Genomic DNA, 56509 nt, shown 5'->3' on the forward strand with positions numbered 1-56509 from the left:
TCCGAAGCCTTGGCCGCTGTCTCAAGCGGGGGGTGCCATTGCCGCCAATGGGGGGCACCCATGCGCTGCACCCGCCCGCCTTCCTGATCAATCAGAATGGGCGCATAGCGGCCAACGGAATCGCGCAATTCAGCTGTCAAAGCAGATAGCTGCGCGGGGTTGTTAATGTTCCGCGTGAAGAGGATGAAACCCCATGGCTGCGCCTCCGCGAAAAAGGATTTTTCATCGCGAGAGAGGGCCGTGCCTTCGCAGCCGAAGATCGTCGCGGCTTGTGTCACCGAACCGTAACCGGGATGCAGGCCGCGCCTTGCGCGACAAGCGCCGCGCAGAACCTGCGAGAGGCCGACAGATCGCCAAATCCATGGGCGCGGAGGCGGTAGAAGCTTTGCCCACCGGAGGAGGCCTGTTCGATCACCCGCGCCCGTCCAAGAAAGAAGTCAGGATAAGTCTGCGACAGCCGCTGCCATTCGGCGCGGGCCAGATCGGGCGTGTCAAACGCGCCAAGCTGGACAAGGCGGGTGCCTGTCTCAAGCTCCGAGGCTGCGATTTCGAATTCGTCCGCGCCGATAGGCTCATCCGCGGCAGGGGCGGCTTCGGCCTCCGGTGCGGCGGCGGCTGCTGCCGCAGCGACGACTGCGGCGGCTGCCGCTGCCTCTGCCCGGGCTTGAATGTCCGCAGGACGCGTGGCGGGCCGGGGCGACCGGCGCACACCAGGCACGGAGATCGGGATTGTGTCGGCACGGGCCACAAGTTCAGGCTCTTCCGCCGCGTTGGGCAGAGCGCTTTCTTCCTCGCCTTCAAGGGGCTGCGCCTCAGCCAGTAAGCGTTCGATCAGGGCCTCAGTGTCTTCAGCAGTGACGGGGGCCTCGGCCTCTGGCGAGACTTCGGCGACAACGGCAGGCGCGTCAACGGGTTCTTCAACGGGCGCAACCGCCGCTGCGGAGGCGCTTTCGAAGGCCTGCTCAAGCTCAGGCACATCGTCGAAGTCCATCGGCGCAGGTGCCAGGACCAATTGATCCGGAACCGGGGCGGCCTCTGCTCCTTCCGCCAGGCGGTTCACAGCCAAGCCCTGATTTTCGGCCACAGCACCGCCCGGATTTTCGGGGGCCACGCGCATCGGGCCTTCCATCGCCCGTATCACCGGAACGTCGGTCACATCGCGCATCAAAAGCTGCCAGGCCCAGATCGCCATGCCGACCACCAGACCGATAGACACCACCGCGCCGGCCCAGTTGATCAACTGCGTCACGCGGCTGACGTCAGCCGCCGCTTGCGCCTGATCCTGCGCATAATCATGGGAATAGTCGTAACCAGACTCGGGGGCGTATTCCCCGGAATATTGGATATCTGCCATGCCTGCCTCATTCGCCCGAGCCTTTTGGGCGGCCCGATGTCACTTGCTCGACCGGCGCGACGGGAGGTCTTGCGCCTCACATTTGTTCGACCGGTTTCACGCCCAAAATACCAAGGCCGTTTGAAATGACAATCGCCACGGCGGAAATCAGGCAAAGTTTCCCGGATGTTGCCGATGGATCATCCTCTTGGAAGAAGCGCAAATGCGGCTCGGCATTGCCTTTGTTCCACAGCGCGTGGAAGTCGGATGCGAGGTCGTAGAGGTAGAAGGCGATGCGGTGCGGCTCGTGCGTGGCGGCCGCAGCTTCGATCATGCGGGGGTATTCGGCGAGCTTTGCGGCGAGCGCGAGTTCCGCCGGATCAGCGATGGCCGACAGGTTCGCAGTGTCGGGTGTGATGCCAGCTTCCGCCGCCTTGCGCAGCACCGAATGGATGCGCGCATGGGCGTATTGGACGTACCAGACCGGGTTGTCCTTGGACTGCTCGCGCACCTTGTCGACGTCGAAATCCAGCGGCGCATCATTCTTGCGGGTAAGCATGTGGAAGCGGGTCACGTCGGCGCCTACCATCTCAACCACATCGCGCAGCGTTACGAACGTGCCCGCGCGTTTAGACATCTTCAGTTCCTCGTCACCGCGCCGCAGTTTGACCAGCTGCGTCAGTTTGATGTCGAGCGGCACCTTACCATCGCTGAGCGCTGAGACCGCAGCTTTCATGCGTTTGACGTAGCCGCCGTGATCGGCGCCGAATACGTCAATAAGCTCATCGAAGCCCCTGGAAACCTTATCAAAATGATAGGCGATGTCGGGGGCGAAATAGGTCCAGGCGCCATCGGATTTCATCACCGGGCGGTCCACGTCATCACCGTGGTCGGTCGACTTGAACAGCGTCTGTTCGCGCGGTTCCCAATCCTCAGGCTTCTTGCCTTTCGGCGGCTCAAGCACGCCTTCATAGATCAAACCCTTGTCGCGCAGATCGTTGATCGCATCCTCGATCCGACCCGTGCCATAGAGCGATTTTTCGGAGAAGAACTCATCCATCTCGACGCCAAGCATGGCCAGATCTTCGCGGATCAGGCCCATCATGCGTTCGGTGGCGAATTCGCGGATCTCGGCCAGCCAGTACTGCTCGCCCTTATCGACGAACTGATCGCCGACCTTGTCTTTCAGCGCTTGACCGACCTCGATCAGGTAGTCGCCGGGATAGGTGCCATCCTCGAATGCGACCTCCTGCCCGTGAGCCTCCAGGTAGCGCAGATAGACCGACCGCGCGAGGACATCGACCTGCGCGCCGCCGTCGTTGATGTAGTATTCGCGGGTCACGCCATAGCCCGCCGCATCCAGCAACGAGGCCAGTGCATCGCCAAAGACCGCGCCACGGGTGTGACCCACATGCAACGGCCCGGTGGGATTTGCGCTGACATATTCGACGTTTACGCGCCGTCCCTGCCCTTTGGTGGAGCGCCCGAAAGCGGCCGCACGGTCCACGACATCGGCTACGACCCCCTGCCAAACCGACGCCGCCAAACGCAGGTTGAGGAACCCCGGCCCCGCCACTTCAGCGCTGTCGATACGCGGATCATCGGCCAGCTTGGCGGCCAGCGCCTCGGCAATATCGCGGGGCTTCATCTGCGCGGGCTTGGCCAGCACCATCGCCGCGTTCGTCGCCATATCACCGTGGGCCGCATCGCGGGGCGGCTCGACCGTGATCGCGCGTGTTTCCAGCCCGGCGGGCAAGGTGCCCTCGGCAGAAAGCGTCTCAATGGCGGCGAGAACGGCCTCGCGGATCTGGTCGAACAGGGTCATAGCGGTGTCCTTTTTGGATACCGCGCGGTGTATCACCCTCGCCTGCCGCGTCAATCAGATCAGGGTGTGCAGCGGTTATAGTCAAGTACATTGCCATCGCGGATCAGCCGCAATACCTGACCGTCCTGCAATGGGATCAAGAACAGGTTCGATTGCCAGGTGTGTCCTTCCCCCTCGCAATTCGCGACATAAGAATACCCGTCCGTGCCGTCGACCGGCACGGGGTTGGAAAGGGTGCAAACGGACTCGTAACCGTACAGCACATTGTTCTCCAATCGGACGATCTGCTCTTCAGGGTGCGTGGTGCAGGCGCCGATCTGGTAGCGGCCATTGGCCACCTGGGCGGAAGCGCTGGCCGCGGCGGCAACCAGCAACACGGCAGAAATGCCGAAGGATTTCAGGGTCATGGATTCAATTCCTTGCATTAAATCAAGATGCGCGGAGCTTGAAAATCAGGGTTCGCACCGCGCGTAGGTATAGGCGTTATTGTTGATCACCACGACCAGCCCATCAATGGAGGCTTCCCCCACCAACAGCCGCGCGTCGAATTCATTGCCCTCGGACGTGCAGGCCCCGTCATAAAGGAAAATCTGGTCCATATCGCGGACGTTGATCGGGTTGGATAAATCGCAGCACTGCTCGACCAGACACAGTGTCGGAAAAGCCAGAGAGGCCGTGCGTTCACTGCCGGGCGTGAAGCCCTCGGTTGGACAGCTAAAACCTTGATAGAATTGGCCATCTTGCGGGAAGGCCTGAGCAATAGAGTGGGATGCAAAAAGGGCCGCCGCCGAAGCGGCGAAGCGGAGGGTGATGGACATTCTTCGGCTCCGGTAATGTGAGCTATAGGGGCCTTTTCAGTGTGCCGTGATCCGCTTCACCGATCAACTGTTTACCCAAACCGAACAATCCGGTCGCTTTGGATCCACTGGTTCCGGGAGCGCGACGCCGTCGGCACACAAATGCGCCCTGCCCTCACCGTTCGGAAATGAACCGATCATGGCATTGCAATGCAAACCTGTCCGTCATGCCCGAGATGTAATCGGACACGATCCGCGCCAATTCCGTCTCATCCCCGGCGATTCCTTCCACGTCCTTGCGCCACTGTTTGGGCAGTTCCGCCGGATTGGCCATAAAGAAGGGGAATAGGTCTTCGACCACCTGCGTCACTTCACGCCTCATCACCACCACAGACGGCGCGCGGTACATTCGTTTGAATAAAAATGTACGGATGACTTTGAGGTCGTCGAACAAGCCTTTGGAAAAACGGATAATCGGGCGGCCCGCCATCCGGATATCCACAGGCGACTGTGGATTGATCTCGTCCAGAGCGGCACGCGCGCAGGCCAGAACATCCTCAACCAAAACACCAAAGAAGCGCCGCAGCGCCTCATGCCGGCGGCGGTAATAGTTGAGGCCGGGATAGCGTCTATCAACCGCCGCGAAGCAGTCGCGCAAGATGGGCAATTCGGCCAGTTCGTCGGTCGAAAACAGCTCAGCCCGCAGACCATCGTGGAGGTCGTGGTGGTTGTAGGCGATGTCGTCGGCCAGCGCGGCCACCTGCGCCTCTGCACTGGCATGGGTAGAGAGCTCAAGGTCCACATCCGCGCAACAAGCGTTGAGCGCCCAGGGCAGCGGAGGCTCGACCGGACCATTGTGTTTGGCGATGCCTTCCAACGTTTCCCATGTCAGGTTCAGCCCGTCGAATTCCGCGTAATGCCGCTCTAGCTGCGTGACGATGCGCAGCGCCTGCGCGTTGTGGTCGAACCCGCCATGGGGCGCCATCAGCGCCTGCAACGCATCTTCGCCGGTGTGGCCAAAGGGCGGATGGCCAAGGTCGTGGGCGAGCGCCACGGTTTCGGTCAGATCTTCATCCAGGCCCAGCGCGCGCGCCATGGTGCGGGCGACCTGCGCCACTTCTAGTGAATGGGTCAGGCGGGTGCGGAAATAATCGCCCTCATGCTCCACAAACACTTGCGTCTTGTGCTTGAGGCGACGAAAGGCCGAGGAATGGATGATGCGGTCGCGGTCACGCTGGAAAGGCGAGCGATGTGCGCTCTCCTCCTCGGCAACCAAGCGCCCGCGTGTATCCATCGGGTCGCACGCGAATGGTGCTCGCATATTCACGCCTCCTGATCGGGGCCGTCTTGTCCCTGCCCCTGCCCCCTCATATATTCAGGCTACGCTGAATGCGACAGGTGATCTGATATGCTGAACGTGCCCCCCAAAGTGACCGACCGCGCCTTTGCGCGACTGGCCGAGATCAACGATGCGGCCGAGGCGCCTCAGGCCCTGCGCGTGGCGGTGGAAGGCGGCGGATGTTCGGGCTTTCAGTATGAGATCAAGCTGGACGCGCCGGGTGAGGATGATCTGGTGCTGGAAGGTCAGGGTCAGAAGGTTGTGGTGGACTCTGTGTCGCTGCCGTTTCTGGCCGATGCCGTGATCGACTTCACCGAAGAACTGATCGGCGCGCGGTTCACCATAGAGAACCCGAATGCGACTTCGTCGTGTGGGTGTGGCACGTCTTTCTCGATGTAACGTCGGGTTTTGCTGGCGATGTGATCCACGGATGCTACCCTTCTTGGCAAGCCAACGGAGGGTGCGATGGATCTGAATTTTTCCCCTGAAGAACAGGCGTTTCAAGCCGAGGTGCAGGCCTTTCTGGCCGAGGCCCTGCCCGCTGAGATTGCAGATCGCGTGGGCCGCGGCGAGGAACCTACCCGCGATGATATGGAGCGTTGGCACGCCATCCTGAACGAAAAGGGCTGGCTCGCCGGGACATGGCCTGCGGAGTTCGGTGGCCAAGGCTGGGGTCCGATCGAATTGCACATCTTTGAGGAGGAATGCGCCAAGGCGTCTGCCCCGCGCATCGTGCCGTTTGGCACCAAGATGCTGGGGCCGGTTTTGCAGAAGTTCGGCACGCCCGAACAGCAAGCCGAATACCTGCCACGCATTCTGGATGGCCGCGATTGGTGGTGTCAGGGCTATTCTGAGCCGGGCGCGGGCTCGGACCTGGCGTCTTTGAAGACCAAGGCCGAACGGGACGGCGATGTTTATGTCGTGAACGGTCAGAAGACGTGGACGACATTGGGCCAATACGCCAACCGCATTTTCTGCCTTGTGCGCACCAAGTTTGAGGGCAAGCCGCAGGAGGGGATTTCGTTCCTGCTGATTGATCTGGATACGCCGGGGATTGAGATGCGCCCGATCCGGTTGATCGAGGGCGGGTACGAGGTGAATGAGGTCTTCTTCACTGATGTGCGGGTACCGGTCGAAAACCTTGTTGGCGAAGAGAACATGGGTTGGACGATTGCCAAGTATCTCTTGGGGCATGAACGCACGAACATCGCAGGCACGGGCTTTTCCGTACAGGCTTTGGCGCAGGTCAAGGCATTGGCGCGGCAGGTGAAGCGGCGCGGTAAGGCATTGATTGAGAACCCGCTTTTTGCCGCACGGCTGGCGAGCGTCGAAGCGGAGTTGGAGGCGGTGAAGATCACCAATTTGCGGATGCTGTCGAAGGCGGCGGCGGGCGGGCAGTTGGGGGCGGAGCCGTCGATGCTGAAGATCAAGGGCACGGTCATCCGGCAGGAATTGAACGACCTCGCACGTCGCGCCCTTGGCCCGGCAGCGGCGCCCTTCCCCTCTGAGGATCTGGATAACCTCGCCATTGCGCCGAAGGGCCATGCCCAAAATGCTGCGGGCTATTTCAACAATCGCAAGATTTCGATCTACGGCGGGTCGAACGAGATCCAGCGCAATATTCTAGCCAAGGGGATGATGCGCGGATGAATTTCGAGATGAGCGATGACCGCCGGATGCTGGCGGATATGTTGGCGCGGTTTCTGGCCGATGCCTGCCCTGTGGAGGCCCGCGTGGACGTGGCCTATGCCGCGCCATGGCATTCAGAAGCGGCTTGGACTGGGTTGGCGGAGCTCGGGGCCTTCTACGCACTGGCCTCTGAAGAGGCTGGCGGAATGGGCGGCACCGGCTTTGATATTTCCGTTGTGTTTGAGGCGCTTGGGCGCGCGCTGTGTCCCGAACCGGTGCTTCCGACGCTCCTCGGCTTACGCCTCCTCGCAGCGGCGGGAAGGCATGTGGACGATGTGTTGGCGGGCCAGCGTGTGGCCGTGGGGATCGGCGAGGTGGACGCGCCCTATGATCTGGACGGGATCGAAACGCGGGCCGAGGATGGCCGTCTGACCGGGCGGAAATCGGTGGTCTATGGCGGTGCAGGGGCGGAGCGGTTCCTGATCGCCGCGCAAAACTCAGGCAAGTTGGCTCTGTTCGAGGTGAAGGCAAAGGACGCGCAGGTCTCAGGCTATGGCATGATCGACGGCGGCCCTGCGGCAGAGGTGTTTCTGGACGGCGCGCCGGGGGAGCTGGTGCTGGCCGACGCGCAGGACGCGTTGGAAGATGCGCTAGACGCAGGCGCCCTGGCTTTGTGTGCCGAGGCCTTGGGCGCGATGGAAGTCGTGCAAGGCATATTGATCGACTACCTGAAAACGCGGAAGCAATTCGGGCAGCTGATCGGCGCGTTCCAAGCCTTGCAGCACCGGGCCATTGATCTTGGGATAGAGATTGAACAGGCCCGCTCGATTGTGATCCTCGCCGCTTCCGCCGAGGGCGCGCCGGAATTCGGCAAACGCGTGGCGCAGGCGAAGTTTCTGGTGGGCAAGATCGCGCGGCTGGTTTCCGAAGAGGCGATCCAGATGCATGGCGGGATCGGGATCACCTGGGAGTATCCGTTGGCGCACTATGCCAAACGGCTGGTGATGATCGATGCGCAGCTTGGGGATACCGATTGGCATCTGGAACGGCTGATGGGCGCGCTTTCTGCTGAGTGAGGGACGCCTCCGGCGGGCATTTTCGGGTAACAAAGATGGGTCGGTTGCGCCCTACCCGCTGGCGCCGAGCCGCGCGGTGACGCTGTCGGGGGTGACAGTGCCGATAACCTCTCCGTCCTGTTCCACGGAAAGCGGAGATGGGGTTTCGGCGAAACGTGTGAGGATATCTTTGACGGGCGTTTCCGCCGGGATACGCGGGTGATCTGTGGGAATATCCTGCATCACGTCGCGCGCGGTCAGGACGCCCAGTGGGTTCATATTGGCGACAAATTCGGCGACGTACGGTGTGCTGGGTTCTGAGAAAATCTGGCGCGGGGTGCCGATTTGCACGATGCGCCCGCCTTCCATGATGGCGATGCGGTTGCCGATCTTGAAGGCCTCGTCGAGGTCGTGGCTGACGAAGATGATCGTGCGCTTGAGGTCGCGTTGCAAGTCGAGAAGTTCGTCCTGAAGCTTGGTGCGGATGAGCGGGTCGAGGGCGGAGAACGGCTCATCCATCAGCAGGATCGGGGCTTGCGTGACAAAGGCGCGGGCGAGGCCCACGCGTTGCTGCATACCGCCCGAAAGTTCTCCCACCTTGCGGTCCGCCCAGTCGCTGAGGCCCACGAGGGCCAATTGTTCATCAACCTTGGCGGTGCGTTCCGCCGCGCCCTGCCCGGCCAGTTCCAGGCCGAGGCCCACATTCTCGCGCACGGTGCGCCACGGCAGAAGGCCGAATTGCTGGAACACCATCGAGACGCAATTCTGGCGCAGGTAGCGCAGGTCCTGGGTCGAGGTGCCGGGCAGCGTGCAGTTCCAATCGCCGTCATGAACATGGACCCTGCCCCGCGCGACGGGGTTTAAGCCGTTCACGGAACGCAGCAGCGTGGATTTTCCGGAGCCTGACAGGCCCATGAGGACGAGGATTTCGCCCGCCTCTACGTCCAGCGAGCAATCATGCACGCCCAGAACATGGCCGGTTTCGCGCTGTATCTCAGAACGGTCCTTGCCGTCATCGGCCAGTTTCAGAGCGGGCGCGGGGCGCGGGCCGAACATGATGCAGACATCTTCGAAAGAGACGGCGGTGCTCATGTGTTGGCCTCGTAACGCAGGATGCCGGCCACACCATCAGGCGCGCCGCCATCGTTGGGGTGGTTCTGGCCGTCGTGGACGATGATCTCGGACAGTTCGAACGGCGTGTGGCCGTCGAGGCAGGCCATGTTGACCCCGTATTCATTGGGGTTCGAGCGGCGGCGGTGGTGAGTGTAGATGCCACAGGTTTTGCAGAAATAATGCTCCGCCGCGCGGGTGTTGAATTGGTAGAGGGTCAGGTTGTCGGCGCCTTCGATGATTGTGAGGCCGTCGAGCGGGGTGGAGACGGCCACCGCCCCTCGCATGGTGCAGAAGCTGCAATCGCAGCGGCGGGCGGAGGCGAGGCCGTCTGGGATTTCGACGGTGAATTTGACGGTGCCGCAGTGGCAGCTTGCTTGGTGGATCATGTTTTCACCCTGAGGGCTCGGTCGAGGACGATGGCGACGACCACGATGATGAAGCCCGACTCAAACCCGAGGCCGGTGTTGACCTGATTGAGCGCGCGCACGACCGGGACGCCGAGACCGTCGGCGCCGACAAGGGCTGCGATCACGACCATGGAGAGCGACAGCATGATGGTCTGGTTCAGGCCGGTCATGATTTGCGGGAGGGCGTAGGGAAGCTCCACTTTCCACAGTTTCTGGCTGCCGGTGGCACCAAACGCGTCTGCGGCCTCCAGCAGGCTAGTGGGGGTGGAGGAGATGCCCAGATGCGTCAGACGGATGGGGGCGGGTAGCACGAAGATCACCGTGGCGATGAGGCCGGGGACCATGCCGATGCCGAAGAAGACGATGGCGGGGATGAGGTAGACGAAGGTGGGCAGCGTTTGCATCAGGTCGAGGACGGGGCGCATCCAGGCGTATAGGCGGGGGCGGTGGGCGGCAGCGATGCCGATGGGGACGCCGAGGCCCATGCAGACGACGCAGGCCGAGAGGACAAGGGTGAGGCTTTCGGTGGTTTCCTCGTAGTAGTCCTGGTTGACGATGAAGAGGAAGCCGAGGGCGACGAGGGTGGGGACTTTCCAGCCGCGATGGAAGTACCAAGCGAGCGCGGTGAAGATCGCGATGATCAGGAAAGGGTGCCATTCGGGCGGGTAGAGGAAGGAGGCGTCGCGCAGGCGGATGTCCTGGAACCAGCTGGTGTTGGGGGGCTGTTGGAGGATGGCGAGGATGACCTCGATCATCGCCTCAAGCCCGATAGAGATGAGGTCGAAGAAGCCGGAGAGGTTGGCCTGAAGGCTGTCGAAGACGGCCTCGGCGGCGTCACCGATGCGGAGCTTGCATTCGGTGAGGAAGGTGATGGGGCCCGTGACGTCGGGGTCATTGGGGAAGGTGCACTCGGCGATGCCGTCATCGGCCCACCAGGCGCGCAGATCGCTCCACCAGCTCATGTTGGTCGTCCCTTCGGTCGTTTGAGGGGATCATGGCGCGGGTGGGTCGGGATGGGAAGGGGGTGCGGTGCGCGGGCGGGTTTGTGCAAGGTTGCACAAGGGGGTTAAGGTATTGTTTTTGTTAGGAAATGGGGATTTTGTTAAGGGTTTGTTAAGGGGTTGGGGTTGGCTTTGCGGTTTCTCTTATCCAATGGGTGGAAGCAAACGACTTAACGCAAGTGCTCGCTATAGACCTCTGAGGCGGATAAGGCGCTTGATCCTCGCTTGCCGCTACTCCGCAAAACGGCTTGAAGACGGAATGCGCTAGACGGCGGTAAGTGTTTGCATTGAAGGCGCATTTGCATCCAAAATGATGCGTCTGCTCGAACAAAGCGTACTAGTCAGGGGTATTTATGCGACATCAGGACTACCCAGCACTCTTCTTGGATGCGGACAACGCTTCTAATCAATTCCAGCGGAATTTCCTGCTTCTCGTATTCGGGGAATACTTGGCGCTGTTTTTGGCCGCTGTTTTTTCTATGAACTTTCTTGATGGCGTAGTTTACCACATCCTTTTTGCCGGTGTATTCTTCGTTGGACTCATCGTATTGATCTCACGGGCGCTGAGTAAACCTGACCAATGGTGGTATCGCTGCCGCGCGCTCGCCGAAAGTGTCAAGACACTTACGTGGCGTTACATGATGCATGCTGCGCCTTTTGATGGGTCAGATCCGGAAGCAAAGAGGGAATTTCGCGAACAGCTTAACACTATTCTTCGCGAAAACCTGGAGACTGCGAAAAGGATAACTGATGATTGGTCTGGAAGCGATCAAATCACCGCTACTATGGATGCTGTCCGGTCGAAGTGCCTTGAAGAAAGGGCCAGTTACTACATGGAGCATCGCATAAGCGAGCAACGAGACTGGTATCGCAAAAAGGCAGGCTCTAATCGAGTAGCGGCGCGTCGCTGGGTTTTCCTCAGCGGCGTATGCTATGTCGCGGCAGGATCGGCGGTTCTGAGTCGGATTGCGCATCCTGATTTTACAAGTTGGCCCATCGAGCCTCTTATCGTCGTTGCCGCGTCGATAGTTGGATGGGTGCAAATCAAAAAATACAACGAGTTATCGGCAGCCTACACAGTGACGGCGCACGAGATTGGATTGATACCTACAACGATAGACACTCCAGACACCGACGACCTAATCTCAGAATTTGTAAACGATGCTGAGCAAGCTTTCTCGAGAGAGCATACCCTATGGCTTGCTAGGCAATCTGACTAGAGGAACTCACGATGGCAGGAGCAGCTTACGTAGTGTTTGACGGCGACAATGACGGTTGGGCTTACCACTACATGAACGGTTGGAAGTCGAACCGGAACATAAACTTCTCATACCAAAATGCTCATGATTTGGATGCTATGACGAGCCGTGCTCAAGACGAGCAGTACGTCAAATCCAAGTTGCGAGCGAGGATGATACAATCCTCAGCTGTTGTTGTTCTAATTGGCGAAAAAACCAAGAACCTTTATAAATACGTCCGATGGGAGTTGGAACTAGCACTTGAGCTTAGACTTCCGATAATTGCCGCCAACATCAACAAGAGAAATAGGCAGGATGACGCGCGGTGCCCAGCGATTATTCGCGACAAGGGATGTGTGGTACATATTCCTTACACTCTCGAAGCTTTGAAGCACTCAATGGCGAATTGGCCCGATGAGTATAGACGACTAAGCGCAACCGAAATAAGAGGTGGGGCCAGACACTATCCGCATTTCGACTAACGAGCAGCATTCGCCGCTTTTATATTTAACAGACTAGAATGCTTTCACGATAGTACGGCACCGCCTTTTCGATACATGTGGTCAACCTGTGAAGTGATAGTGGGTTGTATGTTTTCCATTCGTTGCAAAGCGGTCTCCCTTGGCCGCTAGCGATCCATTCTCGTTTGGCACCCCAGACCGGTGTGCGCCGTAAGGCGCAGGTCCATCGTCGGGCCGCCCCCCGGCACGGCGGCTTGGTTGGGCTTGGTACTCCGCTCATAGGGCGCGATAGCTTGGCTACCATAAAGTGCCAAAGCACGACCGTTGGATCGCCGTACCGCGGCCCGGTGATGGACCTGCTTGCGGTGGGGTGATGGTGGGTTTCATTCACCCTACGGGGTTGGCGCGTGGGTCGTGGGTGAGTGGATGGCGGGACAAGTCCCGCCCTACGGGTGGTAGGTTTGGAACAAAAGAAGGGCCCCGCCCTCACCGGGCGGGGCCTCCCCTACTCTCTCCGCTTAAGCCTTACAGCCCCAGCGCTTCGCCAACAGCCGCTGCCGCGTCGCCGCCGTCAATCGTCGTCACGCCGTCCAGCCAGGCCATAACGGCGTCGGAGTTCGCGGCCATCCAGGCAGTGGCCGCGTCGCCGGGCTCTTCTCCGTCATTGAGGATCGCGCCCATGATCTCGTTTTCCATGGCCAGCGTGAATTCGAGGTTGGTCAGCAGCGCGCCGACGTTCGGGCAGGCCTCGACATAACCGGCAGAGGTGTTGGTGTAGACGGTGGCGCCGCCGAGGTTGGGGCCGAACCAATCGTCGCCGCCTTCGAGATAGGTCAGCTCGAAATTCGCGTTCATCGGGTGGGGTTCCCAGCCGAGGAAGACGACGGGCTCATCGCGGTCGGTGGCGCGGGCGACCTGGGCGAGCATGCCTTGCTCGGAGGACTCGACGACCTCGAACTCCGACAGGCCGAAGGCGTCGGCTTCGATCATGTCCATGATCAGGCGGTTGCCGTCGTTGCCGGGCTCGATGCCGTAGATCTCACCATCCAGATCGTCGATGGCGGCAGCGATGGAGGCGAAATCGGTGATGCCGAGGGCGGCGCCTGCGGCGTTGGTGGCGAGCGTGTATTTCGCGCCTTCAAGGTTGGCGCGAACGGTGTCGACGGTGCCGGCTTCGCGGTAGGGGGCGATGTCAGCCTCCATCGTGGGCATCCAGTTGCCGAGGAAGACGTCAACGTCACCTTCGGCCAGCGAGGTGTAGGTGACGGGGACCGACAGGACGAGGATCTCGGTCTCATACCCCAGCGCTTCGAGCACAACGGTGGTGGCCGCGGTTGTCGCGGTGATGTCGGTCCAGCCCACGTCGGAGAAGGTGACGGTGCCGCATTCGGCGTGGCCGTCGGCCATGGCGGCGCCTGCGGACACGGCGAGGGCCAGCGTGCTGACGGCGGTTTTCTTGAGAAGTGACATGTTCGTCTCCCGGTTGTGGTCGTTTTGTTGATTGACCAGTCAATTAAAAACGTATTTCTGGGGCAAGGCAACGAAAGGATCGGTGATGCCCCGCACAGGTATGATGGCAATACGTAAGGACGCGCTTGTCAACGCGACGATCGCAGAGATCGGGCGCGCGGGGCATCTGGACGTGACGATGGGCCAGATAGCAAAGGCTGCGGGCGTGTCTTCAGCGCTGGCGCATCATTACTTCGGGTCGAAGGATGAGCTGCTTTTGGCGGCGATGCGGGCGATTTTGGCGGAGTTCGGGGCGGAGGCGCGGGCGCGGCTGGCGCGGGCTGATTCTCCGTACGGGCGATTGAGGGCGATTGCGGAGGCGAGTTTTGAGGGGCGGAATTTCCGGGCGGAGGTGATTTCGGCCTGGCTGACGTTCTACGTGATGGCGCAGCGGGATGCGGAGGCGGCGCGGTTGTTGCGGGTCTATCAGCGGCGGCTGGTGGCGAATTTGGTGCACGCGTTGCGGCCCCTATGCGCGCGGCCCGAGGCGGTTGCGGCGACGGCGGCGGCGTTGATCGACGGGCTTTATATTCGCCATGCGCTGGCGGAGTTGGGGCCGCCGGATGGGGATGCGGCGGTGGCGCGGGTGATGGAGTATCTCGACGGGGTGTTGGCATGAGCAAGCCGAACATCCTGATCCTGATGGTGGACCAGCTGAACGGGACGCTGTTCCCCGACGGCCCGGCGGAGTGGCTGCATGCGCCGAACCTGAAGGCGCTGGCCGAGCGGTCGACGCGGTTTGCGAATTCCTACACCGCCTCGCCCCTGTGCGCGCCTGCGCGGGCGAGTTTCATGTCGGGGCTGCTGCCCTCGCGCTCGGGCGTCTACGACAATGCGGCGGAGTTTCCGTCGTCCGTGCCGACCTATGCGCATCATTTGCGTCGCGCGGGGTATTACACGGCGCTGTCGGGAAAGATGCATTTCGTGGGGCCGGATCAGCTGCATGGGTTTGAGGAGCGTCTGACGACGGACATCTATCCGGCTGATTTCGGCTGGACGCCGGATTATCGCAAACCCGGTGAGCGGATCGACTGGTGGTATCACAACATGGGCTCGGTGACGGGTTCGGGCGTGGCCGAGATCACCAACCAGATGGAATACGACGACGCCGTCGCGTTTGAGGCGGAGCAGAAGCTTTATGACCTGTCGCGCCGGCATGATGACCGGCGCTGGTGCCTGACAGTCAGCTTCACGCATCCGCACGACCCTTACGTGGCGCGCAAGCGGTTCTGGGACATGTACGAGGATTGCGAGCATCTGATGCCGGAGGTGGGCGCCCTGCCCTACGAGGATCAGGACCCGCATTCGCAGCGCATTTTGGATGCCAATGACCGGTCGAACTTCGACATCTCGGACGAGGATATCCGGCGATCGCGGAGGGCGTATTTCGCCAATATCTCTTACCTCGACGAGAAGATCGGCGGCGTGCTGGACGTGCTGGAGCGGACCCGGCAGGAGGCCATCGTGATCTTCGTTTCAGATCACGGCGATATGCTGGGTGAGCGCGGGTTGTGGTTCAAGATGACCTTCTTTGAAGGCTCGGCCCGGGTGCCGATGATGATCGCCGCACCGGGGATGGACGCGGGGCTGGTGGAGGCTCCGGTGTCGACCATCGACCTGTGCCCGACGCTGTGTGATCTGGCCGGTGTGGATATGGGCGAGGTGATGCCGTGGACGGAGGGCGAGAGCCTTGTGCCACTGGGCAGAGGGGCCGTGCGCGTATCGCCGGTGGCGATGGAATATGCGGCGGAGGCGTCTTACTCGCCGCTGGTCGGGCTGCGCGAAGGCAAGTGGAAATACACCAATTGCGCGCTGGACCCGGAGCAATTGTTCGACATGGGGGCCGACCCGCAGGAGTTGGTAAATCTGGCGGAAGATCCGGCCCATGCGGACACGCTGGAACGGTTCCGCGTAAAGGCGGCAGCGCGGTGGGATCTGGAACGCTTCGACGCGGATGTGCGGCAGAGCCAGGCGTGCCGGTGGGTCGTTTATGAATCGTTGCGCAATGGCGCGTATTACCCGTGGGATTTCCAGCCCCTGCGCGATGCCTCCAACCGCTACATGCGCAACCACATGGATTTGAATGTTGTCGAGGAAAATCAACGGTTTCCTCGGGGTGAATAAGCCTTCGGGCAGGATAGGTGAATGATGCAACCAACAGCTTCGCATTTCGTGAATGGCGCGTATCTGGAGGATACAGACGGCGCGCGGATGCCCGTGATTTTCCCGGCGACTGGCGAGGAAATCGCGGTCGTCCATGAGGCGACGCCTGCGGTGGTTGAGGCGGCTTTGAAGGCCGCGTTCGAGGCGCAAAAGGAATGGGCCGCGTGGATGCCGGTGGAACGGGGTCGCGTGTTGCGCCGAGCGGCGGATATCATGCGGGAGCGGAACCGGGAGTTGAGCGAGTTGGAAACGCTCGACACCGGGAAACCCGTGCAGGAAACGCTCGTGGCAGATGCCACTTCGGCAGCGGACGCCTTGGAATACTTCGGCGGATTGGTCGCGACGCTGACGGGCGAGCATGTGCCCTTGGGCGGCGATTGGGCCTATACGATGCGGGTGCCGTTGGGCGTTTGCGTGGGCATCGGGGCGTGGAACTATCCGACCCAGATTGCGGCGTGGAAGGGCGCGCCAGCGCTGACCTGCGGCAACGCGATGGTCTTCAAACCGTCCGAGCAAACGCCGCTATGTGCTTTGAAGGTCGCGGAAATTCTGGTTGAGGCCGGGGCGCCCGCTGGCATCTATAACGTGGTGCAAGGCGCGGGCGCGGTTGGTAAGGCGCTGGTCGAGGATGCGCGCACGGCGAAGGTCTCGCTGACGGGGTCTGCGGCGACGGGCAAGAAGGTTTACGCCTCGGCCGCCGCGCAGATGAAGCACGCGACGATGGAATTGGGCGGCAAGTCGCCCCTGATCATCTTTGACGATGCGGATGTGGAATCGGCGGTTTCGGCGGCGATCAATGCGAACTTCTATGCCTCGGGCCAAGTCTGTTCGAACGGCACACGGGTCTTTGTGCAGCGCGGGATTAAGGAGGCGTTTCTGGCACGTCTGGTTGAGCGGACGGCGCAGGCAGTGATCGGGGACCCGCGCGACGAGGCCACGAATTTCGGGCCGATGGTGAGTGAAGATCAGCTTTCAATCGTTTGTTCCTACGTGGAAAAAGGCGTGTCAGAGGGGGCTCGATTGGTTCATGGCGGCAAGCGGCTGGATCAGCCCGGCTGCTTCATCGAGCCGACGATTTTCGCGGATGTGACCGACGATATGACCATCGCGCGGGAAGAGATTTTCGGCCCCGTGATGTCTGTGTTGGAATTCGAGACCGAGGAAGAAGTGATTGAGCGGGCCAATGCGACCGATCTGGGGCTTTCAGGCGCGGTATTTACCGCGGACCTGACGCGCGGGCACCGGGTGGTGCATGCGATTGATGCAGGCAGCGTCTGGATCAACCAGTACAACCTGACGCCCGTCGAGGTGCCGTTTGGCGGCATGAAGGGCTCGGGCGTGGGGCGTGAGAATTCCAAGGCCGCGATCGAGCATTACAGCCAGTTGAAGACCGTTTATGTCGGCATGTCCCCGGTGGAGGCGGCGTTCTGATGGAGGCGGATTACATCGTCATCGGCGCAGGTTCTGCTGGTTGCGCAATGGCTTACCGGTTGTCGGAAGCGGGAAAATCGGTGCTGGTGGTTGAACATGGCGGCTCGGACTGGGGGCCTTTCATCAACATGCCGGCGGCGCTGAGCTACCCAATGGGCATGAAGCGGTATGACTGGGGTTATGCCTCTGAGCCTGAGCCACACATGGGCGGGCGGCGTATGGCCGTGCCGCGCGGGAAGGTCATCGGCGGGTCCTCTTCGATCAACGGGATGATCTATGTGCGAGGGCATGCGCGCGACTTTGATACCTGGGCGGAGATGGGGGCCGATGGGTGGGGCTACGCGGATGTCCTGCCCTACTTCAAACGGGCCGAGACGTGGCATGGCGATGCGGGCGATCCCGCCTATCGCGGCGATAGCGGGCCGCTGCACATCACGCGGGGAGAGCGGAAAAACCCGCTTTTCCACGCCTTTGCAGAGGCCGGGGCGGCGGCAGGGTATGGCGCGACGGATGACTATAACGGCTACCGACAGGAGGGCTTTGGTGCTTTCGAAATGACCGTGTGGCAGGGCAAGCGGTGGTCGGCGGCGTCGGCTTACCTGAAGCCTGCCTTGAAGCGGCCGAACTGCGATCTGGTCAACGGTCTGGTCGAGAAGATCGAGATCGAAGAAGGCCGCGCTGTTGGGGTGCGGCTGGCCGGTGGCAAGGTGCTGCGCGCGCGGGCGGAGGTGGTGCTGGCGGCTGGCGCGATCAATTCGCCTAAAATTCTAATGATGAGTGGAATTGGGCCGGGTAAGCATCTGGCGGAGCATGGAATTCCCGTGGTCGCGGACCGGGCTGGCGTGGGGCAGAACCTGCAGGACCATCTCGAGTTGTATGTCCAATATGCGGCCTCAAAGCCCGTCTCCATCGCGCCCTATTGGTCGCTTTGGGGCAAGGCCTTGGTGGGCGCGCAGTGGTTGTTCACCAAGACGGGGCTTGGGGCCACGAACAACTTCGAGTCCTGCGGCTTTATCCGGTCGGATAGAGGTGTGGAATACCCTGATATTCAATACCATTTCCTGCCAATTGCGATCCGCTACGACGGCACGACGCCGCCCGGCGGGCACGGGTTTCAGGCCCATGTCGGGCCGATGCGTTCGCCGTCGCGCGGGGAGATCACGCTGCGCAGCGCTGATCCGGTTGAGGCCCCGCGCATCCAGTTTAACTACATGTCGACCGAGCAGGATTGGCAGGATTTCCGCCGTGCGATCCGGCTGACGCGGGAGATTTTCCAGACCGATCCGATTGCGCAATATGTCGATTACGAGATCCAGCCCGGCGAAGACGCGCAATCAGACGAGGCACTGGATGCGGTGATCCGCGAACACGCGGAATCGGCCTATCACCCGTGCGGGACGGCGCGGATGGGGCGACGCGATGATCGAACGGCTGTGGTCGATCCTGAAAACCGTGTCATCGGTGTGGACGGTTTGCGACTGGCCGATAGCTCGATTTTCCCTCTGATTCCAAACGGCAATCTGAACGCGCCGTCCGTCATGGTTGGTGAAAAGGCGGCGGATCATATCCTCGGTCGCAGTCTTCCGTCAGAGAATTTGCCAGCTTGGACTGCACCGGATTGGCAACACGCGCAACGCGAGGGCCATGTCGCGGCGCAGGCCGCCGAGTAGGTCAGCCCCCTGCCCTAAGGCAGCGCCCGAACGGCACGACGACCTCAGTGCGACCCGGCACGGCCCAGATCACGGGATAGGTTGGTGCGTCGGGGCATGGTGCGTCGAGGTCCGTCAAAATCACCAGAATGGATGGGGTGAGCCGGTCTGATGCCTCGAACACCGGGGCGAAATCGGTGCCACCGCCGGTGCGCAGGTCAAGGTCTGCGAGGGTCGCGCCGAAGCCGTCGATGCGGCGGCTCTCGAACACCTCTTCATCGAAAGCGAGCAGGTGCACCTCGGCCCCGGTGCGGCGGGCAACCCCTTGAACCTCCGCGAAAAAGAGCGATTGGGTGAGCGCGTCGATGGAGCTGGACGTGTCGAGGGCCACGACCACGCGGGGGCGGCTGGCATCGCGGGATTGGCCGGGCTGGAAGACAGGTTCCGGCGCGCCGCGTGCCATTGCGTCCGCCGCCATGGCGACCCAGCGACCGGCCGGGCGTCGGTGGGAGATTTGGGGCCGGTCGGCCAGCGCCTTGGCTAGGATGCCGCGCAATTCGACCTCCCACGGGAGCGTGGGGGGCGCGAGATCGGCGAGGATCGCGCCAAGACGTCCGATCCCGGTGCCTGCCTTGCGGCCCGCCTCCAACGCGCGCAACATGTGATTGCGCCAATCCGCGGCCTTCTGAGGCTCCCCTTCCGTATCTGCCTCGCCGAGGTCCAGATCCTGCGCAAATCCGCGTGTCGCGCCGAAATCACGTGCCTTGGCAGCGCGTTGCGGATCTGCGTGGAGATGCATCGCAAGGCAGTCGGCATCCCATTCCGAAAGCGCTGCCACGGCGGATGGCGCAGCTTCGCCCATCTCGGCCAGAAGCTCCGTCAACAGAACCGCCGGGCGTGGCAGGGCGTGATCGGCCAGTTGCAGGGTTTCGTTGATTATCCCGTCTGCGGCGAGATCGAAGAGGGAGGGATCAAAGCGATCTCCCAACCGTTCGGCCAAAGCGGCCTTTCTGTCGGAGTGTTGGAGGGCCACGTGCAGCACATGATGGGCGGCCAGCCCGACCTGCTCGGCGAGGCCCAGTTGCTCAAAGCCGGGGCCGTAGAGGATTGTTGCGCCTTGGGTTTTTGTCCGTCCGGTTCCGTCGCGGTGGCGGCAGGCCAAGGACAGGACGGCAAGGGCCGGGTCAACCTCCCCCAGATGGGCAAGGGCGCGGCTGGCGCGGTGGCGCGCGCTCACGGCAGGCCAGCGGCGGCGCGCTCTGACTGGTAGGCGGCGAAGGCCTCGGAGGTGGCGAAGGCAGCTTGCCAGCCATTGTCCATGGCGCGCGCAATGAGAAGCTCAAACCCGAAGGTTCCAAGCTCTGCCACCGGGACGCCCGGACGGTCGATCTGCCGCATATCGGCGAGGATATCAATGGCGGCGGGCATCGTCTCCGCTTTCACGGCCCCGAGCAAGCCGTAGACGAGCGCGGTCAGGCCGTGGAGGTTTGCGGGATAAAGCTCCATCCGGTCCGCGCGGGGCGTTTGTAGCATCGCCTCAACCTGCACGGTGGCCGCGATTTCATCGGCGAGCAGGAGGAATTCGGCGGCGGCAGCCTCCCCCACTGTGCCGGCGACCATGACTTGGCGTGCGGGTTTAGGGGTGTTCAGATGCATGATGTCGCTGACACGACGCCATGACCTCGGCGTGCAGGCGATGGCCTCGCCTTTGCGCAGGGCGCTTTCAGTGGTCTCGAAAAGGTCGGGCCTGGTCTTGAGGAAAGCCGCAACGCTGGGGTGGATACCGGCGGCACCGGCGTAGTTCTTCAGCCAATCCTCGGCATCTGCCTGCACGATCATGTGGATCAGACGGTCAGACAGGGCTGTCCCCATCTCATACGCGACGGCACCGTCTTCGACCATGTTGCCCGCCGCGACGATCAGGACGTTTGAGGGGAGCACATGGCGACCGACCCGACGTTCCTGCAGGAGACCATAGACGGTTGGCTGGAGCGAGGGCGCGGCGGCTGTGAGTTCATCGAGAAAGAGGATCGCGGGCGCATCACCGTCGGGCAGATCCTCGGGCCGATACCAGACGGTTTTGCCCGCGTCGTGATCGTAGAAGGGCAAGCCGCGCAGGTCCTGCGGCTCGATCGTGGTCAGGCGCAGATCGTACAGCTCTGCGCCAATTTCATCCGCGATTTGGGCGATGATTTCGGATTTTCCGACGCCGGGCCGCCCGTGCAGCATCCACGATGAAGTCAGCCCACCATCCTGCTGCGCGGCCCAAGCCCGGCGCAAAACGTCCAGCGCGCCGCCTGCGGAAACTCGGGTTGCGTTGACCGCCATGCTCAGGCCTCCGCCGCTTGCGCATCCATCCACGCCGAGAGGCGGGCATGGGCCGAAACACCAGTCGCTTCGATTCTAACATCTTGAATATGCTGCTCTTTACGAAGCTGAGCGCGGTGTAGGTCGCGTTCTGTCAGAGTGTCGTCAAAGAGGTCGTCCAATATGGTGCGATCCTCTGCGTCGAGCGGGACGATATGGGGCGATGGCGTGGCGGACTGGACCGAGACGAAGGTCAGCGGTGCGACGCGGGCCATTTCAGATTGCTCGGCCACAAGGCGCAGGTCGCCTTCGGCAATGCCGCGCCGTGCCGCGATGCGGCGGAGCAGGGATTTGGCACGGAAGGCAAAGGCATCAAGGATGCGGTCGGCCTCCTCCTCCGGCATGAGGCGGGCGCGCGCGCTGTCGGGCAGGCGCAGGACCTTCAATTCGATCACCCCGATCACGAGGATCATGGCCAGCGGCGCTTGCATCACCGGCAGGGCTAGGTCACGGGAGATCAGGATGGGGACGAGGAAGGGGAAGAGGGCCGCGCAATAGCGCAGGAATTGCATCTCGAACAACAAGCGCAGCCATGTGCCGAGTGAGGCGTTTCGGGGCAGGATTTGCACGCGGCCAATGATTTTCTTCGGCAGTGAGCGCGTTTCCAAAGCGCCTGCATTGGCGACCGTCTGGGGGCTGAGGATGATCATGGTTCTGGTTCGTCGGCCCCGCGGGTCTTGCAACACATGAATGACTATAGCGTTTGAGGCGGCAAGGCCAATCGCGGTGGCTGGCCGGATTTGCCTGAGCCGGGCTATAAGGGCGCTGTGATTTTGATAGGACCGCGCCATGGAGCCCCTGCCCAAGCCTTTGAATTTCTTCAAAGCCTACGACATTCGGGGGCGTTTGGACGATGATCTGACGGAAGCGAATGCGCAGCGTGTCGGGCGTGCCTTTGCGGAGGTTTTGGAGGCGCGGCGCGTGGTTTTGGGCCGCGATGTGCGTCCTTCGTCCGCCGGGTTGGCGCGGGCCGTTGCGGCAGGCTTGGTGGCAGCTGGGGTCGAGGTGCTGGACCTGGGCCTGTGCGGGACGGAGGAGGTCTACTTCGCCGTCTCCCATCTGGGGGCCGATGGTGGGATATGTGTGACGGCCTCGCACAACCCGATGGACTATAACGGAATGAAGCTGGTCAAAGCGGGCTCTGCGCCGGTAGGGGCGGAGACGGGATTGGCCGAGATCAAGGCGCTGGCGGAAAGCGGCGCGTTTGGCTCTGAGGTTGCCGGTGGCCGCGTTGTGGACGCGGCAGACACGCGCGGTGCTTATGTAGATTGCATCTTATCGTTTGTCTCGGCGACGGCGCTTAAGCCCCTGAAGATTCTGGTGAATGCGGGAAACGGAGCGGCTGGCCCGACCTTTGACAGGCTGGCGGAGGCTTTGGCGGCAAAAGGCGTACCTTGGGAGTTCGTTCGGATGCGTCACGCCCCCGATGGCCGCTTTCCGAACGGCATACCAAACCCGATGCTGCCAAAGAACCAGCCGCCCACCGCGCAAATGGTGCGCGACGTCGGCGCTGATCTGGCCGTTGCGTGGGACGGTGATTTCGACCGGTGTTTCTTCTTCGACCATGAAGGGACCTTCATTCCGGGCGAATATGTGGTGGGCCTGTTGGCCGAGGTTTTTCTGGAGAAAGAGCCGGGCACAACCATCGTCCATGATCCGCGCGTCGTTTGGAACACGCAGGATGTGGTGGCGCGCGCGGGTGGGCGTGCTGTGATGTCGACATGCGGGCATACGAATATCAAACAAAAACTGCGGGATGAGGGCGCGATTTACGGAGGCGAGATGTCGGCGCACCACTATTTTCGCGACTTTTTCTATTGTGACAGCGGTATGATCCCATGGCTGTTGGTTTGCGAACTGCTTGGCCGGCGCGAATACACCTTAAAGGATCTGGTGACTGAACGGATGGCCGCGTTCCCCTCATCCGGTGAGGTGAACTTTCGGGTTAAGGATACGGCAGCGGCTATTGCGCGGGTTGATGAGGTTTTCGGTGGCAAGGCAAAGGCGCGGGACGAGACGGATGGGCTGAGCCTCAGTTTTGAGGATTGGCGGTTGAACCTGCGCGCGTCGAACACGGAGCCGCTTTTGCGACTGAACGTGGAGGCGATGGGCAGTGCAGAGCGGGTGAACGCGGCGCTGAGGTGGGTGAGCGAGATAATCGAGGCTTGATGAGGAAGAAAGTGGCGAAAGTGCTATTTTTCGCTGCTTTTGTAGGAATGCTACTGTCTATGGGCGGGTTTTTCTAAATCCTTATCGCAACGTAGCCGTGCTTTCAGGCTTACTTATCCACAATTCTGTCCCCACTCATCTCGATTTCTAACCTGATCCGGTCCTTGTCACTCTGGCTGGTCCACAGCATGCTCGTCCTATGAGGCATCAAGCTGAATTCGTGATCCGTGGAGCCGAGGTGCTCGACCGCAAAGGCCGACGGAGAGCGGACATTCTGGTTTCAGACGGGAAGATCGCGGCGATTGGTGCGGATCTCGACGCGTCTCTCCCCACCCACGCGGCAGACGGGCTCTTGGCCACACCCGGCGGCGTCGACCCCCATGCACATATTGAGCAGAAATCCGGCATGGGGCTTTGGAACGCGGACACGTTTGAGACCGCGACCAGATCGGCAGCCTTGGGCGGCACGACCTCTGTCATTTCATTCGCGGCGCAGGGAAAAGGTGAGCGTTTGCGGGACGTTGTCGCGGATTACTCCGCCAGGGCGGAACGCGGCGCGATGATCGACTATGCGTTCCACCTGAGCCTGTCGGATCCGGATGCCCCGCATTTCGACGATGATTTGCGCACCCTGATCGCCGCAGGCCACAGGACGGTGAAGGTCTTCACCACCTACAACATCGCCCTGAACAGCGATCAGATCAGGCATATCCTTTCGATTACGGGGCCTGCGGGCGCGTTAACCTGTGTCCATGCCGAAGATGATGCGATCCTAACTGAGGCTCGCAATGCGCTGATTGCAGAGGGGAAAACGGAGCCGAAGCACCATGCGCGAGCCCGCCCGCGTGCTGCGGAGGCGGAGGCAATCAAACACATCTGCGCCATGGCCGAGGAGCTTTCGGCCCCTGTCATGATCTTCCACGTGACCTGCATCGAAGCGCTGGATGCGGTGCGGGCCGCCCGGCAGCGCGGCGCGCCTGTCTTTGCGGAAACCTGCACGCATTACCTCTTTCAAACGGAAGACATCCTCGATCAGGGCATCGACGGCGCGAAATGGATGTGTTCGCCCCCGCAGCGCAATGAGGCTGATCAAGTGGCGCTTTGGGACGGTTTGAAGGATGGTTCGCTTGATCTGGTATCGTCTGACCATGCGCCCTATCGCTATGATGAGACAGGGAAATTGCGCACCGGACCCAACCCGCCCTTCCCTGAAATCGCGAATGGGCAACCGGGGCTGGAGGTGCGCCAACCGCTGTTGTTTGACTCTATCGTGTTCAAGGCGAAGATGCCGGAGACAGCCTTTGCCAACCTGACCGCAACGCGCGCAGCGGAGATTTACAATTTGCCCGGCAAAGGCGTGCTTGAGGCGGGGGCGGATGCGGACATAGTACTGTGGGACCCAACCCGAACCTACACCTATGGCGCGGATGATCTGCACGACAATGTCGGCTATAATCCACATGAAGGTCGCACCGTAACCGGTTGGCCTGTTCATGTTTTCCTGCGCGGCCATCGGATCGTGTCCGACAGCGCGCTGACCACGCAACCCGGCCAAGGCCGATGGATCAACCGGAGGCCCACATGACCCAAAGACCCGATGCGCCGAACCAATTGGCGATTACGTTTCTCTATTACAAAGATCTCGCACGGGCGGAGGCCTTCTACCGCGACGTGATGGGCTTTCCCTGCGTGATCGACCAGCAGGGTCTCGCCAAGATCATGCGGGTTTGTGAGGGCGCGCATATTGGGTTGGTGGACGAGGCACACGGGATGCACAAATGGGCCGAAACGCGGCCGGTGCAGTTCTGCGTCCGGGTGCCGGATGTGGATGCCTGGTATGCTTACATTGAGACCCAGGGCGTTGAAAACTTGAGTGAAATGTTCGTCAACGACGCCATCGGCATCCGTGCTTTCGTGTTTGATGACCCGGAGGGCTACCAGGTCGAAATCCAGACCGCGACGCGAGAGGGCGCGTGAATTGGGTGACGAGCGTTCCCTCTACGTGATCAATCCAAATGCCTCGGAAGACGTAACGCTCGGCATTGAGGACGCTGTACGCCCACTGGAAGCGTTCGGGCGGCAGATCATTTGCGTGACAAACAGCGCGGGGCCGAAGGGGATCGAGACTCAGGCGCAAGCGGATATGACCATTCCGCAGACCTTGAACCTGGCTGCGCGGGTGGAGGACTCGGCTGCTGGGTTTGTCATTGCCTGTTTCGGTGATCCGGGGCTGCATGCTTTGCGCGATCAGACATCGAAACCGGTTCTAGGCATTCAGGAAAGCGCCGTGATGACTGCGATGACGCTTGGGCAACGCTTTGGGATCATTGCGATATTGCCGGGTTCGATCGCTCGCCACCTGCGCAGTCTTGGTGCGATGGGAGTGCTGGACCGGTTGGCGGGCGACCGTGCCATCGGCCTCGGCGTAAGTGATCTGAATGGCGCGGGCAGCACGCTGGAACGGATGACGGACGTAGGGCGGCAGCTGCGCGATGAGGATGGGGCAGACGTGCTGATCATGGGCTGCGCTGGCATGGCGCGGTTTCGCCTTCCGCTTGAGGACGCTTTGGGCATCCCAGTGGTCGAACCTTGTCAGGCGGCGGTCGCGATGGCCCTGCCCCGTGTCGCCTTGAAACAATTTCACAAAGTTGGAGAAAGTTGATGCTTGATGAGAGTGCCGCTGGGGTCTTTACCATTGCCGCCACGCCGTTCTTGCCGGACGGGGCGCTGGATCTCGACAGCATCGACACGATGGTCGATTTCTATGCTGACAAGGGCGCGACTGGCCTCACGATCCTCGGCATCATGGGGGAAGCGGGCGAGCTTTCGGCCAAGGAGTCCGAGGCGGTGATCCAGCGGGTGACGGCGCGCACGGATTTGCCGGTGGTGGTCGGTGTGTCCTCGCCCCGGATTGAGGCGGTGGAGCGTTTCAGCGAGATCGCCATGGGACACGGAGCGGCGGGTGTGATGGTCGCCCCGCAAGGCACGCCACGCGCCGATGATGAGGTGATTGCCTATTTCGGCGACGTCGCGAAACGGTTGGGTGAGACGTCATGGGTGCTGCAGGATTTCCCGCTCGTCACGAAAATTCACATCCCGGCGCCGGTTTTGCGGGCGATTTTCGACATTTGCCCGAATTGCGTGATGCTGAAACATGAGGATTGGCCGGGGTTGGAAAAGATCTCCACCTTGCGGCAGGCCGAGGCGGAAGGGGCGCGCAAGGTCTCCATCCTGTGCGGCAATGGCGGGCAGTTCCTGCTGGAAGAAATGCTACGAGGGGTGGACGGGGCGATGACGGGCTTTGCCTATCCCGAGATGATGCGGGATGTCGTAAGCCTTTGTAACAGCGGCGATATTGAGCGGGCGCGAGACGTGTTCGACGCCTACCTGCCGCTGGTGCGGTATGAGTGTCAGCCCGGTCTGGGTTTGGCGGCGCGGAAGTATGTCCTCGCCAAACGCGGGGCGATTGCCCACTCCAAAGCCCGCAAAGCAGGCGCGGAGCTGAGCCCTGCGGCCATGGCCGAGATCGACACGCTGATCGCGCGGCAGGAGGCGCGGCTTTCCGCGCTGTGAGATCAGGCCCCCTTTCGGGCCGGACGGCTTTGGCCTAAAGCCCTTGGGACCGCTCAAGGAACGCTGAATGACCGCCGCTCGTTTCGCCATTGTGATCCCCATGCTGAATGAGGCCGATACCGTGCCGCATCTGCTGGGAGGCTGTGTGGCGGCGGCGGAGCCGTTGGGGCCGTTCGAGATTTGCGTGACGAATGATGGCTCGACCGATGCGACGGGTGAGGCCCTGCTGGCGTTCCGTGCGGCGCATCCGCAGGCGCAGTTGACGATCCTGACGCATCGCACACCTGCGGGCCAATCGGCAGCCGTGCATTCGGCAGTGCGGGCAGCGCGCGCGCCGATCATTGCGACGCTGGATGGCGACGGGCAGAACCCGCCCGAGGAATTGCCGAAACTGTTGGCAGAGTTGCTGGACGGGCCGGATACGTTGGGCCTTGTGGCGGGGCAGCGGGTGAAACGGGATGATCCGCCTGCCAAACGTCTGGCGTCGAAGGCGGCGAATGCGTTGCGTAAGGCGCTGCTTAAGGACGGGACGCGGGACACGGGCTGTGGTCTCAAGGCATTCCGGCGCGATGCCTTCCTCGCCCTGCCCTATTTCAACCACATGCACCGGTTCTTGCCGGCCCTGTTCCAGCGCGATGGCTGGGGGATTGCCCATGTCGATGTCGCGCACAAGCCGCGCACGGCGGGTGCCTCCAAATACACCAATCTGGGGCGCGCCATTGTGGGCGCGTCTGACCTGATCGGCGTGGCCTGGCTCATCCGGCGGCGGCGCAAGGTGGCCCCATCTGAGGTGCAGATCGACCGAGCCGAGGACGTCTGACATGCAGGAATGGCTTTTCGACTTCCTCAATATCGACAATTGGTTGGAGTTCTGGTGGGTCACACTGGGCTTCGTGGCGCAGGCGATCTTCGCCTCCCGCTTCATCGTGCAATGGATTGCGTCGGAGCGGGCGGGTCGGTCCTATGTGCCTATCGCCTTCTGGTACCTGTCGATCTCGGGTGGGTTGTTGATGCTGGCCTATGCGATCTACCGCGCAGACCCGGTGTTCATCCTTGGCCAGTCAACGGGTGTGATCGTCTATGCGCGCAACCTGATGCTGATCCGCCGTTCACAAAAGGCGGACGCAGCGGCTGCGGCGGCGGCGGCAGATGCGGCGCACGAGAAGCCCTGACATGGGCCTGTTGGCGCATCGGTTTGCACCTTGGGCGCTGCTGCTGCTGGCACTTTTGAGTTTCGGTGTGGGGCTGGCTGAATTGCCGGTGCAGGACCGCGATGAGGCACGCTTCGCACAAGCCGCGCGGCAGATGGCGGATACCGGCGATCTGATCGACATTCGGCTGCTGGATCAGCCCCGACACAATAAACCTGCCCTTATCTATTGGCTTCAAACGACCGCGCAATGGGTGACGGGGGCCGAGGGCAATACGCCCATCTGGGTGCACCGCCTACCCTCCTACCTTGCCGGGGTGCTGTCTGTCTTGGCGCTGTTTTGGGCGGCGCGCCCCCTCCTCGGGCGCAGGGGCGCGCTGCTCGCGGGCATCATGTGCGCGACGATCTACATGATGCATTCCGAGGCGCGGACGGCAAAGACCGATGCCGCGCTGTTGCTTTCGGTGATCCTGGCCATGGGGGCCTTGGGCCGCGTTTGGCTGGATCAGGCAAAGGGCTGGGTCACGCCCGCGATCTTCTGGACGGCGCTGGCGGCAGGGTTCCTGCTGAAAGGTCCGATGGTGGCCTTGCCGGTTGTGGGCGCAATTGCATGGTGTGGGTGGCACGGGCGCAGCTTGGGCTGGCTTGCACGGCTGAAGCCACTGGTGGGTGGGCTGTGGTTTCTCGCCCTCTCCGCGCCGTGGTTCATTGCCATAACACTTGTCACAGACGGCGCTTTTTGGTCCGGCTCGGTCGGTGGCGATTTGACTGACAAGGTCCTCGCCAGTGGGGAGCATTCCGGCAGCCTGCCGGGCCAATACTTGTTAACCACATGGTTCACCTACTGGCCTTGGACCCTGCTGATCCCGCTTGCGCTGGTCTATGGTTGGACCACGCGGAAGACCCCTGAGACGGCTTTCACTTTGGGCTGGCTGATCCCCGGCTGGCTGGTGTTCGAGGCCGTGCCGGTAAAGCTGATCCACTACACCCTGCCCCTTTACCCCGCGTTGATGATCCTGTGTGCGGGCGCCGTGGTTCAAATGCTTGACGGCAAGCGCGCGTTTCGCGGCTGGCCAGCCTGGATCGGGTCGGCGGGGTTCGCGCTAGGTGCCGTTCTGATGGCCGGGCTGATGGTGGCCTTTCCCGTCGTCTATGGGCCGGGCGTGGATGGGTTGAGCGTAGTGGGTGCTGCGGTGACGTTGGCCGCGGCGGTGGCGGCGCTGGTGGCTTTCTGGCGCATGAAGGTGTTGCAGGGTATGGGCGCACTGGCCCTTGCCGGGACGGTGATGGGTTGGACGTTGACTGCCGCTTCCCTGCCCGCAGCGCGCGATCTTTGGATTGCGCCACAACTCGCGGACGCGATGGCGGCGCATGAGTGCCTGGCCGGACCTATCGCTCTGGTGGGGTATCAGGAGCCGTCCGCCGCGTTCCTGCTGGGGGGCGATGTGACATTGATGGATGAAGACGGCGCGCTGGCATATCTTTCGGAGGATGAAAACCGCGCCGCTTGGATACCGACGGACGAGGCCGGCGGAGTGATTGGGGTGACGGAGATCCGGGGCGTGAACTCCGCCAATTTCCGCGATGTGGCGCTGCGGCTGTGGGTATCCCCGGGCGTCCCGGCGCCAGAAAGCCCATGCGACTGACCCTGTTTCTATTGGCGCTGCTGGTGGCGTTCGTTCTGGACGTGCCAGTGCATCAGGCTGTGTCGAATGCGCCTGAGGGCTTGGCGGATGCGGCGAGCCTGATCACATGGGTGGGCAAGACAGACTGGCAGGCGCTGGTATTGATCACCTTGATGGTCGGGGCGGCTTTCGCGGGCCCTTCCCCGGTCTCAGCCGCGGTGCTGCGCGTGGCGGTTGCGTGTTTCCTGTTGATCCTGCTGACAGGGATTGCCGTGCAGGCTTTGAAGTATGGCTTCGGGCGACCAAGACCAGCCTATCTGGATGGGATATCGCCCATGACCTTCGCGCCGTTTTCGTTCCAATCGGGCTGGAAGGCCTTCCCTTCGGGTCATGCGACGACGATGGGCGCGCTGGCTGTGCTGGCTTGCCGGATATGGCCGGGGGCGTGGGCTTACGCCTGGGGCTTGGCGGTGTTGGTGGCCGTAAGCCGGGTGTTGGTGGGCGTGCATTACGTGTCAGACGTGGCAGCTGGGCTGGCGCTTGGCGCGGTGCTGGCGGGGTGGGTGCTGGACCGCTGGCGGATCAGAGAGCCTTTTGCAGAGGAGGAGGTGCCGCGCGCTGGGCTGATGGCCATCCCGCACACATTTGGTCGATTGCTCACAGCGTTGGTGAGGCCGAGCACCTAGATGTGTCGCGGACGGAGCCGCCGGAGGTCGCAAACCGTCTGGACAGACCTGTCCAATTCTCCCTAGCCTCCCATCAGAGAGACAGATTCGACCCTGACGGAGGCCGCCCATGAAATCCCATTACCGTGTTGTCGTGATCGGAGGGGGCGTTGTCGGCTCTTCCGTTTTGTATCACTTGGCCAAAATGGGTTGGACCGATTGCGTGATGCTGGAGCGTTCGGTTCTGACAGCGGGGTCGTCGTGGCATGCGGCAGGCGGCATCCACGCGCTGAACGCGGATCCGAACATGGCGGCGCTGCAGGCCTATACCATTGATTTGCTGAGTGAAGTTGAGGCGGAGAGCGGCCAGAACATCGGGTTGCACATGACCGGCGGCCTGACACTGGCAGGCACGCCGGAACGCTGGGAATGGCTGCAATCGGCGTATCGCACGTTCCAATCCATCGGCATCCACGATTGCCATCTGATGACTCCGGAGGAGGCGCAGGCCGCTTGCCCGATCATGTCCACCGACGGCGTGCTTGGCGCGCTTTGGGCGGATCGGGAGGGGTATGTGGATACCACCGGCACCGTGCACGCCTATGCCATCGCCGCCAAGAAGCGCGGGGCGGAGTATTATGAACACACCAAGGTGGAGGAACTTATCCAGACGGCTGATGGCTGGCAGGTAGTGACTGACAAGGGCACGATCACGTGTGAGCATGTGGTCAATGCGGGTGGCCTTTGGGCGAAGCAGTTGGGCCGAATGGCAGGGATCGAACTGCCCGTATCGCCGCTCAAGCACCACTACCTGATCTCGGACACGATCCCCGCGTTGGAGCAATTGGATTTCGAAGTACCGATGACCGTGGACCTCGAAGGGTTCACCTATCTGCGGCAGGATCAGAAGGGTGTTCTGCTTGGCATCTACGAGATCGAGCATGAACACTGGGCCATGGACGGCGCGCCGTGGGATTACGGGATGGAGCTGTTTCAGGAACAGACCGACCGGATCGAGAAAGAACTCATCCTTGGGTTTGAGCGCTACCCCGATCTGCAGAATGTTGGCGTGAAGACTTGGGTGAACGGCGCGTTCACCTTCTCACCCGATGGCAACCCGCTGGTCGGCCCGGTTCCGGGCGTGAAGGGCTATTGGTGCGCCTGCGCCGTGATGGCGGGCTTCCTTCAGGGCGGCGGCGTCGGCAAATCGCTGGCCGAGTGGATGATCGAGGGCGAGACGGAGGCCGACACCTACTGCATGGACGTCGCGCGCTATGGGAAGTTTGCCGAGAACCGAGAGTATATCAAGCAGACCACGGGGCAGTTTTACTCGCGCCGGTTTGTGATGTCGTACCCGAATGAGCAGTTGCCCGCGGGCCGTCCGTTGAAGCGGGCTCCGGCGTATTCAGACATGACGGCCGCCGGATGCCGATGGGGGCAGAGTTGGGATCTGGAAGTGCCGCTCTACTTTGCGCCGAGCGAGGATTTCGAGGAAAACCTGACGCTCAAGCGGTCGAACGCGCATGACATCGTGGCTGAAGAATGCAGAACGGTGCGCGAAGGCGTGGGCCTTTTGGACATTAGCGGGTTCAGCCGGTTCGAGGTCTCGGGTCCGGACGCTGAGGCGTGGCTGGACGAAATGATGGCCTCAAAACTGCCGAAACCGGGTCGGGCGAAGCTGGCCCCAATGCTGGCACCAAGCGGGCGATTGATGGGAGACCTGACGGTTTTCAACTGGGGCGACGGCACGTGGTGGATCATGGGGTCCTACTACCTGCGGGCGTGGCACATGCGGTGGTTCAACGACCACCTAAGCGACGGTGTGCAGGTGCGCGATCTGGGGGAGGAGATGTGCGGCTTCTCTCTCTCCGGCCCGAAATCCACGGCGGTGATCGACAAGCTGGTCGAAGGTGGCGTTGACCTGCCCTTCATGGGCTGTGCGGCGCTGGATGTCGGCCTAATTCAGGCGCGTGTGGCGCGGATGTCTGTGACCGGCGAGAAGGGTTACGAGATCAACTGCCGCTACGGCGACCACATCACGCTGCGGCGGATGTTGCTGGAAGCGGGCGCGGACGAAGGGATCCGCGAGGTCGGGTTCAACGCGCTTTTGTCCACGCGGTTGGAGAAGAGCTTCGGCATCTGGTCGGCGGAATTCACCATGGGCTACACCGCCGCGCAGACCGGCATGGATCGCTGGATCGACTGGGATAAGTCGTTCATCGGCAAGGATAAAGCGTTGGCCGAACGAGATGGCAATGGCCCGGCGCAGAAAGTCGTGACGCTTGAGATTGCGGACGGGGATAGCGACCCGATTGGATATGAGCCGGTCTGGCAGAACGGCGAGATGGTCGGCTTCGTAACCTCCGGCGGCTACGGCCACACGCTCGGCAAATCGCTGGCCATGGCGATGGTGAACGTCGAAGCCGCGCAGGAGGGCACGGACCTTTCGGTGCATATCGTGGGCGTCGAACGGGGCGCGACGGTTGTCCCGGCCTCGCCCTATGACCCGGCGGGCAAGGCCATGAGGGGATGAGCCGCCGCAACCGCGCCCGAAATGCCTCTGGCCCACGCCCCTCGGCGCGGGTCACGAACTATCGGCAGTTGAAGAACCCCTTCCCGCCGATGGATGTCTTCACGGCGGACCGGATCGAGGCGATGCACGAGGCCGCGTTGAGCGTGCTGGAGGACCTCGGCGTGAAAGTCCTGCTGCCCGAGGCGATCAAGCTGTTCGGCGCGGCGGGTGCGACCGTCAAAGGCGACATGGTCCATATCGGGCGCGAGATCGTGGCCGACGCATTGGCCAGCGCGCCCACGCGGATTGAGGGCCGCGCCGGTTCGCGGGAGCGCGACATCGTGCTGGAGCTTGGAAGCCTCGTGTTCCAACCCGGCGCAGGCGCGCCCCATGCAACCGATGAAATCCGGGGGCGGCGGCCAGGAAGCGCCCGCGATTTCCGCGAGTTGGTGCAACTGACCCACCATTTCGACGTGTTCCAGATGATGCCGCCGCTGGTGGAACCGCAGGATGTGGCGACGAACATCCGCCACTACTACACGCTTGAGACGCAGCTAACGGAGAGCGACAAGTTCCCCTTCATCTTCTCACGCGGTTCGCCACAAGTGGCTGAAAGCTTTGAACTTCTCCGAGATTTCCGGGGCCTGTCGGATGATGAGTTCCACAGCCAACCGCATTGCTACACGATCATCAACACGAACTCTCCCCGCACGCTCGACATCCCTATGGCGCAAGGGCTGATCGACTTTGCGCGGGCGGGTCAGGTTTCCATCATAACGCCGTTCACCCTGATGGGCGCGATGGCCCCGATCACGGTGGCAGGCGCGATTACGTTGAGCCATGCGGAGGCCTTGGCGGCACTGACGCTGACGCAGCTTGCCAAGTCCGGCGCGCCGGTTTGCTACGGCACGTTCACCTCGAACGTGGACATGAAATCGGGCGCGCCCGCCTTCGGCACGCCCGCGCATTTCCAAGCCTCGCTGGCGGCCGGGCAACTCGCACGGTTCATCGGCCTGCCGTGGCGGTCGGCGGCGGGGTCGGCGGCGAACCTTAACGACGTGCAGGCGGCGAACGAGAACCAGTTTGGCCTGTGGGGCTGCCTGATGGCCGGGGCGACCGTTGTGATCCATTCGGCTGGCTGGATCGAGGGCGGACTGTCGGTGTCCTACGAGAAGCTCGTGACTGACGCCGAAGTGCTGAACATGGTGGCCGAGCTCTGCGCAGGCGCGCAGGCGGGGGAGGCCGAGATCGGCCTTGATGCCATCGCCGAGACGCAGCCGGGCGGGCATTTCTTTGCCGCCGCCCAGACCATGGCCCGCTACCAGACCGAGTTCTACGAGCCCATCGTGCACGACTACGCCAATTTCGGTACGTGGAGCGAGCGCGGGGCCAAGGATGCCTCAACCCGCGCGCGGGACATCTGGCAGGGGATCGTGGCCAACCCGAACCGCCCCGCCATAGACCCCGACCGGCAAGGCGCGTTAAAGGAAACCATTGCCAAGATGACCGCGCGCGGCGGTGCCTACCCGGAAAGCTGAGCCATGCCCCGCCCTGCCCCCGTTCTGCACCGAGATGACCCGGCGAAAGACCCGCTGACGGGCCATGTAAAGGTCACGCGCGAGGATTGGTTGAACGCGGCGCGCGATGTGCTGGTTAGCGAAGGCGCGGGCGAGGTGAAGATCCTCGCGCTGGCCACGCGGTTGGGTGTCTCACGGTCCAGCTTCTACTGGTATTTCGGCTCCCGCGCGGAGCTTCTGGCGGCGCTGCTGGACGATTGGGAGGCGCGCAATACCGCGCCGATCTTGCGCCACTGCGCGATGTCGGCAGAGACGATAACGGGTGCGCTGTGCAACTTCTTCCGTTGCTTTGTGGAGGACAGCATCTTTGACGCCCATCTGGATTTCGCCGTGCGGGAATGGTCGCGGCGCGATGCTTCTGTACGCGGGCGGATTGATGCGGCAGATGCGGCGCGGTTGGACGCCGTGACGGCCATGTATGCGGCTCATGATTACGATGCGGCGGAGGCCGATATCCGCGCGCGGATCCTCTATTTCATGCAGATCGGCTATCACGCGCTGGAGCTGCAGGAGGATATGGCACAGCGCATGGACCGCTTGCCCGGATTTCTAGAGCATTTCACGGGGCGGGTGCCTACGGCGGACGAAGTGGCGGCATTCACCGCTTTTGCGATGGCGCGCCCTGTCCCTACAGCGTGACGCGCTGACCGGTTCGAACACTTTCATCGGCCGCCAGACAGATAGCGAGGGAGCGCACCGCATCCTCCATATGGCGGGTGAGGTCGATATCCTCGGCAATCGCACGGCGCATATAGGCCTGCTCCGCATCGCACAATTCCTGATGGCCGGGTTCTTCGGCTAGGTCGATCATCTGGTCGCCCGCGGGGCGGTGGACAAGCAGACCGCCAACCTTTGTGTGACCGTCAATGTCGGCGCTTTCGCCCTTGTCGGCATCGGTGATCGAGACAGAGCCGTTCGGGCTGATCACATCCTTCACGAAGAACGCAGTCTCACTCATCATTGGGCCCCAGCCAGCCTCGTACCAGCCGACGGAGCCGTCGTTGAACATCACTTGGAACTGGCCGTAATTGTACATGTCCGGCGCGATCTCATCGCTGAGCCGCAGACCCATGCCGTGGACGGCCACGGGCTTGGCGTCGGTGATCTGGCACCAGACATCGACGTAATGCACCCCGCAGTCGACAATCGGCGCAGTGGTGTCCATGAGCGCTTTGTGCGTCTCCCACTCCGCGCCTTTGGATTGCTGGTTGAGGTTCATGCGGAAGACATACGGACCGCCGAGCGCGCGGGCCTCGGCAATGAGGCGCTGCCAGCTTGGATGATGGCGCAGGATGTAGCCCACGACCAGTTTGCGGCCCGTGGCATGGGCCTTGTCCACGACCGCCTGCGCGTCGGACACATTGGTGGCGAGGGGCTTTTCGACAAAGACATGCGCGCCTGCATCTATGGCCTTCAACGCAAGCTCAGCGTGGCTGTCGGAATAGGTGGCGATGACGACGAGATCGGGCTTGGTGGCAAGGGCAGCGTCGACGTTTGAGAACCATGGATAGGCCTGCAGTTCGGACGGCAAATCTGGCTGGGTCCGACTGACCAGCCCGACAATCTCAGCATCATGGGCGGCGTGGTGGGCGAGCGCGTGGCTGCGACCCATGTTGCCGAGGCCGATGATGAGGGCACGCAACGTCACGTTAGCTTTCCAGCCGTCGGGCGGCGCCGACGGCAACCTCTTTGCCAGTGATCCGCGACCGGACCGCGGCGAAGGCCATGGCAAGGCTGCGGAGGTTTTCGGCGGCCCCGTTGGATGGCTCGCGGTCGTCTTCTATGGCGCAAAGAAGCTCTCCCATCGTACCCATGAACCCGTCGTTGAACCAATCGCCTTCCAACTCAGGGCGGGCGATGCCGTCGGGTGTGGTCATCGTCACCCTTTGCTGGCCCAGATCCGGTCCGTCTGATTGAATGCTTCCTGCCGTGCCACCCACGAAGGTCGTGTCGCGAGGGCCGTGGGGGATGCCGCCGTCGAAGACCAGGGAGGCCTGTGCCCCGTCGGCGCGGACCATCGCCTGCGCCAAAAGCGGCACCTTGTTGGCCTGCCCTGCCCCACGCAAGGCGCTGGCAAAAACGGACTCGACCCGGTCGCCGAGGATTGAGTTCACGAAATCGAACCAATGCACGCCGAAATCATAGAGGATCAGATCTTCGATCTCGTCAAAGGGCGTGCCAGCGGTCCAGCCGTGATTCCAATGCACATTTAGATGGATCGACAGGACTTGCCCGATATGACCGGCGCGCGCGGCCTCTCGCATGAAGGCAAAATACGGCGCCCACCGCGCGTTCTGGTTCACGGCGAGCTTAACGCCCTTGTCTTGCGCCAGCTTCACAAGGTCCATGCCGGTGTCGAGGTCGGTTACGAAAGGCTTCTGGCTGAGCACATGTTTGCCCACGTTCAAAGCGGACTCGATGATCTCGGTCCGGTGTTCGGGGTGCAGCGTGATGTCGACCACGTCGATGTCGGGGTTGGACAGGATGGCCTGCCAATCCTGCTCGATACGGGCTTGCGGGCAGTATTCAGCGGCCTTTTCCTCCGCCTTTGCGGGTGTCCGGTTCCACATCGCGGCCACCTGCCAGCCCGCCTTGCGATAGGCGTCGAGGTGCGAACCGGAAATGCCGCCGGTGCCGATGACCCCAATGCGCGGCTTCAGGTGCTGCGGCATGGGAGGCTTGTAGGCCACGTCGGGCGCCGCGATTTCAGGCAGTTCGGCCGCCTTCAGGGCATAGGTATCGCTATCGCCGGCGTCGCTCATGGCAGAAGCTCCAGGGTCCGTTTTTGTTGGGCGGAAGCGGCGGCAGTGTCCACGATCCGTTGCGCCGTCAGGCAGAGGACGGGATCGAATGGCCCCTCGGGCTGCGCGCCACGATCAATCAGGTCAAGGATATAGGCAATGGCGTCGGCACGGCCTTCGGGCAGCGGATCGACGAGGATGTCGTGTTTCTCGGGGTTCGCGCGGGTCTGCACGGTGACATAAGGCGCGTAGTCAGGCGAACAGATTGTGCCGTCACCGCCCACGAAGACGAAGCCGCACATGGGTTGTGGATTGACCGACCACGGATCGGTGAAGGTGCCCCAGCGGGTTTCCATCTTGCTGAGGCCGCGCGCGTAGCGAACAACTGCGATGGCGTGCTGATCCACCTCGATCCCCGGCACGTCGTCGATGGTGCAGGTGACTTCCAGCGGAGCCTCGCCATCCATGTACCATGTCCCAAGCGTCGCGCCGTAGCCCATGTAATCCAGCAGCGCACCACCACCGGAGGCCTTCTTGTACCACCAGCTGTCGGGCTTCTGTGCCTCAACTTCTTCTGGACTGACCTCCACCTTGTCGGCCAGATGGAACAGAGGCCCGCGATTGCCGTCGTAGAAATGCACCTCGCGCAGCTCACCGATAATCCCTTCATCAATCAAGCGCTTGGCGGTCAGGTGGCTTTCCACCCAAGCCAAAGGCCAGTTGATTGACATGATCTTCCCCGTCCCCTCCATCGCTTTCATCATCCGCCGCGCGTCATCGGCGCTGGCGGCAAATGGCTTTTCGACATGGATGTGCATGCCATGGGGCGCGAGGCGTTCGGTCATTTCGGCATGGTCCGCCGTGGCGCAGCACAGAATGGCGAGGTCGTAGGGACCCGCCGCCATGCAGGCGTCGAAGTCGGTGAACACGCGATCCTCCGCGACACCGAACGTGTCGATAGCGCCCTGCATCTTCGCGCGATCCGGGTCATAAAGACCTGCGATTTCGGCGTCCGGGTGTTCGTCCACCATCCGCAACAGATCGCCCATATGCATGTGGTCAAAGCTAATGCCGACAACCTTGAAGCGTGCCATCTACCTACTCCCCGTAATCCGTACATAAAGCGCCGTGACCAGCAGGATGATCAAGCCGAAGAGCGCGATCCGCGCCCCTTCCGGCATCTGCAGAAGTGTCAGCATCGTGTCGATCACCCGCAGGATCAGCGCGCCGACGATGGCTCCGGCAAAGGATCCGCGCCCGCCGAAAATTGACGTCCCGCCAATCACCGCCGCCGCGACCGAGGGCAACAGAAGCGGGTTCGCAAGCTGCAACGACGGTGTGCGGATCATTCCTAGGTAGAGCAGTCCGGCGAGCGCTGCGATCAGACCGGACAGTGCGTAGAGCGCCAGAAACACCTGCCAGCTTTTCACGCCGCTGAGCTTGGCCGCATTCTCGTTTGAACCCAGCGCGAAGAGCAGCCGCCCGAAGCCGGTGAAGCGCATCAGCCACAGGATGAACAGCGCGAAGGGGAGGAACAGGAACAGGCCATTGGGCAGGCCTGCTGTCCGCCCGGTGCCGAGCCAGATGAGGAAGTCCGGCACCAGCGTTCCGGTGGAGATCACGAAGCGCTGGTAGACTTGCAGGCAACCGGTGGCGATCAAGCCTGTGCCGAGGGTCATGATAAGCGGATGGACCCGAACGACGCCCACACCAAAGCCGTTCACCAGTCCTACGACCAACCCGCAGGCCATGGCGATGGCGACCGCGCCCGGCACCCCGATCAGCGGCGCAAGCGTGGCGCAGACGAAGGCTGCGATGGTGGCGACGATCCCTGCGGAAAGGTCGATACCCGCTGTCAGCATGGTCAACACCTGACAGGCCGCCAGCATCGCCAGCGGGATGGCAAACTTGATGAGGTTGTTGACCCAGAAGGCGGACAGCGCGCCGGTTCGCCCGGTGCGCACCGGCATGACGATGTAGAAATGCGCGAAGATCAGCAGGATCAGGAAGAAGATCAGCGGGATCACCGGGTTGTCGCGGAGGAACCGGCCAAGACGGACGAGGCCACGCTCTTCCGCAGCTTCCGCGTGGATGCGTGTGTCGCTCATGTTCGCCTCCCCCGGTAGGTCAAGACTGCGCCCAGCATGACGACAGCCACCATTACGACGCCCTCCACGATGGTGGTCACGTTCGGGTCCACGTTCGCGAGCGTCAAGATGGTGCGGATGATGCGCAGGATGAAGACCGCGATGATCGGCCCAAGCAGGCCACCACGCCCGCCGCCCAGCATGACGCCGCCCAGAACCACCGCCGCAACGGAGGCGAGCAGATAGGGGCCCGGCACGGGCTCTCCGATACCGGTCAGCATGATGAGCGACAGGCCACCCATCGCAGCCAACACCCCGGCCAAGGCATAGGCTGCAACCTTGGTCCAGCCGACGGACACGCCAGAGCGGAAGGCTGCCAGTTCATCGGAGCCCACGGCATAAATCGACAGCCCCAGTTTGGAGCGGCGTATCGGCACCCAGACAAGCGCGATGGCAATCAGGATGACGAGCAAGGCGTTGGGAAGAAACGGAATAAGCGAGCCGTTGATAAGGCTCCGCAACCCCGGCGCGACCGTGCCGCCCGGCGTCTCAAGGATCAGCAGCGCCACGCCTTCCCACACAAAAAGCATGGCCAGTGTGACCACGATATCCGGCACCTTTGTGACCACGATCAACCCGCCATTGATCGCGCCCATCAGCCCGCCAAGGGCCAGTGTGATCGCCACGGCAGGCACCGCCCCTATGCTTTGCATCAGCACCGCCGCCGTCACCCCGCAGACCGCCATGATCGACGCAATAGACAGGTCGATGCCCCCCACGATGACAACAATCGCCATGCCAGCGGTCGCAAACGCGAAGGGCAAAGCCGCGCGGGCGAGGCTTTCAAGCCCGGTTGCGCCAAAGCTCGGCTGGATCAGCTTGGTGACAATCAGCAGGACCGCCAGCAATGCCAGCAACCCCATCACCCAAGCGTTCTTGCGCACCACGCTCATGACGCCGCCTTCGCTTCGGTCAAGCCATAGGCCGCACGCATCAAGGTCTGTTCATCGGCGTCCGCGGCGTCGATCACGTCCACAACGCGCCCGTTGAAGATCACCACGGCCCGGTCGCAGGCCAGCGGCACCTCCTCCAGTTCGGAGGTATAGAACAGCACCGCCGCGCCCTGCTCCGCCAACTCCCGCACCAGCGGATAGATCTGCCGCTTCGTTCGCACATCGATGCCGCGTGTGGGGTCGAACAACAGCAGCGTCTCCACCCCATGAGCCAACCAACGCCCGATGGTCACCTTCTGCTGGTTGCCACCGGACAGCCGCTGCACCTCGCCCTGCGCGCGGGTGTCGATCTGAAGCTTTTCAATGGCATGGCCCACGCGGGCGCGTTCGTGCTTGCCCTTCAACGGGCCCCAATCGCGCAGGCGGGCGGAGAAGGGCAGCGCGATGTTCTCCCGCACCGACCGCTCGCGCATCAGCGCTTCGGCCCGGTCACCGGGCACGAAGGTCAGCCCGGCGGCAATGGCCTGCGACGGGTGGTTGAAGCTGACGGCCTGGCCATCCACCTCCAACGTCCCTCCGGTCGCCTTGCGGAAGCCTGAGAGCACTTCGAACACCTCGTCCTGCCCTTGTCCCTCAAGTGCGACGACCCCCAGCACCTCGCCGGGGTAGAGATCGAAGGACACGTCCGTCACCTTGGGCGCAACGGCCAGCCCACGCGCGCTCAGACGCGGTGCGCCTTCATTCACATGGCGCGCCCGCGCGGCGGCTTTGCCAAGGTCGATCTTCGCCCCCAGCATCAGCTCAACCACCTGTTCCTCGGCCCCCGGCGCGATCTTCAAATCGCCCACCGTCCGCCCATCGCGCAGCACTGTGGCACTGTCGCAAAGCTCTTGAATCTCTGTAAAGCGGTGCGAGATGTAGATGACCCCGCGCCCCTCATCCGCCTGACCGCGCACGGTTTTTAGCACCTTCTCCACCAGATCGGTTGGCAAGGCTGCCGTCATCTCATCCAGCATCAACACGTCCGGCTCCGCCGCTATGGCTCGGGCCAGATCGAGGATCCGCAGGGTCGCCAGCGGTAGATCTGCGATCATGTGATCCAGCCGCAGCCCCTCAATCCCCAGTTCATTCACCCAATGGCGAAACGGCTCAACCGGCGTGTCGCCGAGGCGCAGATTGTCGGCGACATCGAGGTCTGGGATCAGCGAAGGCTCCTGATAGACCGGCACCAAACCGGAACGCCGCGCCTGCGCAGGGGAGCCGACCTGCGCGGGCTTGCCACGGATCAAAACCTTACCCGCATCGGGTTTCAGCGCGCCGGTGATGATCTTGACGAAGGTCGATTTGCCCGCACCGTTTGCGCCCATCAGCGCAACAACTTCGCCCGACCCGACATGCAGGCTAGCGTCGGTCAGCGCCCGCACCGCGCCGAAGCTTTTCGCCACGCCGGTCGCGTCCAACAGCGCATTTTGGTTTTGCCCGCTCATCTCGCCCCGGATGTTTGTCTATTGACTGGGGTGCCCCACGCTTGGCGGAGCACCCGATATTTTCAATTCAAATCAGCCTTCGCAGGCGATGATCTCTTCCATTGAGTAGTCCGTCCAACCGGGGATGGAGACCGAGACGGGCCATTCCGGATCGAGGTTCGGGTTCAGCGCGCCTGCGATGGTCTCCTGCCCTTCGGCAGAGGTGTTTTCCCAAAGAACCGGATCGACCAGAACAGTGGTCTCTGCCGGAGCCTCGCCGTTCAGGATGTCCACGGCCAGTGCGATGCCCGCGCCACCGACGGAGCCGGGGTTGGTCACAGCTGCACCCTCAAGACCCTCGGTTTCAGCCAGATACTGGACAAAGCCCGCGTTATCCGCGCCCACAATCGGCACCAGCGGCGCGCCGGATTCCACGAACGCATCCACGATCACGTTGTCGATGCCGGAGGTCCAGACACCATCGAACGGGATGCCCGTGGCGAGGAAGTCGAACATCTGCTGCTTGCCTTGGTCCTGCTGCCAGCCAGTGAAGACCTCATGCACAACCTCGATGTTGGGATATTCGGCCAACGCCCTCTGGAAGCCGTTGTCGCGGTCGGTATCGGCAGAAACACCCGCGATCCCGCGCATGTAGACCACTGCGCCTTCGCCGCCGAGCTGTTCGAACAGCCAGCGCGCGCCGAGATAGGCGTATTCTTCCTGGTTGTTGGACAGGATATATGCGCCTTCCGCCGTCACACCGGCGTCCACGGCAACCACGACGATGCCCGCCTCGATGGCGGCATCAAGTGCCGAGTTCAGCGCGTCGGGGTTGGACGGGTTGAGCACGATGGCATCGACACCCGCTTCGATCAGGTTGTTGAGGTCTTCAAGTTGACCCGCCGCATCGGTGTTGCGGTGCGCCACGATCAGCTCGGCCACGTCACCTTCAACAGCCGCCTGCGCGCGCATGGCGCAGATCATCTGCTCGCGCCAGCCATTGCCTTGCACGGTGTTTGACACACCGATTGTGTAGGCCGCGTGGCCATCGGCAAAGGCCGCACCCGGCACCAGCATCGCCAGAGCGGCGGCAGTTGTAAGAAGTTTTCTCATTGGTCTTCCTCCCTTGGGATTACAAAACGAATTCAGGGGCTTGGCACCCTCTACTTGATGAATGGTTGCAGCACGTCACGGGCCAGCAGGAACCCGCGTTTGACCTTTTCGTCCGTGCCTTCAAACAGGCGGTCCTCATGCTCGATGATCACAGGGCCATCGTATCCGGCGCGGTAGAGCCCGCTGAAAAAGTCGCTCCAATCGACATCACCGAGCCCGCAAAGGCGCGGGATTTGCCAGCCCATGCCTGTGGACATCACGCCGTTCTCATAAAGCCCGTCACGGTCAACCATAACGTCCTTGGCGTGGACATGGCCCATGTGGGGGCCGAATTCCTTGATAAAGCGGGTCTGGTCGATGAATTGCCAGATCAGGTGCGAGGGGTCGAAATTCATACCGACCGCGTCGCCCCATTGCTCGAATATCCGTCGCCAGATCTTGGGGCTGTAGGCGATGTTATGGCCGCCGGGCCATTCGTCATAGCTGAAGATCATCGGGCAGTTTTCAAAGCAAAGGCGCACACCCTGGGCCTGCGCATGGGCGACGATGGGATTGAAGATCTCAACGGCGCGTTCCCAGTTCTCATCGACGTTGAGCGTGCGGTCCCCACCCACAAAGGTGTTTACAATCGGCACGCCCATCGTCCCTGCTGCCGTAATCACCTTCATAAGGTGGCCAATGACCTCATCGCGATGGTCGGCATCGGCGTGCAGTGGGTTGGGGTAGTACCCAAGGCCGGAAATCTCGATGCCATGCTCGGCCAGAGCACCCTTGATGTCGTCGCCTTGCGCCGCAGTCAGCCCGTCCACATTGATGTGAGACGTCCCGGCATAGCGCCGCTTCTCGCCTCCGCTCGCAGGCCAACACGCCACCTCGAAGGCCGAGAACCCATTCGCCCCGGACCATGCCGCGATATCCATCAAGTCGCTGTCTTCAAACGGTGCCGTCAGTAGCCCTAGTTTCATACCTTACCCCCCGATCTCATCCAGCCGCACCCAGCGGTTTTCTTTCGCCGACAGCACCACCGCATCGCAGAACCGCATCTCGTAATGGCCATCCTCGAACGTGGCCCAGGTGCTGTCCGCTTGCCGCCCGCCCGCTTCCACATCGGCGTACACAGCCCTGAAAAAATTGAAAAATGAGTCAGCAAAGCCTTCGACGTGACCGGGCGGCAAAGTGGCGGCCGCAACGCCGGAGTCGTTCATCAACGTGAAGTCCCGCATCAGCGTCTGGTTCGGTCCGTCGCGGTGCCCGATGAACAGATGGTCCGGCGTTTCGCTGTCCCACGCCGCAGACGCCTTCGCGCCCGCCACATCCCATTGCAGCGAGTTCTTGCGGCCCACGTTGATCTGCGACGTACTCATCACACCGCGCGCGCCGTTCGGATAGCGGATCACGATCATCGCGGCGTCGTCGGTGTTGATCTGGGCGGTTTCAGTGGCACCGGCGGCGGATGAAAACGTCTCGACCGGCCCAACCGGCTTCTCCCGCTCGGGGATGAACGTGGCCAACTCCGCCATGACTGCCTCAGCCTTCAGGCCCGTCACAAAGCTGGTCAGATCCACCCAATGCGTCCCGATATCGCCGACCGAACGCAGCGCGCCGCCCTCTTCCGCGACCAGACGCCAATTCCAATCGGTCGGTTTCGCCAGCCAATCCTGATGGTAGTGGCCGGTCACAAACCGGATGTCGCCCAGATCGCCCGCCTTGACCATGCCGTGCGCCTGTTGGTTCAGCGGATAGAAGCGGATGTTGTAGCAAACAGCCGCCACCTTGCCGGAGGCCTTCGCGACCTCCACCATCTCGGCGGACTCGGCACTGGTCATCGCCAGCGGCTTCTCACAAATCACATGTTTGCCCGACTGCAGGATAGCTTTTACCTGCCCGTAATGGGCGTGGTTGGGTGAGGTGACGTGGACCACATCCACCGTGTCATCCGCCAAAAGATCCTCGAGCGTGGCGTAGGCATGGGGCACGCCAATCTCGGCCGCCCGTGCCGCGCCACGCTCTGGGGAGGACCCGAGAACACCTTTCACCTGCACGCCCAGCCGACGCAGGGCTTGCGTGTGGACCGTGCCGATAAAGCCCGTGCCGATCACCGCCGCGCCAATCTTCGCAAAATCCGTCATGAGCCCCCCTCAGACAACAGAATATCCCCCATCGACCGGAAGCGTGACGCCGGTGATGAACCCCGCCGAGTCACTCGCCAGAAACAGCGCTGCCCCCGCAATGTCGCCCGGCTGACCCCAACGACCCATGGGCGTGCGCTCTTCGATCCCTTTGGTGAAACTCTCATCCTGCCGGGCGCGCGCGGATTGCTCCGTTACGATAAAGCCGGGGGCTATCGCATTCACACGAATGCCATGCTCGGCCCAGGCGATAGCCAGTGACTTCGTCATCTGCTCCACCCCGGCCTTGCTGGCGCCGTAAGCTGGGTTCCGGGGCGAGCCAAAGCGCGCATACATTGATGCGATGTTGATCACCGCCCCACCCTTCAACGCGCCCTGCAACGCCTCCGCGCACCGCAGGGAGCCCACAAGGTTCACATTCAAGACGTGCGAGAAGAACTCCGGATCCATCTCTTCGCCGCGGCGCGTGATGGCCGCACAATTCACCAACACGTCCAGCCGCGTTATCCCGACCGCGAAGGCACGCACCGCATCGGTATCGGTGACATCAAGTTGCGTATAGGCAAAGCCGTCATCCGGATCCGGCGCAGCCTCAACGCCCGTGATTTGCACATGCGCGCCCGCGTCACGGAACGCACTGGCTATCGCAGTGCCGATTCCACCGCGGCTCGCGCCCACGACCAGAACCTCGGCCCCGGAGAAATCCCCCTGATATGTCGCGGACGCCGCTATCGGCCTACCCTCCCTGTAATCGATTTCAATCTCCCGCGATAAACGCTTTGCGAAATATGAAATCGATTACATACTCGAAGCGGAATCAGATTCGTGTCAAGCGGCGATTTCAGAACCAAGGAATGAAAATGGCCCCCAAAAGCGCGACGATCCAAGATGTGGCACAGGCGGCGAAGGTTTCGACCGCGACGGTCAGTCGTGCGCTTTCGAACCCCGGCCTTTTGTCCGAACGGACGCGCGAACAGGTGATGGAGGCCATCAAAACCACCGGCTACCGCGTGAACCACGCCGCGCGGAACCTGCGGATGCAGCGCGCGGGCGCGGTCCTGATCCTTGTGCCGAACCTCGGTAAACCTTTCTATTCCGCGATCCTGCGCGGGATCAGCCAAGGGTTTGCGAGCAGCGACTATTCCATCCTGATCACAGACACAGAAAACACCCCGATGGCCGAGGGCGAACTCGTCGGCAATTTCACCCAAGGCCGCGTCGATGGCGTGGTGTCGCTCGACGGCGGTCTGACCCCGCAGACGCTGGACCAATGCCGCGCGCAAGGCGTCGACAGCCGCATCGTATTTGCCTGCGAATGGGTCGACGGCTATGCCTTCCCCTCGATCCAGTCCGACAACCGCGACGGGGCGCGGCAGGCGATCCGCCACCTTGCCGATCTGGGTCATCGCAAGATCGCCCATATCACCGGACCGGAGGGCAACGTGCTGACCGCCGTACGCCGCGAAGGGGCGCTGGCGGAGCGGACCCGCCTTGGTCTGCCCGCGCGCGATGATTGGATCATTCGCGGTGATTTCTCGCTGGAATGCGGCCATACCGCGGCCGAACGCATCCTTGCCATGGAGGACCGGCCCACTGCCGTGTTCTGCGCGGCGGATATGGTGGCCTTCGGCCTGATCGCAGACCTGGCCGCGCACGGGGTGCGGGTGCCTGAGGACATCTCGGTTGTCGGCTTTGACGATATCGATATGGCAGGCAGCTATGTCCCCGCGCTGACCACGATCCGTCAAGATCGGGAGCGTTTGGGCCGCACCGCGGCTGAGCGCCTTTTGGCGCGCCTCAAGACCCCAGCAAACGCCCCCGCCATCGAAGAACTTCTGCCGGTCGAACTGGTTGTCCGAGGCTCCACCGCTCCGCCCGCCTAACATGGCGGCGCGCCCGCGACCCATTGCTCCAGATCTACGCACGTGCCTGTCATCGGGGCCGAGGCGTCGGACAGCATCCACACAGCTTGCGCCGCACATTCCTCGGCTGTGATGAAGCGTCCCAACGGCTGCGCCCTGCCCTGCGCTTCAAGCCAATCTGGCCCCTTCTCGGCCGCATGCAGCGCGGCCTCCGTCTCCGTCGCCACCCAACCAAGGTTGATCCCGTTCACCCGAATGCGGTCCACCATGTGATGGTGCGCCGCATTCTTCGTCAGCGTCTGCAATCCACCCTTTGTGCCCGCATAAATCGCCAGATCCGGCACCCCGCAATGGGCGTTCATCGACTGGATATTCACGATGGACCCCGGCGCGCCCCGCCCTTTCAGATGGCGGATCAGCCCCGACATCAGGAAAAACGGCGCACGGAAATTCACAGCGACCAGTGCGTCAAACCGAGCCATATCGGCATCCACGAAAGAGGCACGCGTTGTGATCCCTGCGGCATTCACCAAACCGTCGACGCGACCAGCCTCCGCGATTGCCTTCTCCATCACCCGCCCGGGCGCATCTGGTTCCGCGAGATCGGCGACGATCCCGCCACATGGGTCGCGATCCACCCCAATCACCTCAGCCCCCGCCGCTTCGCAGGACGTGGAAATCGCCGCCCCGATGCCCCTCGCCGCGCCAGTCACAAGCACCACTTTTCTGGATAAATCACTCATTCCGCCGCAGGCACCGCATCGGCCCCGTGAAACTCCTCCCGGTAGGGTTTCGCAGTCGGTGGCAAATCCCGTCGCAAATAGTACCCCGGCTCCGTCCGCATCCGCTTCAGCGCGCCAAGCATCTCTCGGTATGCGTGAAACATGGAGGGATCAGGCGCGGGCAGGTCGTGTTTGATCGCCGCATGCAGGCGCGGCAGCGCGTGGTAGGGCACAACCGGATACATGTGATGCTCCACATGGTAATTCATGTTCCAGTAGATCCAGCGGCTGACCGGGTTCATCAAAACCGTGCGCGAGTTCAGGCGGTGATCCAGCACATCCTCCGCCAACGCGCCATGCTGCAACAGACCGGTCATCACCATGTGCCATGTCCCGTAGATGCGCGGCCCTCCGATCAGCATCAGCGGCAAAAGCGACCAAGTCGCCAACGCCAGCACGACAGCCGCCAGATGCACCGCCACGAACAGTCGCGCCCAGAAGATCGCCTTGGGGATCTGGCTTTCCGGGATATAGCCACGCTCCGCCTCATCGGGGCCAGATACAGCCTGCCGCAGCAGGATGCCGAAATGCTGGAACACATCCGGGATTCCGATGAAATGCAGTGCTTTCCGGGCAATATCCGGCGGGCGCATGATCGCGATTTCGGGGTCACGGCCCACGATGATCGTATCTGTGTGATGCCGCATATGGCTCCACCGCCAGGCGACCGGGTTCCGCATCACCATGAAACTGGCGAGGTTATAAACCCAACGGTTCTTCCATTGCGTCTTGAAGGCCGTCCCATGCCCACATTCGTGCCAGCGACTGTCGCAGGCCGAGCCGTAAAGCACACCGTAGATGAGGAAAAACGGCACGCACCACCAGCTGCCCCAGGCCAACACCCCGCCCGTGCCCGAGACAATCAGCAACCCGATCCACAGAATCGTATCCCGCGTCGCCGGCCCGTCGCTGCGCTGCATCAGGTCTTTCATCACCTTACGTGGCACGTCGGAATGATACCAACCGGCCGAGACCAGCCCCAATTCCTCTGCCCGGGCCGCCTCTGGCCCAGTCAACGAATAGTCGCGCTTTTCGTAAGTATCTCTGGGCATTTCGCCTCCTCCCGCTCTGAAATGTGGCGAGGGGCATGGGTTCAAGTCAACGAATTGCCGATTGAATTTGACGATTCTGGCGCTTGCAGGCCCCGATCACATCATTTTACATCATACCTATGCGCGCAACGCTCAAAGACCTCGCCCGAGCCGCCAATGTCTCGACCGCCACGGCGGACCGGGCGCTCAACAATCGCGCTGGCGTATCGGCACGGACGCGGGCCATCGTTTTGCAGGCGGCGCACCGGATCGGCTATGTCGCCGAAACCCCGGCAAGCCCACGGCCCGTGCACCTTGCTATCCTGCTGCCCCGCGGCACCAACGCGTTCATCGAAGAGCTGCGCCATCACCTCCGGCGTATGGCCAGCCATGACGGCACCCTAACTCTCGATTTCCCAGACATCGCCGATCCAACGCCCGACGCGATGCGTACAGCCATCGAACAGGTGGCCGGGGCCGACGGCATCGCCGTTCTGGCGCGCCATCATCCGCTGGTCCAGGACGCCGTACAGCGGGTGACGCGGGCAGGCACGCCGGTTGTGACACTGGCCTCCGATCTGCCGGGCAGCGGGCGGCTGGCCTATATCGGTGTCGATGACATGCGCGCCGGGCGACTGGCAGGGCAGGTCATTACCCGGTTCCTCGGTCCCCGGCCCGCCGGCAAAATCGCGCTCTTTGCAGGCTCGCTCAGCTATCGCGCCCATCAGGAGCGGGAGATGGGCCTTCGGCAACTTCTTTCGGAAGACGCGCCCGGCCTCAGCCTTCTGGAAATCCGCGAAAGCGACGAAAACCGAAATCAGGCACAGGCACAGATGGCCGAGCTGTTGAGCAATCACGACGATCTGGTTGCCATCTACAATGCAGGCGGCGGCACCCAAGGCATTGCCCGGGCGCTGAAGGCTGCGGAGCGCGACCGGGGACTGGTCTTCGTGGCCCATGATCTGACCGAACCCAACAAGGGCCTGCTGCTCGACGGTACACTCGACACAGTGATCGACCAGTCCGCCCGCGCCGAGGCAGCCGAGGTTCTTGCAACCCTGACGGCCGCCGCACGGGGGCAGGATCACAGTTTCACGCCGCCGCAATCGAACCTGATCCTGCGCGAGAATCTGCCTCTTTAACGGGCTTGATGCAGATCAAGGTGCCCCGGGGCGCGCGCGCTATTCTGATCGCGCATGCAGATCCGGGGAGTAACCCAATGTTTTTTGAGAAATTCGACCGCAGCGCTGATCTGGTCAAAGGCATGGCCGAGCGCACGGAAACTGACCTGAGCGATCCAATTATCGCCTCGCAATTCAAGCAGATGGTTTTGGCCTGCTCGGCCTGTTCGGATCAGGAGGCCTGCACGCGCTTGCAAGCCGAGAATTCGCGGCTAGACGCAGCGCCTGACTATTGTCGCAACGCCCTGCGCTTCAAGGACTAGACCTTCAGGCCGCACGCCTCAAACGCCTCCCGCGTAGCGGCTTTTTCGGCTTCGGTTAGGTTAAGCATCGGCGCGCGCACCGGGCCACCCACCTGCCCCAGCAGCTCTTGCCAATACTTCCCGTGGGCCTGCGGCTTGTCCGCCGGTTTCGTGCGTTTGAACGCATCGCGCACCGGATCAAGGCTGTCACGCACTGCCCGCGCTTCCTCAAACCGGCCCTCGAACGCCAGACGGGTATATTCGTTCATCCGCTGATCCCCCTTGGACTGAAGCTGATAGGGCGGGGACGAACAGAGGTAGAGCTTCCAGCCCAACTCCTCGATATTATCCAACCAAGCGCCCTCATCCGCGGTTGAGACATGGATCTTGTCACCCGCGAGCCGCGTCAACTCGGCGTACATAGGGCGCGGGACGGAGTACTTGATCGCCACGATATTCGGCAGATCCGCGATCCGTGCACACAGCTCGGGGCTCATCATGTAGCCACTGTCCGGATGGCTCCACATCGCGATGCCGATATCAACGCGCTCGCAAATCGCCTTGTAATACTGGTAGAGCACTTCGTCCTGCGCACTCACGAAATGCAGCACTGGCGCATGGACCACTACGTAATCCGCACCGCATGCCTGCGCGTGTTGGGCCAGTTCCACCACCGTCTCGAAATTCTGGTCGCTGGCCGAAAAGATCGTGCCTGCCGCCCCATCGCATTCCTCGACGGCGACCTCGATATTCCGCTTCCGCTCCTCCAGCGTCATGGAGAAGAACTCGCCCTGCTTGCCCGCGATAAACAGACCGGCAATGCCCAGATCATCGACCCAGTGGCGGATGTTGGCGCGAAAGCCCTCCTCATTGAACGAATAATCCGCGCGCCACGGGTTCAGGCACGCCGCCCAAATCCCGCGCATATGCTCGCGCGCATGATCCTTCGCGTCCAAACGGCTGTATTTCATGCCTTATTCTCCTTTACGGCGCGCATGGCCGTCCAAATCTTGCACGGGGTCAGCGGCATATCCAGATGCGCCACGCCCATGGGGGCCAGCGCATCCAGCACCGCATTCAGGATCGCAGCAGGCGCGCCGATTGTGCCCGCCTCACCCACACCTTTAGCGCCCAAAGCGTTCATCGCCGTGGGCGTCTCGGTCTTGTGAAGCTTCAACTCAGGAATGTCGGTGGCCCTCGGCAGGGCGTAATCCATCAGCGAACCACTCAACAACTGACCATCGGCGTAGACAACCTGCTCCATCAGGGCCTCGCCCAAGCCTTGCGCAAAGCCGCCGCGCACCTGCCCCTCCACAAAGGCCGGGTTCACCATACGCCCGGCATCATCAAGGCAAGTAACGTGCTGCACATCCAGTACGCCGGTCTCTCGGTCCACCTCAACCGCCACAACATAAACGCCATAGCCCCAGGCCTGGCCTTCATTCTCATATCGGACCTCTTCGACGATCGGGGCCGCGTCACCACGAAGCTGCCGGGCGCGCACCCGCTCTGCCGCTGCGAACACGGCACTGCCCCCAATCGCCGTCCCGCGGGAGGCAACGGCACCGATACCGGCCGGGCATGTTTCGGTATCGCCTTGGATGACATCGACCTGATCGGGCGGCATGTCGAACACATCTGCCACGATCTGCGCATAGGCCGTCTCCCGCCCATGGCCTTGGCTAGACGATCCGCTGGCGACCAGAACGCGGCCGTCCGCGCCCAACGTGACACGGGCGGCTTCAAAGCCTTCGCCTGATGGCTCCAGGTACAAGGCCGCGCCAAGGCCGAACACCCGCCCCTCCTCGCGGGCGGTGCGGCGTTGCTTCAGCAAGTCGGCGTAGTTCGACGCCTCTGCCGCCTGAAACACGGCCGCCGGGTAATCGCCTGAATCGAGAAGGTTGCCCGTCGCCGTTCGCACAGGCAACGCGCTGGAGGGGTGCACATTCTGGATCCGCAGATCCATTGCACTGCGGTTCAGCCGGGCGGCGGCCACGTCAACAAGGCGTTCCATCAGACAGGCGGCTTCAGGCCGCCCGGCCCCACGGTAAATGCCCACCGGCCCAGACCGTTCAACCACAGCCCGCGTGCGAATATCGACCGTCTCAATCGCGTAGGGCCCGGGCAATATCCGTGCCCCGTTCCACGCCGGGATCAGCCCGGAATTTGGCAGCCAGGACCCGACCGGTGCCTCTACCTCTGCGTCCAACCCCAGAAATGTCCCGTCCCCGGCAACCGCCAACCGGCCCCGGCTGGTCAGCCCCCGACCCTGGGTTGCAGACAACATGTCTTCGCTGCGCGTGGCAATCCACCGGACGGCGCGTTTGTGATGCCATGCCGCCCAAACCGCGAACACCTCTTCAGGATAGACCGAGCCTTTCATGCCAAAGGCCCCGCCCACATCCGGCGCAATCACCCGAAGGTGCGCCGGATCAATTCCCAGAATGCTGGCAAATTCGGACCGCGCGCGATGTGGCGTCTGGGTCGACAGCCATATCGTGAGGCCGTCTGCGCTCCATTCCACCACGATCCCCCGCGTCTCCATGGGCGACGGTAACAGCCGCGGATGCTGGATTTGGGCCTCCACCACAAAGGCCGCCTCTGCGAAGGCCGCATCAGGGTCGCCCGTGCGCCATTGCTTTTGCGCCAGTGGCGGCAAATTCGGCGCCGGTGCCTCGTCAACGTCAACAAAGACGGCCTCAGCACCATCCATCGCAGAGGCCGCGCTTTCGGCCAAAACGGCTACAACCGGCTGCCCCAATCCAGTGACACGATCTTGTGCAAGAACGGGAAAATCCGGGCGCCACTCAAGCGATAGAACCTCATTCACACTCAGCGCCCGCGCAACCTCCACGTCCCCGCCGATATGCACCGCACACACGCCCTCAACCTCACGCGCCGCATCCAGCTCGACCGACCTGATCTGGCCGAACGCCACAGGCGCGCGTGCGAATGACAGGTGCAAAGGCGCGGTAAGCTGAACGTCCGCAACAAAACACCCCTCCCCCCGCAATCGCAGCCCAGCGCGGCGGTCAACGGGGCTGTCGCCAATATGCAATTTGGCCTGATCGAACATCCTCCTTCATTCCCATGCCACCGGGTCGAACAGAAGTCGCACTTCCATCCTCTGATATTCGCTTTCTGGATAGCCATGTACTTTGGTGCTACGCTTTGGACATATCAGGAAAGGAAGCGCCATGCGGCTGGCCATCATCGGAAAAGGCGCGATTGCGGGGTATGTAACCGACGCCATCCTCGAACAATCTGACCTGTCCCTGGACGGGCGGGTTTTGCGGCAGGCGCAGGCCCATGCCATTGTTGATGTTGCTGACCTGCCGCCCGTCGATTTGCTGATTGATTGCGCGGGCCATGCCGGGCTGGCGCAGCACGGGCCAAAGGCGCTGGCGGCTGGGATCGACGTTCTGACCCTGTCGCTCGGCGCATTGGCCGACGCTGAGCTTTCGGCTCAACTGGAACACGCCGCCCGGTCTGGCGGGGCGCAACTCCACCTTGCCTCAGGCGCGATTGGCGCGCTTGACGCCCTGCGCGCGGGCGCGGTGGGTGGCCTCAGCACCGTCACCTATACCGGGCGCAAACCGCCCGCAGGGTGGCGCGGTTCCCCAGCGGAAGATATGGTCGATCTGGATACGCTGACGGAGGCCGCCACTCATTTCACCGGCACCGCCCGCGAAGCCGCCCTCGCCTATCCCAAGAACGCCAACGTTGCCGCCGCCGTGGCCCTTGCAGGCGCGGGCTTTGACGACACGCGGGCAGAGCTGATCGCCGACCCCGCCGCCACCGGAAACATCCACGACATCCGCGCTGAAGGGGCCTTTGGCACCATGGCCTTCCGCATCACCGGCAAGGGCCTGCCCGATAACCCCCGCTCCTCCGCACTCGCGGCGATGTCCGCTGTGGCCGCCATCCGCCAGGCAGCCGCCCCCATCCGGTTCGCGTGACATGGCCCGCCTCTACAACCGCGCCCTGAACCGCCTGAAGCTACGCCAACTCAGCCTCTTGGTCACGGTTGGGCGACTTGGAAACATCCAGGCCGCCGCCCAGGCAGAGAATATCAGCCAGCCTGCCGCCACGCGTATGGTCAAAGACCTTGAGGCCGATTTCGACACGCAACTTTTCGAGCGCACCAATCGCGGTGTGATCCCGACCGCGCAAGGTGCCGCCCTGATCCGCCACGCGCAGCTGATTTTCACCCAACTCTCCAACGCCACGCAGGAGATGGAAGATATCACCGAAGGCAGTGCAGGCCGGATCGTTGTGGGTACGCTTCTGGCCGGGGCCGCACAACTTGTGCCAATGGCCGTCCAGCGTGTGCTGTCCGAGCGTCCGAACGTCACGATCCGGATCATGGAAGGCACAAACGACGCCCTAATGCCTCGCGTCCAGACGGGGGAAGTTGATATGGTCGTTGGCCGCCTGCCGCATCACCGGCACCGCAAAGGGCTGATGCAGGTGCCGTTGATCCATGACGATGTGGTACTGGTCGTGGGCCGAAACCATCCCCTGGCCGGACGCGCCGATCTCACATTCGACGATCTCCGCCCCTACGGCTGGATTCTTCCCCCGCCTGAAACGACCCTGCGCCGCCAGATGGATGAAGTTTTCGTCGAAGCCGCGCAATACGAGCCGCCAAAAGTGGTCGAAAGCGTCAACTACCTCAGCAACCGTACCCTTCTCGGTGCTGGCGAATTAATCGGCCTCGTTCCGCGCACCGTTGCCGCCCTCGACATGGCGCTGAACGTGCTGACCCGTCTGGACTACGCCCTGCCCTTCGGCTCTGGTCCCATCGGGGTCACGCACAGGGGTGACGACCAACTCTCGCCCGCGGCACTCCTGTTTCTGTTGGCCTTGCAGGAAGAAGCCGAGGTTCTGAACCGGGGCCGCGCGGCCTCTAGCTGATCAGGGCGGTCGAAAGCCAAGGCGCGTAACTGAGCAGGATCAGTACAACCGCCACCGCAATCAGGAACGGCCAAAGCTGACGCAGGATGCGACCGGTGGGCGTCTCTCCCATCGCGCTGGCAATATAGAGGCCAACGCCCACCGGCGGCGTCAGCAGCCCCAATACAAGGTTCAGTGAAATAACAACGCCAAACTGATAGGGGCTGATCCCGTAGCTTTCGATAGCGATGGGCAAGAGGATCGGCGTCACCAGAATGATCGCCGCGATCCCGTCGATCACCATGCCCACGAACAACAGGACCACATTCACGATCAACAGAAAGAGGAACGGGTTTTCAGTGACTGTTGTGATGAACTCGGCCAACCGTTGCGGGACGGCCTCGTAGATGATGACCCAACCGAACACGTTTGCAGCAGCGATCATGAAGATGATCAACGCCGCATTCAGTGCCGTGCGCTTGAACATCTCGAATAGCTTTTTCGGCTCCAACTCTCGATAGAGCAGCCATCCCAGTGCAAACGCCACCACCGACGCCACGGCCGCAGATTCCGTAGGGGTCGCCACGCCGCCGATTATGCCACCGATGATGGCCGCCGGGATCAGCATCGCAGGCAGCGCGTAAAGCAAGGCTTTTCCAGCCTCGGACGCCTTCAACCATTCCCCCTTCGGGAATTGCTGTTTTAGGCCGATCAGTGCAATCACGATGGCGAAACAGACCGACAGGATCAGGCCCGGAATAATCCCAGCCAGGAACATGTCGCCAATGGGTATCTGCGCCAGCACCCCGTAGATCACGAATAGCATCGAGGGCGGGATCACCGGGGCGAGCAGCCCACCCGCCGCCGTGGTTGCTGCCGCAAAGCCACGATCATAGCCCTCTTCCTCCATGGCCGGGACCATGGCGCGCGACATCACCGCGATCTGCGCGGCGGCAGAGCCGACAATCGCCGCCATGAACATGTTCGCCAGCAAGTTGATGTAAGCGAGGCCCCCCCGGAACCCTCCCACGAAGACCCGCGCCGCATTGATCAGACGACGCGTCATGCCGCCTTCATTCATCAACTCGCCCGTCAGCATGAAAAGCGGGATGGCCAGCAAGCCGTACGCCTCCACGCCCGAGAACATCCGCTGCGCGAAGCTGTCGTAAAGGATCGTGTTGTCACTTTCCCAAATGTACCACATCGCCGTCAGCGCAAGGACAACGGCAACCGGCACGGCCAGCAGCAGCTTGGCAAAGAACAGCGCCGGGGTCATGTGGCGACCTCCGGGCCATGGCTTTCCGGCGGCGCGAAGTTCAGTAGATGCGCCGTGGCGTGCAGGAAAACACCTGCCGAGAAGATCGGCATGACCAGCCAGATCACCCATTTCGATACACCCAAGGTGCTCGTCGGCTCCGCATAGATGAAATTGAAGGTG

At 62.3% G+C, this 56509-nt stretch carries 55 protein-coding genes (2 of these 55 only partly in view); 26 read left to right on the forward strand and 29 right to left on the reverse strand.

Features of this window, described 5'->3' with window-relative positions; translation table 11 throughout:
• The 6 genes from V8J81_RS10670 to V8J81_RS10695 form a co-directional block, all read right to left on the reverse strand.
• Positions 1-278, reverse strand: the beginning of a protein-coding gene (locus tag V8J81_RS10670) for a glycoside hydrolase family 3 N-terminal domain-containing protein (RefSeq protein ID WP_368475731.1). The gene continues 727 nt to the left of window position 1, outside the view; the window shows 278 of its 1005 coding nt (coding positions 1-278); the start codon lies at positions 276-278; the stop codon falls past the left edge of the window.
• Positions 275-1354, reverse strand: a complete 1080-nt coding sequence (locus tag V8J81_RS10675; RefSeq protein ID WP_368475732.1) for an SPOR domain-containing protein — start codon at positions 1352-1354, stop codon at positions 275-277. The genes V8J81_RS10670 and V8J81_RS10675 overlap by 4 nt, the downstream gene beginning before the upstream one ends.
• 76 nt (positions 1355-1430) lie before the next feature.
• Entirely contained in the window at positions 1431-3158 is a 1728-nt protein-coding gene (gene argS, locus V8J81_RS10680) for an arginine--tRNA ligase (RefSeq protein ID WP_368475733.1), read from the reverse strand.
• Positions 3159-3217: 59 nt separating this feature from the next.
• Positions 3218-3565: a hypothetical protein gene (locus tag V8J81_RS10685; RefSeq protein ID WP_368475734.1), complete on the reverse strand. Its 348-nt coding sequence runs from the start codon at positions 3563-3565 to the stop codon at positions 3218-3220.
• Between the two features lie 45 nt (positions 3566-3610).
• The gene (locus V8J81_RS10690) at positions 3611-3976 is read right to left on the reverse strand and encodes a hypothetical protein (protein ID WP_368475735.1); all 366 of its coding nucleotides are present in this window, start codon (positions 3974-3976) and stop codon (positions 3611-3613) included.
• A 154-nt stretch (positions 3977-4130) separates the two neighbouring features.
• Positions 4131-5276: a deoxyguanosinetriphosphate triphosphohydrolase gene (locus V8J81_RS10695; RefSeq protein WP_368475736.1), complete on the reverse strand. Its 1146-nt coding sequence runs from the start codon at positions 5274-5276 to the stop codon at positions 4131-4133.
• A 90-nt stretch (positions 5277-5366) separates the two neighbouring features.
• Here V8J81_RS10695 and V8J81_RS10700 point away from each other — a divergent pair, with 90 nt between their 5' ends.
• The 3 genes from V8J81_RS10700 to V8J81_RS10710 all read left to right on the forward strand — a co-directional run bounded on the left by V8J81_RS10700 (position 5367) and on the right by V8J81_RS10710 (position 7999).
• The gene (locus V8J81_RS10700; RefSeq protein WP_368477627.1) at positions 5367-5693 is read left to right on the forward strand and encodes a HesB/IscA family protein; all 327 of its coding nucleotides are present in this window, start codon (positions 5367-5369) and stop codon (positions 5691-5693) included.
• Positions 5694-5759: 66 nt separating this feature from the next.
• Entirely contained in the window at positions 5760-6944 is a 1185-nt protein-coding gene (locus tag V8J81_RS10705) for an acyl-CoA dehydrogenase family protein (protein ID WP_368475737.1), read from the forward strand.
• Between the two features lie 8 nt (positions 6945-6952).
• Positions 6953-7999: an acyl-CoA dehydrogenase family protein gene (locus V8J81_RS10710; protein ID WP_368475738.1), complete on the forward strand. Its 1047-nt coding sequence runs from the start codon at positions 6953-6955 to the stop codon at positions 7997-7999.
• A 51-nt stretch (positions 8000-8050) separates the two neighbouring features.
• Here V8J81_RS10710 and choV read toward each other — a convergent pair whose 3' ends face one another.
• The 3 genes from choV to choW are packed head-to-tail and all read right to left on the reverse strand — an operon-like array spanning position 8051 to position 10370.
• A complete protein-coding gene (gene choV, locus V8J81_RS10715) occupies positions 8051-9070 on the reverse strand; it encodes a choline ABC transporter ATP-binding protein (RefSeq protein ID WP_368475739.1) in 1020 nt (339 codons plus the stop codon).
• Positions 9067-9477: a GFA family protein gene (locus tag V8J81_RS10720; RefSeq protein WP_368475740.1), complete on the reverse strand. Its 411-nt coding sequence runs from the start codon at positions 9475-9477 to the stop codon at positions 9067-9069. The genes choV and V8J81_RS10720 overlap by 4 nt, the downstream gene beginning before the upstream one ends.
• Positions 9474-10370, reverse strand: a complete 897-nt coding sequence (choW, locus tag V8J81_RS10725; RefSeq protein WP_368477628.1) for a choline ABC transporter permease subunit — start codon at positions 10368-10370, stop codon at positions 9474-9476. Before choW ends, V8J81_RS10720 begins: the two co-directional genes overlap by 4 nt.
• Positions 10371-10852: 482 nt before the next feature.
• Between choW and V8J81_RS10730 the strand changes: the two genes are divergently transcribed.
• Together V8J81_RS10730 and V8J81_RS10735 are read left to right on the forward strand one after the other, a co-directional pair.
• Entirely contained in the window at positions 10853-11719 is an 867-nt protein-coding gene (locus V8J81_RS10730) for a DUF4231 domain-containing protein (protein WP_368475741.1), read from the forward strand.
• Between the two features lie 11 nt (positions 11720-11730).
• Complete coding sequence (locus V8J81_RS10735; protein WP_368475742.1) at positions 11731-12219, forward strand: TIR domain-containing protein; 489 nt, start codon at positions 11731-11733, stop codon at positions 12217-12219.
• Positions 12220-12723: 504 nt separating this feature from the next.
• On the opposite strand, the gene choX is transcribed toward V8J81_RS10735, so the two are convergent.
• Positions 12724-13668, reverse strand: a complete 945-nt coding sequence (choX, locus tag V8J81_RS10740) for a choline ABC transporter substrate-binding protein (protein WP_368475743.1) — start codon at positions 13666-13668, stop codon at positions 12724-12726.
• Between the two features lie 85 nt (positions 13669-13753).
• Between choX and betI the strand changes: the two genes are divergently transcribed.
• Genes betI through betA form a run of 4 tightly spaced genes read left to right on the forward strand, consistent with a single transcriptional unit; the run spans position 13754 to position 18971 of the window.
• Positions 13754-14326 carry a choline-binding transcriptional repressor BetI gene (gene betI / locus V8J81_RS10745; protein ID WP_368475744.1) on the forward strand — a complete coding sequence of 191 codons (573 nt, stop codon included), beginning with the start codon at positions 13754-13756 and terminating at the stop codon, positions 14324-14326.
• A complete protein-coding gene (gene betC, locus V8J81_RS10750) occupies positions 14323-15831 on the forward strand; it encodes a choline-sulfatase (protein ID WP_368475745.1) in 1509 nt (502 codons plus the stop codon). The genes betI and betC overlap by 4 nt, the downstream gene beginning before the upstream one ends.
• 24 nt (positions 15832-15855) lie before the next feature.
• Positions 15856-17301 carry a betaine-aldehyde dehydrogenase gene (betB, locus tag V8J81_RS10755; protein WP_439649921.1) on the forward strand — a complete coding sequence of 482 codons (1446 nt, stop codon included), beginning with the start codon at positions 15856-15858 and terminating at the stop codon, positions 17299-17301.
• Positions 17301-18971 carry a choline dehydrogenase gene (betA, locus tag V8J81_RS10760; protein WP_368475747.1) on the forward strand — a complete coding sequence of 557 codons (1671 nt, stop codon included), beginning with the start codon at positions 17301-17303 and terminating at the stop codon, positions 18969-18971. Before betB ends, betA begins: the two co-directional genes overlap by 1 nt.
• A gap of 1 nt (position 18972) precedes the next feature.
• Here betA and V8J81_RS10765 read toward each other — a convergent pair whose 3' ends face one another.
• From V8J81_RS10765 to V8J81_RS10775, 3 genes are read right to left on the reverse strand one after another with little or no spacing between them, the layout of a single operon-like run.
• Positions 18973-20187: a vWA domain-containing protein gene (locus V8J81_RS10765; protein ID WP_368475748.1), complete on the reverse strand. Its 1215-nt coding sequence runs from the start codon at positions 20185-20187 to the stop codon at positions 18973-18975.
• Positions 20184-21278, reverse strand: coding sequence for an AAA family ATPase (locus V8J81_RS10770; protein WP_368475749.1), 1095 nt, complete (start codon positions 21276-21278; stop codon positions 20184-20186). The genes V8J81_RS10765 and V8J81_RS10770 overlap by 4 nt, the downstream gene beginning before the upstream one ends.
• Positions 21279-21280: 2 nt before the next feature.
• Positions 21281-21967 (reverse strand): hypothetical protein, encoded by a 687-nt coding sequence (locus V8J81_RS10775; RefSeq protein WP_368475750.1) that lies wholly within the window; start codon positions 21965-21967, stop codon positions 21281-21283.
• A 139-nt stretch (positions 21968-22106) separates the two neighbouring features.
• On the opposite strand from V8J81_RS10775, the gene V8J81_RS10780 reads away from it, so the two are divergent.
• The 12 genes from V8J81_RS10780 to V8J81_RS10835 all read left to right on the forward strand — a co-directional run bounded on the left by V8J81_RS10780 (position 22107) and on the right by V8J81_RS10835 (position 35227).
• Positions 22107-23486 carry a phosphohexomutase domain-containing protein gene (locus V8J81_RS10780; protein WP_368475751.1) on the forward strand — a complete coding sequence of 460 codons (1380 nt, stop codon included), beginning with the start codon at positions 22107-22109 and terminating at the stop codon, positions 23484-23486.
• 199 nt (positions 23487-23685) lie between these two features.
• Positions 23686-25071 (forward strand): dihydropyrimidinase, encoded by a 1386-nt coding sequence (gene hydA / locus V8J81_RS10785; protein WP_368475752.1) that lies wholly within the window; start codon positions 23686-23688, stop codon positions 25069-25071.
• Positions 25068-25463, forward strand: a complete 396-nt coding sequence (locus tag V8J81_RS10790) for a VOC family protein (RefSeq protein ID WP_368475753.1) — start codon at positions 25068-25070, stop codon at positions 25461-25463. The genes hydA and V8J81_RS10790 overlap by 4 nt, the downstream gene beginning before the upstream one ends.
• 1 nt (position 25464) lies before the next feature.
• The gene (locus V8J81_RS10795; RefSeq protein ID WP_368475754.1) at positions 25465-26148 is read left to right on the forward strand and encodes an aspartate/glutamate racemase family protein; all 684 of its coding nucleotides are present in this window, start codon (positions 25465-25467) and stop codon (positions 26146-26148) included.
• Positions 26148-27059, forward strand: coding sequence for a dihydrodipicolinate synthase family protein (locus tag V8J81_RS10800; RefSeq protein WP_368475755.1), 912 nt, complete (start codon positions 26148-26150; stop codon positions 27057-27059). The genes V8J81_RS10795 and V8J81_RS10800 overlap by 1 nt, the downstream gene beginning before the upstream one ends.
• Positions 27060-27126: 67 nt before the next feature.
• Positions 27127-27879 (forward strand): glycosyltransferase family 2 protein, encoded by a 753-nt coding sequence (locus tag V8J81_RS10805; protein WP_368475756.1) that lies wholly within the window; start codon positions 27127-27129, stop codon positions 27877-27879.
• Position 27880: 1 nt separating this feature from the next.
• On the forward strand, positions 27881-28231 hold the full coding sequence (locus tag V8J81_RS10810; RefSeq protein WP_368475757.1) for a lipid-A-disaccharide synthase N-terminal domain-containing protein: 351 nt from the start codon (positions 27881-27883) through the stop codon (positions 28229-28231).
• The gene (locus tag V8J81_RS10815) at positions 28209-29855 is read left to right on the forward strand and encodes an ArnT family glycosyltransferase (protein WP_368475758.1); all 1647 of its coding nucleotides are present in this window, start codon (positions 28209-28211) and stop codon (positions 29853-29855) included. The genes V8J81_RS10810 and V8J81_RS10815 overlap by 23 nt, the downstream gene beginning before the upstream one ends.
• A complete protein-coding gene (locus V8J81_RS10820) occupies positions 29846-30520 on the forward strand; it encodes a phosphatase PAP2 family protein (RefSeq protein WP_368475759.1) in 675 nt (224 codons plus the stop codon). Before V8J81_RS10815 ends, V8J81_RS10820 begins: the two co-directional genes overlap by 10 nt.
• A gap of 109 nt (positions 30521-30629) precedes the next feature.
• Positions 30630-33032: a GcvT family protein gene (locus V8J81_RS10825; protein ID WP_368475760.1), complete on the forward strand. Its 2403-nt coding sequence runs from the start codon at positions 30630-30632 to the stop codon at positions 33030-33032.
• Positions 33029-34549, forward strand: a complete 1521-nt coding sequence (locus tag V8J81_RS10830; protein WP_368475761.1) for a trimethylamine methyltransferase family protein — start codon at positions 33029-33031, stop codon at positions 34547-34549. Before V8J81_RS10825 ends, V8J81_RS10830 begins: the two co-directional genes overlap by 4 nt.
• A 3-nt stretch (positions 34550-34552) precedes the next feature.
• The gene (locus V8J81_RS10835) at positions 34553-35227 is read left to right on the forward strand and encodes a TetR/AcrR family transcriptional regulator (protein WP_368475762.1); all 675 of its coding nucleotides are present in this window, start codon (positions 34553-34555) and stop codon (positions 35225-35227) included.
• Here the strand turns inward: V8J81_RS10835 and V8J81_RS10840 are convergent.
• From V8J81_RS10840 to V8J81_RS10885, 10 genes are all read right to left on the reverse strand, one after another.
• Positions 35217-36230 (reverse strand): Gfo/Idh/MocA family protein, encoded by a 1014-nt coding sequence (locus V8J81_RS10840; protein ID WP_368477629.1) that lies wholly within the window; start codon positions 36228-36230, stop codon positions 35217-35219. The two genes, V8J81_RS10835 and V8J81_RS10840, sit on opposite strands and share 11 nt — an antisense overlap.
• A gap of 7 nt (positions 36231-36237) precedes the next feature.
• Positions 36238-37350, reverse strand: a complete 1113-nt coding sequence (locus V8J81_RS10845; RefSeq protein ID WP_368475763.1) for a Gfo/Idh/MocA family protein — start codon at positions 37348-37350, stop codon at positions 36238-36240.
• Positions 37347-38423 (reverse strand): Gfo/Idh/MocA family protein, encoded by a 1077-nt coding sequence (locus tag V8J81_RS10850; RefSeq protein WP_368475764.1) that lies wholly within the window; start codon positions 38421-38423, stop codon positions 37347-37349. Before V8J81_RS10850 ends, V8J81_RS10845 begins: the two co-directional genes overlap by 4 nt.
• The gene (locus V8J81_RS10855) at positions 38424-39437 is read right to left on the reverse strand and encodes an ABC transporter permease (RefSeq protein ID WP_368475765.1); all 1014 of its coding nucleotides are present in this window, start codon (positions 39435-39437) and stop codon (positions 38424-38426) included.
• Positions 39434-40369 carry an ABC transporter permease gene (locus tag V8J81_RS10860; protein ID WP_368475766.1) on the reverse strand — a complete coding sequence of 312 codons (936 nt, stop codon included), beginning with the start codon at positions 40367-40369 and terminating at the stop codon, positions 39434-39436. Before V8J81_RS10860 ends, V8J81_RS10855 begins: the two co-directional genes overlap by 4 nt.
• On the reverse strand, positions 40366-41856 hold the full coding sequence (locus tag V8J81_RS10865) for a sugar ABC transporter ATP-binding protein (protein ID WP_368475767.1): 1491 nt from the start codon (positions 41854-41856) through the stop codon (positions 40366-40368). Before V8J81_RS10865 ends, V8J81_RS10860 begins: the two co-directional genes overlap by 4 nt.
• Positions 41857-41928: 72 nt before the next feature.
• Positions 41929-42948 carry an ABC transporter substrate-binding protein gene (locus tag V8J81_RS10870; protein WP_368475768.1) on the reverse strand — a complete coding sequence of 340 codons (1020 nt, stop codon included), beginning with the start codon at positions 42946-42948 and terminating at the stop codon, positions 41929-41931.
• A gap of 50 nt (positions 42949-42998) precedes the next feature.
• Complete coding sequence (locus tag V8J81_RS10875; RefSeq protein ID WP_368475769.1) at positions 42999-43913, reverse strand: sugar phosphate isomerase/epimerase family protein; 915 nt, start codon at positions 43911-43913, stop codon at positions 42999-43001.
• A 3-nt stretch (positions 43914-43916) separates the two neighbouring features.
• Positions 43917-45077: a Gfo/Idh/MocA family protein gene (locus V8J81_RS10880; protein WP_368475770.1), complete on the reverse strand. Its 1161-nt coding sequence runs from the start codon at positions 45075-45077 to the stop codon at positions 43917-43919.
• Between the two features lie 9 nt (positions 45078-45086).
• On the reverse strand, positions 45087-45755 hold the full coding sequence (locus tag V8J81_RS10885; RefSeq protein WP_368475771.1) for an SDR family NAD(P)-dependent oxidoreductase: 669 nt from the start codon (positions 45753-45755) through the stop codon (positions 45087-45089).
• Between the two features lie 182 nt (positions 45756-45937).
• On the opposite strand from V8J81_RS10885, the gene V8J81_RS10890 reads away from it, so the two are divergent.
• Entirely contained in the window at positions 45938-46960 is a 1023-nt protein-coding gene (locus V8J81_RS10890; RefSeq protein WP_368475772.1) for a LacI family DNA-binding transcriptional regulator, read from the forward strand.
• Here the strand turns inward: V8J81_RS10890 and V8J81_RS10895 are convergent.
• Both V8J81_RS10895 and V8J81_RS10900 read right to left on the reverse strand, forming a co-directional pair.
• Complete coding sequence (locus tag V8J81_RS10895) at positions 46957-47682, reverse strand: SDR family oxidoreductase (protein ID WP_368475773.1); 726 nt, start codon at positions 47680-47682, stop codon at positions 46957-46959. The genes V8J81_RS10890 and V8J81_RS10895 overlap by 4 nt on opposite strands.
• Complete coding sequence (locus V8J81_RS10900; protein ID WP_368475774.1) at positions 47679-48773, reverse strand: fatty acid desaturase family protein; 1095 nt, start codon at positions 48771-48773, stop codon at positions 47679-47681. Before V8J81_RS10900 ends, V8J81_RS10895 begins: the two co-directional genes overlap by 4 nt.
• A 119-nt stretch (positions 48774-48892) precedes the next feature.
• On the opposite strand from V8J81_RS10900, the gene V8J81_RS10905 reads away from it, so the two are divergent.
• Complete coding sequence (locus V8J81_RS10905; protein WP_368475775.1) at positions 48893-49894, forward strand: LacI family DNA-binding transcriptional regulator; 1002 nt, start codon at positions 48893-48895, stop codon at positions 49892-49894.
• Positions 49895-49971: 77 nt separating this feature from the next.
• Positions 49972-50196 carry a DUF6455 family protein gene (locus tag V8J81_RS10910; RefSeq protein WP_368475776.1) on the forward strand — a complete coding sequence of 75 codons (225 nt, stop codon included), beginning with the start codon at positions 49972-49974 and terminating at the stop codon, positions 50194-50196.
• Here the strand turns inward: V8J81_RS10910 and V8J81_RS10915 are convergent.
• On the reverse strand, positions 50193-51146 hold the full coding sequence (locus V8J81_RS10915; RefSeq protein ID WP_368475777.1) for a dihydrodipicolinate synthase family protein: 954 nt from the start codon (positions 51144-51146) through the stop codon (positions 50193-50195). The genes V8J81_RS10910 and V8J81_RS10915 overlap by 4 nt on opposite strands.
• Entirely contained in the window at positions 51143-53251 is a 2109-nt protein-coding gene (locus V8J81_RS10920) for a xanthine dehydrogenase family protein molybdopterin-binding subunit (RefSeq protein ID WP_368475778.1), read from the reverse strand. The genes V8J81_RS10915 and V8J81_RS10920 overlap by 4 nt, the downstream gene beginning before the upstream one ends.
• A gap of 121 nt (positions 53252-53372) precedes the next feature.
• Here V8J81_RS10920 and V8J81_RS10925 point away from each other — a divergent pair, with 121 nt between their 5' ends.
• Positions 53373-54134 carry an aspartate dehydrogenase gene (locus V8J81_RS10925; protein WP_368475779.1) on the forward strand — a complete coding sequence of 254 codons (762 nt, stop codon included), beginning with the start codon at positions 53373-53375 and terminating at the stop codon, positions 54132-54134.
• 1 nt (position 54135) lies between these two features.
• Positions 54136-55092: a LysR substrate-binding domain-containing protein gene (locus V8J81_RS10930; RefSeq protein ID WP_368475780.1), complete on the forward strand. Its 957-nt coding sequence runs from the start codon at positions 54136-54138 to the stop codon at positions 55090-55092.
• Here the strand turns inward: V8J81_RS10930 and V8J81_RS10935 are convergent.
• Both V8J81_RS10935 and V8J81_RS10940 read right to left on the reverse strand, forming a co-directional pair.
• Positions 55085-56347: a TRAP transporter large permease gene (locus tag V8J81_RS10935; RefSeq protein ID WP_368475781.1), complete on the reverse strand. Its 1263-nt coding sequence runs from the start codon at positions 56345-56347 to the stop codon at positions 55085-55087. The two genes, V8J81_RS10930 and V8J81_RS10935, sit on opposite strands and share 8 nt — an antisense overlap.
• Positions 56344-56509, reverse strand: partial view of a TRAP transporter small permease gene (locus tag V8J81_RS10940; protein WP_368475782.1) — the 3' end only. 383 nt of this gene lie beyond the right edge of the window; the window shows 166 of its 549 coding nt (coding positions 384-549); its start codon lies off the right edge, out of view — the gene reads right to left on this strand; the stop codon is at positions 56344-56346. Before V8J81_RS10940 ends, V8J81_RS10935 begins: the two co-directional genes overlap by 4 nt.

It is taken from the genome of Gymnodinialimonas sp. 202GB13-11 (assembly GCF_040932485.1).
Classification (GTDB): domain Bacteria; phylum Pseudomonadota; class Alphaproteobacteria; order Rhodobacterales; family Rhodobacteraceae; genus Gymnodinialimonas; species Gymnodinialimonas hymeniacidonis.

Bases quoted from the DNA above. Each gene is read 5' to 3' on its own strand.
- V8J81_RS10675 (WP_368475732.1), bottom strand. From the start codon at position 1,354: ATGGCAGATATCCAATATTCCGGGGAATACGCCCCCGAGTCTGGTTAC.
- argS (WP_368475733.1), bottom strand. From the start codon at position 3,158: ATGACCCTGTTCGACCAGATCCGCGAGGCCGTTCTCGCCGCCATTGAG.
- V8J81_RS10685 (WP_368475734.1), bottom strand. From the start codon at position 3,565: ATGACCCTGAAATCCTTCGGCATTTCTGCCGTGTTGCTGGTTGCCGCC.
- V8J81_RS10690 (WP_368475735.1), bottom strand. From the start codon at position 3,976: ATGTCCATCACCCTCCGCTTCGCCGCTTCGGCGGCGGCCCTTTTTGCA.
- V8J81_RS10695 (WP_368475736.1), bottom strand. From the start codon at position 5,276: ATGCGAGCACCATTCGCGTGCGACCCGATGGATACACGCGGGCGCTTG.
- V8J81_RS10705 (WP_368475737.1), top strand. From the start codon at position 5,760: ATGGATCTGAATTTTTCCCCTGAAGAACAGGCGTTTCAAGCCGAGGTG.
- V8J81_RS10710 (WP_368475738.1), top strand. From the start codon at position 6,953: ATGAGCGATGACCGCCGGATGCTGGCGGATATGTTGGCGCGGTTTCTG.
- choV (WP_368475739.1), bottom strand. From the start codon at position 9,070: ATGAGCACCGCCGTCTCTTTCGAAGATGTCTGCATCATGTTCGGCCCG.
- V8J81_RS10720 (WP_368475740.1), bottom strand. From the start codon at position 9,477: ATGATCCACCAAGCAAGCTGCCACTGCGGCACCGTCAAATTCACCGTC.
- V8J81_RS10730 (WP_368475741.1), top strand. From the start codon at position 10,853: ATGCGACATCAGGACTACCCAGCACTCTTCTTGGATGCGGACAACGCT.
- V8J81_RS10735 (WP_368475742.1), top strand. From the start codon at position 11,731: ATGGCAGGAGCAGCTTACGTAGTGTTTGACGGCGACAATGACGGTTGG.
- choX (WP_368475743.1), bottom strand. From the start codon at position 13,668: ATGTCACTTCTCAAGAAAACCGCCGTCAGCACGCTGGCCCTCGCCGTG.
- betI (WP_368475744.1), top strand. From the start codon at position 13,754: ATGCCCCGCACAGGTATGATGGCAATACGTAAGGACGCGCTTGTCAAC.
- betC (WP_368475745.1), top strand. From the start codon at position 14,323: ATGAGCAAGCCGAACATCCTGATCCTGATGGTGGACCAGCTGAACGGG.
- betB (WP_439649921.1), top strand. From the start codon at position 15,856: ATGCAACCAACAGCTTCGCATTTCGTGAATGGCGCGTATCTGGAGGAT.
- betA (WP_368475747.1), top strand. From the start codon at position 17,301: ATGGAGGCGGATTACATCGTCATCGGCGCAGGTTCTGCTGGTTGCGCA.
- V8J81_RS10770 (WP_368475749.1), bottom strand. From the start codon at position 21,278: ATGGCGGTCAACGCAACCCGAGTTTCCGCAGGCGGCGCGCTGGACGTT.
- V8J81_RS10775 (WP_368475750.1), bottom strand. From the start codon at position 21,967: ATGATCATCCTCAGCCCCCAGACGGTCGCCAATGCAGGCGCTTTGGAA.
- V8J81_RS10780 (WP_368475751.1), top strand. From the start codon at position 22,107: ATGGAGCCCCTGCCCAAGCCTTTGAATTTCTTCAAAGCCTACGACATT.
- hydA (WP_368475752.1), top strand. From the start codon at position 23,686: ATGAGGCATCAAGCTGAATTCGTGATCCGTGGAGCCGAGGTGCTCGAC.
- V8J81_RS10790 (WP_368475753.1), top strand. From the start codon at position 25,068: ATGACCCAAAGACCCGATGCGCCGAACCAATTGGCGATTACGTTTCTC.
- V8J81_RS10800 (WP_368475755.1), top strand. From the start codon at position 26,148: ATGCTTGATGAGAGTGCCGCTGGGGTCTTTACCATTGCCGCCACGCCG.
- V8J81_RS10805 (WP_368475756.1), top strand. From the start codon at position 27,127: ATGACCGCCGCTCGTTTCGCCATTGTGATCCCCATGCTGAATGAGGCC.
- V8J81_RS10810 (WP_368475757.1), top strand. From the start codon at position 27,881: ATGCAGGAATGGCTTTTCGACTTCCTCAATATCGACAATTGGTTGGAG.
- V8J81_RS10815 (WP_368475758.1), top strand. From the start codon at position 28,209: ATGCGGCGCACGAGAAGCCCTGACATGGGCCTGTTGGCGCATCGGTTT.
- V8J81_RS10820 (WP_368475759.1), top strand. From the start codon at position 29,846: ATGCGACTGACCCTGTTTCTATTGGCGCTGCTGGTGGCGTTCGTTCTG.
- V8J81_RS10825 (WP_368475760.1), top strand. From the start codon at position 30,630: ATGAAATCCCATTACCGTGTTGTCGTGATCGGAGGGGGCGTTGTCGGC.
- V8J81_RS10830 (WP_368475761.1), top strand. From the start codon at position 33,029: ATGAGCCGCCGCAACCGCGCCCGAAATGCCTCTGGCCCACGCCCCTCG.
- V8J81_RS10835 (WP_368475762.1), top strand. From the start codon at position 34,553: ATGCCCCGCCCTGCCCCCGTTCTGCACCGAGATGACCCGGCGAAAGAC.
- V8J81_RS10845 (WP_368475763.1), bottom strand. From the start codon at position 37,350: ATGAGCGACGCCGGCGATAGCGATACCTATGCCCTGAAGGCGGCCGAA.
- V8J81_RS10850 (WP_368475764.1), bottom strand. From the start codon at position 38,423: ATGGCACGCTTCAAGGTTGTCGGCATTAGCTTTGACCACATGCATATG.
- V8J81_RS10855 (WP_368475765.1), bottom strand. From the start codon at position 39,437: ATGAGCGACACACGCATCCACGCGGAAGCTGCGGAAGAGCGTGGCCTC.
- V8J81_RS10860 (WP_368475766.1), bottom strand. From the start codon at position 40,369: ATGAGCGTGGTGCGCAAGAACGCTTGGGTGATGGGGTTGCTGGCATTG.
- V8J81_RS10865 (WP_368475767.1), bottom strand. From the start codon at position 41,856: ATGAGCGGGCAAAACCAAAATGCGCTGTTGGACGCGACCGGCGTGGCG.
- V8J81_RS10870 (WP_368475768.1), bottom strand. From the start codon at position 42,948: ATGAGAAAACTTCTTACAACTGCCGCCGCTCTGGCGATGCTGGTGCCG.
- V8J81_RS10875 (WP_368475769.1), bottom strand. From the start codon at position 43,913: ATGAAACTAGGGCTACTGACGGCACCGTTTGAAGACAGCGACTTGATG.
- V8J81_RS10880 (WP_368475770.1), bottom strand. From the start codon at position 45,077: ATGACGGATTTTGCGAAGATTGGCGCGGCGGTGATCGGCACGGGCTTT.
- V8J81_RS10890 (WP_368475772.1), top strand. From the start codon at position 45,938: ATGGCCCCCAAAAGCGCGACGATCCAAGATGTGGCACAGGCGGCGAAG.
- V8J81_RS10895 (WP_368475773.1), bottom strand. From the start codon at position 47,682: ATGAGTGATTTATCCAGAAAAGTGGTGCTTGTGACTGGCGCGGCGAGG.
- V8J81_RS10900 (WP_368475774.1), bottom strand. From the start codon at position 48,773: ATGCCCAGAGATACTTACGAAAAGCGCGACTATTCGTTGACTGGGCCA.
- V8J81_RS10905 (WP_368475775.1), top strand. From the start codon at position 48,893: ATGCGCGCAACGCTCAAAGACCTCGCCCGAGCCGCCAATGTCTCGACC.
- V8J81_RS10910 (WP_368475776.1), top strand. From the start codon at position 49,972: ATGTTTTTTGAGAAATTCGACCGCAGCGCTGATCTGGTCAAAGGCATG.
- V8J81_RS10915 (WP_368475777.1), bottom strand. From the start codon at position 51,146: ATGAAATACAGCCGTTTGGACGCGAAGGATCATGCGCGCGAGCATATG.
- V8J81_RS10920 (WP_368475778.1), bottom strand. From the start codon at position 53,251: ATGTTCGATCAGGCCAAATTGCATATTGGCGACAGCCCCGTTGACCGC.
- V8J81_RS10925 (WP_368475779.1), top strand. From the start codon at position 53,373: ATGCGGCTGGCCATCATCGGAAAAGGCGCGATTGCGGGGTATGTAACC.
- V8J81_RS10930 (WP_368475780.1), top strand. From the start codon at position 54,136: ATGGCCCGCCTCTACAACCGCGCCCTGAACCGCCTGAAGCTACGCCAA.
- V8J81_RS10935 (WP_368475781.1), bottom strand. From the start codon at position 56,347: ATGACCCCGGCGCTGTTCTTTGCCAAGCTGCTGCTGGCCGTGCCGGTT.